This window comes from Ruminiclostridium sufflavum DSM 19573, from assembly GCF_003208175.1.
In the GTDB taxonomy this organism is placed as follows: domain Bacteria; phylum Bacillota; class Clostridia; order Acetivibrionales; family DSM-1351; genus Ruminiclostridium; species Ruminiclostridium sufflavum.
In genome coordinates this window covers 1-44,688 of the sequence record NZ_QKMR01000009.1, presented here as the reverse complement: position 1 = coordinate 44,688, position 44,688 = coordinate 1, and the positions used below count along the sequence as shown (strand labels likewise).

Here is a 44,688-nt window from a genome sequence, read left to right as displayed (position 1 = left end):
CGCCATAATTTTTCTGCGTACCTCCACGAGTTCCTTACCAAACTTTTTATCCAGATAGGACGTGGAGGTTAGTATGATAATTCTTGCTTTGTGTTCATTAACTATTTTTCTTTTTGTACTTTTTGACCTTATTCCGCTATACCGTAAAAAAAAGCGGAAGGCTTTTTGGATTTATATAATATTGATATTTTTTGCATATACAAGCCATGTATTATACATTCTGGACATAAAAATCCCGAGTCCCGCCACCCCAATTAAAAAGCTTGTTATATACATTTGGGGACTTCAGAATTAATATTAAGGAGAATGCTTATGAGCAAAGAAATAATTTCCAGCAGGCAAGGTGTCTTAATAATATTAATGCATTTTATAGGCAGTCTGGTCATGGTGGGTACGGATATTTCAGCCAAGCAGAATGTCTGGATTTCTGTAATTCTGTCACTGGCCATGTCTCTTCCTGTATTGCTGATATACTCAAAGCTTCTTACCCTTTATCCCGGTAAAAATTTGTTTGATATAGCAATAGAGATATTCGGAAACATATTCGGCAAAGCAATAGCCCTGCTTTTTATTTTATATTCCTTCCACTTGGGTTGTCTGGTCATCAGAAATTTTTCTGAATATATAAATGTAGTTTCCCTGCCTGAAACCCCTCAGCCCATAAGCATATACTTCTTGGGTCTTTTGTGCATTTGGATGTGCAAGGCAGGAATCGAGGTTTTAGGGCGCTGGGTATCGCTCATCACTCCCATACTTCTGTTTATACTGGCAGTGGCAATTATTCTGTCCCTGACTGAGGCACACTATATTAATTTATTGCCTGTAATGTATGACGGAGTGAAGCCTATCCTTATAACCTCCTTTTCCTTTCTGGCCTTTCCCTTTTTAGAGGTAGTGGTTGTTACAATGCTATTTGATTCCTTTAAACACGGCAGTAAGGCTTTCAGAGCCTTTTTTATCAGTGCGGCTATCGGAAGCCTTATAATGGTGCTGGTATTAGTACGGAACGTACTCGTTTTAGGGTCTGAAAATATCAATCAGGTGTTTTTTCCGTCAATGCTTGCCGTAAAAACAATAAATATAGGAGTTTTTCTCCAGCGAATTGAAGTGGCAGTGTCAATCGTTTTTATTTTCGGAGCCTTTGTAAAAATCAGCATATGCCTTATGGCTGCATCTGTGGGAACAGCCAAAGTATTTAATCTTGACAGCAGCAAATATCTTGTGGCTCCTTTGGGCTTTCTTATGATGAGTATGGCATCAATACTTTATGGAAATATAATGGAAATGTTTGATTGGGCAAGCAATATATACCAATATTATGCCTTACCCTTTCAGATTATAATACCTGCTGTCATACTTATTTCTGCCCAAATCAAAATCAAGGTACAGAGCAAGAAGCATAAAGCAGCTGCAGGCAAATAGCCGTCCTTCTCAAGCCGGACGCCTGCAAGTGCTTATCCTTCTAAACAACGGCAAATCCAGACAGACCATTTCCTACCACCACTTTTTTTTCTTGAAATAAAGCAGCATTGTTAAAGCAATTAAAATCATCACAAGCCATAATACAGGATACATCCAATACCAGTTCAGCTCAGGCATATTTTGTATGTTCATTCCGTATACTCCAACAATAAAGGATAAGGGAATGAATACGGTTGATATTATGGTCAGTACCTTCATTATTTCATTCATTCTGTTGCTTGCGCTTGAAAGATACACATCCATCATCCCTGATAATATATCTCTAAGAGTTTCGGTGGTATCCATGACCTGTATCACATGATCATACAAATCCCGGATATATATATCTGTGGATTCCTTTATCAAAGAGCTTTCTCCGCGCTCAAGAGAAGACAGCACATCTCTTAACGGCCATACCGCCTTGTGTAAAAACAGCACCTGCCTCTTCAGCTTATTGATAGTCAGGAGAGTTTTTTCTGTAGTATGGCTTACCATTTCATCCTCAGCGGTTTCAATTGTCTCACTGAGATTCTCAAGTATATCAAAATAATCATCTACTATTATGTCCAGCAAACAATATACGAGATAATCCGTATTGAGCTTTCTGGCCCGGCTCAAGCCCTGTTCAAGCCTTTTCATAACAGGCTCAAATACCTCCGTATCTCTTTCGGAGAAAGAAACAATATAATTGCTTCCCAGTATAAAGCTTACCTGCTCAATAATAAATTCATTATCCTCATCCTCGTTATCAAAAGAGAGCATTTTAGCAGAGATATACATATAATTATCATACACCTCTATTTTAGGTCTCTGATCTGTATTCAGGATATCTTCCATTACAAGAGGATGAATATCCAGTACTTCACCGATTTTTGCGAGAACATCAATCTCATTAAGCCCTTCTACATTAAGCCACTTTGTAGTTTCACTGTTATAATTCAACCCCGGCAATTCATCCGGCATAAGCTGCCTTTTTTCAAAGGAGTTCTCACTATATTCAATCAATGATATTATTGCTGTCTCTCTCTTTTTTTCACCGATATGAACAAGGCTTCCCGGCGGTAAGCCTCTTTTTTTTGAACGTGATTTTACAATCTTCTGCATATACAGCTCCTCTTTAATTATGTCCTGCCTTAATTGTCCACCGGAGTTTATTTAAGTTTTAAATATTCCAGCCGGTACATTATTCTTATATTCAGCTTATATACTATAGCTCTGTTTCCAGCCTTATCAGCTTTGCTATTACCTTTAATTCCTTTGTACCTATTGTCTCTGTTACCAGGCTTCCTTTGTTATAAACAAGAAGAAGCTTATCTGCCTGCAGCCTTTTGACCTGTCTTACGGCTCTTGCATCATTGTATTCCACAAAATAAATGCCATCCTTGTCAATTTCGCCGGTCAGAACCGAGAAGGCCCTGTCCCCCTTGTAAATTCTAAAACCGGACATATCGCTGTCTTCTATATTCAAGTAGAAAACCTTTTCCTTGGCAAAGCCCTCAACCTTATTTTTCTCAATAGGCAGCAGCTTTTTGTCAACGATCTTATCCATCTTATAGTCATACACAGGAACAGTTTTAAGTATATTACCGAAGGCATCATCCCAAACCTCCTGTACAGGCTGCTTGACGTCCGTCCTCTGCACCGCACCGGCAGGCACCCTTGATGCATAGCCGGCTGCCGTACGGATACCTTTGCCGGCATCCTCACTTTTGGCCTGATTCAAATCCTCCGATGCAAAAAGCCCTATGGGCCCCAATTCAAAATCCAGCGCCTTTGAAACTCTGCCTATCAGGTCATCACTGATAATTTTTTTACCGCTTTCTATGTCAAGGACAAAGCCCTCAGAAACACCCAGCTTCTTTGCAAGCTGCTTAGGAGACATTCCTTTCTGCGTTCTCAATCTGTTTATATCCTGACCAATTCTGCTCATATCTGTATCTCACTTTCCTTCCGTAAAATAGTCCCTTGTATAAACTTCTACTGTCTTATTATAAGCTTCCGGCAATGTTATTCCGCACATATTACCAGCATATAGGAATTGCATTTATCAAAAGCACTGCCCTTAAAATCACCGTAAGGCTTAATTGTTTCAAATCCAGCATCTCTGACAGCTTGAACCAGTTCATCCTCCGTTAACGGATACAACGGGATTTCATTTTCAAAGCTTTTTCCGTCAACAGTCAGTACTGTCTTAAAGGATAACGCATTTTCCTGCTTGTTACGGAAGTAGCTTCTTTCAAAGTAAAGCCCCGTCTTTTCATCGGCAATTGAGGGTAAGCCTTTGATATCTCTCAGAAGAATCCTGTCAAAGTTGATTATCTGAATAACAAGTTTTCCGCCAGCCTTCAAATATTTCCTTGTACTGAATATAAAGCTTCGTATTTCAAGCAGGCTATTCAAATGCACAACAGAATTACCAATGCAAAAAACCATATCAAATTTATCGGATATATGCCCTTCCAGCTCAAGCATATCAGACTGTATGGATTCAATGGAATATCTGCCCTTTTCAGCTTTTAATCTGAGCTGACGTATCATCTCAGCATCCAAGTCTGCTGCCGTTACAGCATATCCCTGCCCTGCAAGCTCAAGAGAGTATCCTCCTGTACCGCAGGCAATATCAAGTACAGCTTTAGGAGGTGCTCCCGCGGCCTCCTTTAAGAATTCGATTTGTTCCTCGCCTATTGGAAATATGCTGTCATAATACTGTGAAATCTGTTCATAAAATCCCATATGAATCATCCTCTATAGTCTTAATTATATTTTTGCACCCTTTTAATTTGAATCCTTCTCCAGCCAAGGCTTGCACCCTATTCCTCAAATGCTGCTATAAGAAACTTTATTGGAATACCCTGCTCAGAAAACATCATTTCATGCTCTGTAGGAATACTTTCTTTAAACCCGCTTGCATGTAAATCCTCTGTTATATATTTTATTATAAACCCATTCTCTTCAAAATATCTGACAGAATCATTAAAAAGCTCGTCATTATCGGTTTTAAACCAGATTTCTCCTTCCCTTTTAAGGAAGGTCTTATATTTCGCAAGCTGCTTGCCGTGGGTCAGCCTTTTCTTGTTATACCCCTTTTTAGGCCATGGATTGCAAAAGTTAATGTATATTTTTTCTATCACATCCGTACTGTCCAGCATATTATCTATAAGCTCGATATTCTGCGACATAAGCTTTATATTGTTTACCTCGGAATACCCCGCATCAGAATACCCCTGAACAATCTTCCTCCTCGCAAGTGCCAGAACCTCACTTTTTATGTCCACTGCAATATAATTTATATGTTGATTTGCAGCACCAGCCTCTGAAATAAAGACACCCTTTCCGCATCCCAGCTCTAAATGCATCGGCTTTTCATTTCCAAATAGCTCCTGCCATCTGCCTCTGTATACCGGCGGATCGGCAATAAAAAAATCGCAAGCTGCCAATTCAGGTCTTGCCCATGGTTTTCTCCTAAGTCTCACATTTACACATCCCATAAATAATATTAGTTTTTCTGTTTACTCAAGCTGAGTCTTATTTAATTTTACAGGCAGTGAGGTGCTGTGTCTACTATAAATTAGCGATATACAGTTAATACCCCAGGTTTCCCGCATGGAAACCCTGTTTACGTTTAAAGGTATTCAGACAAACTCAGGTTATGTACGTATGCTTAGGAGGGTTAATTATTATTGGGTTAATTATTATTTGGCTGAAGTCTCCCAGAAGGCATTGCCTTTAGGGCTGATTAACCGCCTTTATGCAGCCTTAACCCCGCAGGCAACTTAATTTTTCTTGACTTAATCATTATTGAATTGTACCCTATAAGATAGACGCGCTTATCCGTCTGTAGAAACAGATTTATCGAATGTATATTCAGGAAATACTATATACATATTGTGATTGCTTAGATATGACAAGGATATTGATTATATTCAGGTATATTTTAAAATACAGGCCTATGGCTTTTATTTGCAATAAAATTCTATTTAAAAGAAAAGGTGATTAGCATGGATAATTTACTATTTATTCTGAAATCTATTATTCTGGGTATTGTTGAAGGTATAACAGAGTTTTTACCGGTATCCTCAACAGGGCACCTTGTAATATTTGAAAACTTATTAAACTTTAAAAGCATTAATCCGAGTTATGTTAAAATGTATACATACGTTATTCAGCTGGGGGCTATAATGGCGGTAATCCTTCTGTATTGGAATAAAATCAAGGATACCCTGATAAATTTTTTCCCTCAGAAGGTCGGCTATCAAAAATCAGGTTTCAAGTTCTGGCTTATGATTTTTATTGCCTGTATCCCCGGAGGCATTTTCGGAATATTATTGGATGACACGGCAGAAAAATACCTGTTCAAGACTTTGCCCGTTGCTATAACCCTGTTTTTGGGAGCAATATGGATGCTGTATGCGGAAAATAAATTCAGAAACAACAACCTCGCAAAGCAGAAGCTGAACGTTACGCCAAAGCAGGCTTTGATAGTCGGAGCCTTTCAGTGTCTGGCCATAATACCCGGTATGTCACGTTCAGCCTCGACAATCATCGGAGGTTGGGTATCCGGTCTTTCAACTGTTGTAGCAGCAGAATTTTCCTTCTTTCTGGCAATACCCGTCATGGTTGGCATGAGCTTCCTGAAGATTATCAAAATCGGCGGCTTTGCCACTCTTACATCACTGGAAATAACCTCTCTTATTGTAGGGTTTGTTGTTTCCTTTACTGTGGCTGCGGCAGTAATAAACAGATTTATTTCATACTTAAAAAAGAAGCCTATGAAGGTTTTTGTATATTACCGTATGATATTTGCCATAATTGTTTTATTAGCCGGGTTTGCAGGTTTTTTTAAATAACCGGATATCCTCATAAGGCTTTTCAAATTATAAAGTACAATTAATTTAACGGTAACAGCTTGTCAGCCCGTATACCAATTTAATTGTGCTTTTATTTTTTTGCTAAAAGGCCTCCCTTTAAAATCCCAAAATATTTTAGTATTCATTTTGCATAATATGTCTGAACGCATCGAACCATTATACTTCCAATAAAGGAATTTATATATTAAACTGTATGTTTTAATGCTTATATGTATTGTTTCGGTAATTATTTGCATATATAATGTTGTTATCTTTAAACAAGGAAATTATGCTTGTGCAAAATATGACATATGCCGGAGGTAATTCTAATGAAACACGTTAATGAAATCGTTCCTTATAATAGATTTTGGGGAAATTGTATAACAAATATGTTTATGTCAATTCTTACGAATAAGTATCCAAGCTATGAGCCCCTTATTTACATGAACGGCTATGAATATCATTTTTGTCCCTTTCGTCTTGACTATACCCAGGATTATTATGATTACTTCAGAAATAATATTTTTGTTTTCAATAATTATAATTTCAAGGACAGAAGCAATTTTCTCGCAGAGCTCAAGGATATAATAATTAATAATCCTTATATTACATTATACATTGACCTGTTTTATTGGAATAACGAAGGTGCATATTATAACAGAATTCACTCAAACCATTTTTCTTTTCTTATTGGCTTTGATGAAGAGGAAGATGTATTCTATACTCTTGAAGATGATATCAGCCTTAACTATAAAATAATTAAAATCCCTGCTCAGAATGTTGTTCGGTCTTTTTATTCAGAGTTTAAGGAAGACCGCGAGGACTATAGAATTATTACATTCAAGAATAGCAGTCTGGAGCCTTACAAGCTGGATTTTGAACAAATAAAAGAAAATGCTCAAAAGCTGGTGCTCAGATTGGACAGGTTTATTGAAAGAAAGCATGCCCTGGATGCGGAATTTCCTCTTACTGAGCTTTCAAACGTACACCATTATACATATGAGTTCGGAAAAATATCCAATAGGATGAAGGGAAATAAGCTCTTCTTTGAAAAATTAAGAGACGAAGGAATTATCAGTAAAGAGGCAGCCGATGACTTTGTCTCATGCTCGGAGGATATGAGTAAAAAATGGATGCTGGTTAAAAACATATTCTTCAATTACTGCCTACGCAAAAAATTCTCAGAAATTTATAAGGTAGAAAAACGAATTAATGAGCTTTTTATTAAAGAAAAGGAAATGTGGCTGAAACTAACAGGCTCAATTTCATAAGCTTAAAAGAAATTATATGATGTAAGCTATAACTGAAAAAAATATTTCTAAACTGTAACCACTTTTTATTTTTTACTGATATATAATTATTTTATAGAAGTCAATTACTATCGGCTAAATAAACGATATATCGTCGCGAAGGCTTAAACCATAATTGACTTTAGTAACTAAGGAGGAAACATCCTATGATGAAAAAAGTTGTTGCAATTTTATTATTATCAGTCATGATTTTATCAAGCTTCAGTATTTATACCGGAGCTGAGGGAGAAGCTCTCCTGCCTGCATCAGTAATAACCGCAGACGGAGAAAAATGGGGATATATCAATCATAGCGGCAAATTTGCAATCTCCCCCGCATATAATTTCGCCGCGGAGTTTAATGATAAAGGCATAGCAATTGTAAGAAGCAGCGGCAAAGAAAGCTACGAATATGGTGATGTGTGCTTTATCAATAAAACAGGTAAGGTTACGGCAGGACCATTTACAGCATATATCCCGGAATACAAAAATGGAATGGCTATAGTAGTAACCGATAAAAAATCCTCGGTGATAGTCGACGAGGCCGGTAAAATTGTTTTACAAAGCAAATACGAGCTTGGGCAATACGGAGAAAATCTGGTAAGCTTTTTGGATTCGTCAAAAAAAAGCTATGGCTTTATGGATTTAAAGGGCAAAATAGTTATCCCGGCAAAATTTCTCAATGCTTGGGCATTCAGTAACGGAAAAGCAATCGTCGAGGTAAGCTCTGATAAATATTACGTTATAGATAAGACAGGAAAGGTTTTGGAAACACTGAAATATTACAATCCCTATGAGACTTCCGAAGGCCTTACCTCCTATTATGACAGTCAAAGCAGCAGCTTTGGGTATAAGCTCCTGAACGGTACTGTTGCAATAAAACCAGTATTCAAATCAGCTCTTGCTTTTAAAAACGGATATGCTGTGGCCAGCACTCCATCAGGAGAATATGATCAGCGTTTCGGAATAATAAACAAAAAGGGTGAATTTGTTGTAAAACCCGAATATTCCTCAATTACCTATTTGGGTCAGGATTTATATGCTGTCACCAAAAACTTTGACCTGTTCAGTACCTATGCTGCACCTAAAGCAATAATGAATATTAAAGGCGAAGTACTTACTGACTATAAATATTACAGTATCTCTGATTTTGAAGGCGGATACGCATCCGTGTGTGATAATAGCACTACTTCCCTTATTGACTGCAACGGCAATATTGCAGACAACCTTCCCACGCTGAAGGGTATCGGACAAATGAGCCTTACAGGAGATATTATAAAGGCCGAGATTGATTCAGGACTATCCTATATGAATAAAAGCGGTGAAATCATATGGCAAAAGGACGAAACTATACCCCTCAACAATAATATAAGCTTGAAGAAGATAAAATACAGAAGAGATTACCTTACATATATCGAATATCCCCAGATAACAGGCATGGAGGACAGCATCGCTCAGGAGGCTGCCAATTCAAAGCTTAAAAAATTGTTTATCGGAGGCTATGAAGGAAGTCCCGTTGAAGTAAAAAGTAATACCGATGACAAGGCCGAATATTCGGAGGAATATTACGAAGAGGTATCAATTAGCTTTTCAGCAGAAAAAAATAAAGATTTGCTTATAATTGAAAAATCAGGATATCTTTATCCGATTGGTGCTGTTCACGGTATGCCTTCAAAGGATTACTTCTATATTGATACAAAAACCGGCATCTTCTATCAGCTAAAGGATTTGTTTAAAGCAGGCAGTAAGTATGCAGAAAAGCTTGAGTCTATAGTAAATAACCAATTTAACTTGAATCAAAGAGCCGGAAAGGTATCTGATATGAGTTACTATCTTGTAGACAAAGCAGAGGTTTCCAACGAACAGCCCTTTATAATCGGTAAGGATTCTCTGAGGGTGTATTATTTACCTTATGAAATTGCCAGCTATGCTGCCGGCTTTGTGGAGTTTGAGATTCCATACGGGCAATTGACTGATATCCTTGATACAAAAGGAGCCTTTTGGAATTCCTTTGATAAAAAAATACTAAGCACCAAGATCAATCTGCTTTCATATGACATTGATGACAATATTGTAAAGTCAATCGAAAATGTTATCGGAAGCTATGAAAAAAACATGATTGAAGCAATAAACAGCAACAATTTTTCAAAGGTCGAAGGCAGCTTGCTAAAAAGCAGCAATTTATACAATGCACAAAAAAAGCTGGTTCCCTATCTTTTTAAAAAGAACACTAAAGAAAAGCTGAATAAATATGAAATTTATGCTATTGATTATGATTATGACAACAATCAATACAGGGCCTATGTTTTTGAAGAGGTTGCTGTTAAGTATTCGGGTAAAAATTACGTTAATAACAAGTACAGCTGGTGCTATTCCATAAAAGCAGACAGCAGCGGTAATTATAAGCTCACAGACATTTGCAAATGGTAATCCCCTTTTAAATGCAATAATGTATTGTTGAATATCAATTGCCCATCTGCCGAAAACCGATAGCTGAGGTAATCGCTAATTAAATATAGTTAATTAAAAAAGGCTTCCGTTAAATTATTTATACCGGAGCCTTTTTTTTGTAACTCAGTCTGTCTTTTCGGTTTCTTTCCCAAATACTGCTCTGGAACTTTCCGCCTGTGGATTGTGCTTAATATTTTTCGATGCAAAAGCGCCATCTTCCTTTTTGCTTTTGGTTTTTCTATTTTCCTTATTTTTATCCATTATATTCACTCCATACCGTATTCTTTAAACACCGGCTCCCGCACGTATATTTTATCGTATGAGGCCTTAGAGCCATACAAGTCGTATTCTTTTTTAGTATGGATATTTGTGTGATATATTATTCAAAAAAGAAAACCAGCGACAATATTTGTGTTGTTCCTTTAAGCAGCTATTTTTGCTGTATAAAATCCATTATAATTATTGACAAGTAAATTAAAATATTTTAATATACAAATATATTATCTTATATTCTCATATAAGGGGGATGCCATTTTGAAGGATTTAAAAATATATCAGAAAAAAGCTGAAAAAATCAAGGCTTTGGCACATCCTCAAAGGCTGTGTATTGTTAACGGTTTAATTGAAGGCGGATGTAATGTAACCAAAATACAGGAGTGCCTTAATCTTCCTCAGTCCACTGTTTCACAGCATCTTGCCAAGCTTAAAGCCGCAGGTATAATAGAAGGAGAGCGTAACGGGCTTGAAATATGTTATAGGGTGGTAGATGAAGAGGTAATTAATATTGTAAAGCTTTTATTGAAAGATGCTGTCACTTAGAAGCCGGATTTTTGAGCATTATATTTCCTCTATCCGGTTTCTAAGTATACAAGCTATTTTTATAGCTATGCCTGCTCCTTCTTTTCTTTCTCAATCTTTCTCCAATGATAAGCAAACGTCGGTAAAGCAACTATTACGACAGCTACGGATTTCGCCACACTCTTTTTGCTGTCTGTCAGCTGATTCTGATAATTCATTTTCTGGTTTTGCTCATTTATTCTTTTTTCTTCCTCATATCTCCTTAGTTCTTCTTCAGTCATTGATGAGGTTTTGTCAGGAGAAACATTCTCATAATAGTAATTAGTAGGAAACAGTACATCTGTAATATTCTGCACCGTGAAAATTAATCCAATCAATATCATCATTAACGCAACAAAGCTTACAAGGTACAAATATACGTTTCTGAGCTTTGACAAGAAAAAATCATCTCCCTTCCTTGAATCAGAATCCATCCAGTCTTAATAAGCCGTAATCAGGTTTCTTTCATACGCCTCTCATATTCATTTAATTCTTCCTCTGATATTTTATCTACATATGCATTCAATAGAATTTCCTCTGCCGAACAGCTGGTTGTATAATACCAGTCCTTAACACTTCTTTCAATTTCAGCATCGGTACCCTCAGCTTTTTTGGGATATACCGCAATTACCTTTTTAGTGGTCTTATCCCTAAGACCCAATCTCGAAACACCGTTAAATTTATTCATACTAACCTCCACGCCCAATTTGGGCACAAAATTTGATAAAGACTCCGTTGAGGTACGAAGCTGCTTTATCTGTAAAAAGCCATTTTCGGCTTTTTACAGCTCGAAAATGCACTATGTCTGTACAAACTCTGTTTTCGAGCTTTTTAAGCTAACCTCCACGCCCAGTTTAGGCACAAAATTTGAATTTTACAGCCCAGACAGATAATATTATTCCCATAATTAAAATAAAAATTATGATAAATAGTATCTCTCAAAAGTACTCTTAAATCTGTCTTTTTATAAGGTATTGCTGCTATTGCAGCTTTTCCTTATTTTACTCGGGATTATTCAGCTTATCTCTGAATTCCTTAGGTGATAAGCCGGTATTTTTCTTAAATGCCAGTGAAAAATAATTGGTATCATGATACCCTATTTGCTCAGCTATCTCATATGTTCTCAGTCTGGAATCCGCCAGCAGCTGTTTAGCTTTTTCTATACGCTTACGGGTAATATATTCATTACAGCCTTCTCCCATTTCCTTTTTAAAAAGTCTGGAAAAATAGTTTCTGGCCACATGAAACTGCTCTGCTAATGTGAACACCGTCAAGTCCTCACTAAAATGCTGGCTTATATACTCCGTAGCCGCTTCTATTATTTCGTGCATCTGCTTTTTATTTGAATACATGAGCTTCATAATAAACATTTCCGTAAAAGCACTGCAGTTTTCCATATCGTTGCTTTGAAGGGTGGAGATAAGCGTTTCAAGCCTGCCGTCAGCCGAATTTCCGGTTGTTCTTAAATATTCCCAATAAAAAGCCGCAGCTAAATCATAAAACTTTTGCTCCGCATTGCTTTTGTTGCTTTCTGAAGCTCTAACCTCATCAATATAATCCTTTAGATATTTTTTTGTTTTTTCAGGATCGTTAACATGCTCAATCACCTTTTGCTTTAAATATGCCAATCTGTTATAATTACTGCTTTGATAAGACTCCTGAACAACTAAAGGAATATTATTGTCTTTTTCCAAGCTATATTGCCTACAGTTTTCTTTTGCCTGTTCATAAGAAAAGGTAATTTCTGACATACTGCAAACTACCGCACCTATTCCCACGTTTAATGCTACGTCAAACTCTACGTTAATAATTTCCTGAAGCTTTGCTATCTGCTCCCGTGTGTCTTCATATTTTGAGCAAACATAAAAAATTATTACAATGTCCCCATCCCGGTTTTGAAACGTCCATCCTGAATTCTTACTGTCTACCATATCAATTATAAAGCTTTTTATGGAAATCATCAACAGGTTTCCATGCTGGCTCCATACACTTTCAAAAGAAATTTCAGGCTTAACCAATGCAACCTGATAGTCACAATCCTCCTCTAAAGCCAGCTTTTCCGGTATGTTTATGCTTTCTATCTGATTAGCTGACTTTTCTGTCAGCTCTATCAGAGATTTTTCAATTTCACGCTGACTTTCAAGCATCTTTTTACGGCTGATAATATTTTCACTTAGCTGAGACTGCATTTCATTTTTTATATTTTCTATTTGTATTTTTATGCTTTCAGTCAGTTTATTTTCATCAACCGGCTTAAGTATAAAATCCTTTACTCCAAGAGAACAGCTTTTCTGTGCATACTTAAAATCATCATATCCGGTTAATACTATAACCTTCAGCCGTGGAAGCATTTCAAGCATAAGCCTTGTCAATTCCAGTCCGTCCATTTCGGGCATACAAATATCAGTAAGCATAATATCAGGCTTAGAAGCACAAGCGATTTCCAAAGCTTCCTTCCCGCATGAAGCTGTAAGGACTTCACTTATCTCTAATTTATTCCACCCAATTATTTTATGTAATCCATTTCTTATGATAATTTCATCATCAACAATTAAAACCTTAAACAAATATTCCACCAACCATTCAGTTATTTTTTCATATAGAGCCTTACATTTGCAGTTACTCCCCCATATTCATTGCTTTCATAAAAAATCCCGTAAGGCTCGCCGAAAAATAATTTAATCCTGCGATTAACATTCCTTACACCATAGCCTCCGGCACTTGACACATTATCCTCAAGAGTCCTGTTCAAATTGCTGATTTGGCTTTCAGACATACCTACACCGTTATCAATTGTTTTTACAATAAGCTCGTCTCCGTCCCGGACAGCGGTTATTTTTATAAACCCCTTAACCTGCTTTCCCTTTAATCCATGATAAATTGAATTTTCCACTAAAGGCTGCAGAGTCATTTTTGGTATTCTTACTTCATAAAATTCTTCCGGGATATCAATATAGCTTTCCATCTTATCCTTATACCGTATTTCCTGTATAGTCATATAATTCTCAACATGCTCTGCTTCACTTTTTAACGGAATAATATCCTCGCCTCCGCTCAAGCTTATACGGTAAAACCCTGCAAGCGCCTTCACCATCGTGGAGATATCATAATTTCCTCCTAAAAGGGCCTGCCAATGTATAGATTCCAGTGTGTTATAAAGGAAGTGAGGATTTATCTGGGCTTGAAGCGCCTTAAACTCAATTTCCTTCAGCTGTCTCTGTTCTTCATAAATTTTTCCCATTAAGATATTTATTTGCTCTACCATTATGTTAAAGCCCTCTGAAACCTGCTTAAAATCATATCCATAGGGTGAAAGCTCAATTCGTGTGGTAAAATCACCGTTTGAAACCATTGACATTCTGTAAATAAGCTCATCAAAGGGTCTTAATAATCGTTTACTGAATATAAAGGATATAAGTATCGCAGTCATTATGGTTAAAAGGACAATTATCAGAATTATAACAAGCAATACATTGTTATCTCTAAGTAAATAGCTTATAGGAAGTGTTCCTATTACATACCAGTCCCAATCCTCAAAATATTTAAATACAACAAGCTTCCCTCCTATTTCCATTGAACCGTCCTGCTTATTAAGTATGCTTTTAAGCTTCGCATCCGTCGATATCCTGCTTTTGTCAGTATGGGATACAATAGTTCCTTCACCGTTTATAATAAAGGTATCAAGGGGAAGGTTTGTATTCCTGTGCGCATAAAATCGTTCCAGAGTATCCTCCGTTACAGATAAGCATAACATGCCTATCGGGTTCTTAATTTTATACTTATCAAATATCGGCTGGTATATTGCAAAGGTGTATCTGCTGTTATTAACCGGATCCTGCCTGAAACTGGCCCTGATAGGGCTTCCGGTAATATTGCCGCTTGAAAGATATTTCTCAACATTTGAATAGTCAGCATTTCTCCCTGCTTTAGTGGGTCCCAAATAAAGCACCCTATTGTCCAAAACCTTATAAAGGTATATATACAATAAGCTCTCCTTAGCCTCAAAAACGTTTGACATGGTTTGATAAACGTCATCAACAATATTCGTAAACTCCGTCGTATTTTCATCAGGCTTTGTCAGATATTCCTGCAAATTTTTGTCAGTTACAATACTATCCGGAGTACCCTCAATCTGACTCAAATAATTTTGAAGATTTAATGTGTTCTGTTCAAGCTGCTGCATGGTTAAGTCTTTTGCCTGCTGCTTTATAGAACGGCTTGATACAATATATGAGCAGGCAAACACAATCAGGACAGTTATACAAATTGTTATAACAAGATAACAGGTAAGTTTAAATCTGAACGGAATATTTCTAATATTAGTAACAGCTGATTGGAGTCCCTTGGTCTTCATTCTAACCTCCACGCCACGCTTCCGGCACAAATAATAATAAAAGTCAATTACTATCGGCTAAATAAACGATATAATCGTCTGATAGTTTGGGCTTGAGGCTGAAGCCTCCCAAATTAAAAAAATTTCAAACTGTGTTCAAAATTAGCTTAAAAGCTTAATTCACCTGAAAAGACGATATAACTTCATTTATTTTGTATAGTATTGCTCTGCAATTTTCTCCATGGAATCGGCTGCAGCCTTGGGATCTTTTCCTCCGAAAATCTGTCTGGTAAGAGATAAATGAGCATCTGACAGCTTTAGAGGAAGATATTGATCATACCAAAACTGCACATTAGGAGATTCATTTATGTAATCTAATATCTTATTTGTAAGAGGATCTGTTATTTTAGGATTTTTAACAGGAGGAATCTTGCCTGCAGCTATTCTTTTATTTACAGCGGTGTCATCAATTAAATATTTTATCAGCTGAAAAGCTTCATCTTTGTACTTGCAAGTACTTGATACAGCATAATAGTTATCCCCTAAAGTTCCAATGGTATTTTTAGAATCACCCTTGCCTTCCTTAACAGACGGAAAAGGAAAAACTCCTACCTTGTTGACAAAACCGGGCTGCTCATATCGTAAGGTGCTTAAAAACCAGCTCCCTGCCAGCATCATACCGGCAGAACCATTATACATAAGATCCCTTGCCTCTCCGGCATCCTCGTCTGTCCAGTTAAACCCTTCCGGAAAAGCTCCCATGTCAACTAATTGCTGTATCATTTCACCCGCTCTAACAAAAACCTCATCCCTGAAGGAGCCTCCGTTTTTCCTGTTTGCCGCATTATCAAAAACTGAAGGTCCGCCCATTCTGTCAACAAAATACATATAGAACATGGAACCTGTCCACGCTGTCCTGTTTGCCAATGCAAACGGTATATAGCCATTTTTTCTCAGAATTCTGATATCCTCCAGAAGCTGTTCATATGTTTCAGGCGGAAGCATATCCAGCTCTGCAAAAATATCCTTATTATAAAAAATAAGTGCAATAGCCATATTCTCTACCGGTACAGCCCATATACCATCCTTGTCCGTAACCATCCCCAGTGCCTTCTCATTGAATCTTTCGCTGTAATCATCCTGCTTCATATATTTTTCAAGATTCACAATTTCACCGATGCTGATATATTCATTTAAGGTTGCTCCTGACCATGTCGGGAAAACATCCGGCATTTGATTAGTTGCCACACATACTGACAATCTGTTTTTATACAGGTCATTGGGAATAATTTCCTGAACCACCTCAAAATCTATATTGTCCTGCTGAAAACGCATTACTGAATCGGCAATTACTTTATTAACAGCCGAGTCACCTTGAATGGTATAAATAGTTATTTGCTTTTTCTTACTCTTTTGTACACCCAAATCCTGCGTATTAAAGAAACATCCAGTACAAAACACTACCAGCAAAAATAAGGCAAGTGCTTTAAGCGCTTTTTGCATGCTAACCCCCCACACCGAGTAACGGCATAATAAATAATTGACTTTTCTCCGGTATTTAACTAATCAAGGAGGTAAGCATTTTTGCAGAATTCAACTTCTTTAATGCCATCCTCTCAATATCCGTGGATTCTATAAACGAGTTCCAAGATTCAGGCAGCCTGTCCGCCATAAATCCAAGAACCCGTTATCCCAAGTCCGGCAATTATTTTCAAGTGTGAAGCCCTATGAGAGAATAAGCGCACAGACATAGGATAAATATGTTATATTATATATATTATATACTATGTCTGAATTTCTTTCCATTTAATATTTTTATGTGCTTAATTTTATATCGGAGACAGTATGTTATCCCTTTACCGCACCTGCCATCATTCCTTTTATGAGCTTATCCTGCCCTATCGCAAATGCGGCAATCATCGGTATTGCACAGAAGGTCAAAACAGCCATAATTAGTGGTATATTGGCTGTATACTGTCCTTGATATTCCCAAATAGAAAGCGGCAGGGTCCTGCTCTCCGGCGACTGTGTAAGTACAAGTGCAAAGCTGAATTCATTCCACATGTTGACACTGTTGTAAATAGCCAATGTAGCCAAACCAGGCTTTGAGAGAGGAAGTATGACATTGAAAAAAGTCCTGAACTTTCCGCAGCCGTCAATCTCTGCTGATTCCTCAAGCTCCTTCGGTATTTCAGCCATGAAGCTGGTAAGTATAAAAACAGAAATCGGAAGATTAAACGCAGTATATGGACCAACCAATCCGAATATACTGTCATAAAGGCCTATCTTCTGTGTCAATTCAAATACAGGCAGCAAGGTTACATGTATAGGTACAGCCATAGCCGCAACTACTACCGCGAACAATGGAGTGTTCAGCTTAAACCTGAACCGGGAAAAGGGATAAGATGCAAATGAAGCCGTCAGCAATATCAGCACAAGCGAAATTGAAACTACAACTATGCTGTTTAAAAGATAATGAGGGAAATTGCTTTCTATAACTTCCTTAAAATTATCTATGTATAAGCCCTTGGGCATAGAAAACACTCCTGCCGTAAGAAGCTCAAACTGTTCCTTGAAGGCTGATGCAACCATAAAATAAAAAGGTCCGCCCGTTACAAGAAACCATATCAAGGCAAGGATTCCGGCTATAATCTTTCCGATAGTAATTCTCTTTTTCTTCATCTCCCTAAGCCTCCTCTTTCCCGTTGATAGCCTTAAGAGTAACCAAGGCGATAGTCGTAATAACAACAAACATTGCAAAGGCTATAGTTGACCCATACCCCATTTTCATTGTCTGAAAGGCGTTCTTATACATATAAGTGGCCATCAATTCTGTTGCTCCGTTTGGTCCTCCCTGTGTCATGACATAAATCAAGTCAAAGTATTTCAACGAACCAACAAGTGATAATACCACCGCACTTTTTATGGTCCCCTTCATAGAAGGAAGTGCGATTTTCCAAAAATATTGACCGCGAGTAGCTCCGTCAATGATGGCAGCCTCATATAGCTCAACCGGTATTGAACTTAATCCTGCAAGGAAATATACCATATAGAACGGTATGAATTGCCAGCATATAACTGCGATTACCGCATATATTGCATATGTGGTATTGCCCAGCAAGTCAATCATTCCTTCTCCGCCGAGCATAGTGTCAATAGCGCTTATAATTCCGAACTGAGGATCATAAGCATATCTGAATAGAAAGCCTACGGCAACGGAAGACATAAGCATAGGTAAAAAATATACCATCTTGAGAATATTCAGCCTTTTGCCACCTGTGTCCAAAAGAAATGCAATAGCCATAGCAATCGGCAGCTGAACAATTATTGAAAGTATTACAATAATTATATTATTGAAAAATGCCTTGTAAAAAACATTATCAGTAATCAATACCTTCCAGTTTTCTAATCCAATAAAGTTTCTATCAGAGCTGATACCATTCCATTGATGAAGGCTTAACCAAAATGAATCAGCTATAGGATATATGATAAAAACTGTAATAAAAAAGAATACCGGAATCAGAAACACAGTTGCTACGATTGCAGTACTTCTTTTTTTATTATTTGCCAGTGAGCGTGTAGCGTTCATTTTTATTTTTCCTTCCTATATCGTATTTTTTAAAATATTAATAATTATTTATTGGCTGTGATTTATTGATTCTAATGCATTGCTGCTCTAAATACAAAAGGCTGTTATCCACAAGCCATACCACAGCTTCTTATGTTAGATTAAAAGCATAACTCGCCTAAAAAGACGATATCTTCGTGAAGGCTTGAACCTTAATTGCCTTTAGTCAGCTATAAAAAAAAGGGTACGACATTGGATAAAATAATTGATTGGATGCTTATGATGCGCGCATAAGCACCCAACCAATTATATGGAGGTAATCATTTTTATTTAGCTAAAGTCAATTACTATGTAATAAGCTCTGTTCTGTCCAGTATAGTCCTAATCGTAATTGACTTTGTGATTTTTTATTTCTGCTTTGCTGCAAGTGCTTCCATTTCCTTATTAACCTGTTCAGGTGTTTTCTCCAATCCGAATAAGGCTTGTGAAGTATCCTTGTGAAGCTGAGCCAATTCAGGCGACAAATACTGGTCGTACCATAATTGAACTGTAGGAGCCTTTTCAACCGCAGTCAGCACTTCCTGCAAGCGTGAATCACTAACTGTTACACCCTTTATAGGCGGTATTCTTCCTGCTTCGATACGCTTCTTAGCAGCAGTATCATCAATCAAATAAGTGATTGCTTTAAATGCTGCTGCAGCATCCTTTGAATTCTTTGCTACTGAATAGAAGTTATCTCCAACAGTACCAAGACATGCATTAGGATCTCCCTTTCCGCCTTCTACCGCTGGGAATGAGAATGAGCCAACCTTTTCCAAGAATTCCTTGTTTTCGCCGCCGACTGTTGAAAGGAACCATGAACCCATAAGCGTCATAGCTGCTTTCCCTGAATATAAGAGCGTACGTGACTGTCCTGAATCTTCATCAGTTCCGTTAAAGCCCTTATTAAAGTAATCCTTCTTCACCCATTCCTGCAACTTGGTTCCTGCCTGTGTAAATGCTTCATTTTCAAATGAGCCTGTACGGTTAGCCGCATTTGTAAATGCGCTGGCTCCGCCGTAACGATCCACCAGATAGCAGTACCACATTGAACCTGTCCATTGCGTCTTATTAGCAAGTGAGAATGGAATTATACCATTTGATTTTAAAGTATCGCAGATTTTCTCCAGCTCAGAAATTGTCTTCGGAACCTGAAGATTATATTTTGCAAAAAGCTCCTTATTATAGAACATCATGGCTACTGAAGTATTCTCTACCGGCACAGCCCATAATTTGTCTTTATAAGTAACCTGACTGAGGGCGGCATCCATGAAACGGCTCTTGTAGTCATTTTCATTCATATAAGAGGTTAAATCTGCTAATTTGTCAGAATCAACATACTGATTCATTGGCCCACCTGTCCAGTGAGGGAAAATATCCGGCGTTGAATTTGAACTCATCGCAATTTGCAGCTTAGTCTTGAAAGCATCATTCTGCATTGGAGTCACAACAACCTTGTAATTTTGGTTATCTTCCGAGAAACGCTTCATGCTGTCCTCAATGATAGCGGGCATAGGGTCCGTAGTCTGAATATGCCACATATTCAAAGTAACCTTATCTCCTGCCGATGTCTGCGCTGAATTGCCTGATGCAGTTGATTGTGATGGCTCAGTAGTTTTCTCGCTGCCACAACCCGCAATTGAAACAGTTAACGCAGCAGCTAAAGCCGCAGCAAGTGACTTCTTTAAAACTTTATTCATTTTCCTGCCTCCTTTTATATTTGTTTTTAGAATATCATATGTTTTTTTTGATTTATATTTATAAAACTTACAATTACATATAATTTTGTAACTTTTTTAAAGAAAAATTAATATAAAAACATATGATAAATAACCCTATCTTTCTAATAATAAGCTCGAGCCAACGCTTAATTCTCTTTAAAGGCGAAGGCTAATACTTACATTGCATAGGGAGTATGCCAGTATATCATATTTTTATTTAGAATTTTTTATGATTGTTTTAGAAAATATTTTTTAAGCCTTGAAAATACCACCTTAAGCAGATGTATTTCCAAGGCTTTATTTATCAGAATTTGCTTTTAGAGACGGGACTTAAAATCCTCATAACCGAAGCTCTTAATAATTCTTATACCCTTTTCTTCATTATATAATGCGATTGCCGGTAGCTTTATACCATTAAAGGTGTTGTTCTTTACCATTGTATAATGAGCCATATCACAGAAAATCAGCCTGTCTCCCGGTTTGAGAGGCTGTCTGAACGAATAGTCTCCTATGACATCCCCCGCCAGACAGGTGTGACTTCCGAGTCTGTAAGTATATTCGTTTTCTCCGGGTTTGCCGGCATCTATTATATTCGGCCTGTACGGCATCTCCAATACATCCGGCATGTGGCATGCGGCGGATGCATCCAGAATTGCAATTTTCATGCCGTTTTCAACTATATCCAGAACCTTAGCGGCAAGAAAGCCTGTATTGAGAGCAACAGCCTCACCGGGCTCCAAATAAACCCTCACGCCGTATTTATCCTGAAAATATGAAATTGAGCGAACTAAGGTCTCAATATCGTAATCAGGCCTTGTAATATGATGTCCTCCGCCGAAATTGAGCCATTTCATATTTTTAATATACCCGCCGAATTTTTCGTCTACAATCTTTATAGTCCTTAAAAGAGTATCGGAATTCTGCTCACACATCGTATGAAAATGAAGCCCGTCAAGGCCGTCAAGCTCATCAGCCTTAAAATTCCTTAGTGTCACTCCCAATCTTGAATTATTATAGCAAGGGTCATACAAAGGAGTTTCAATTTCCGAGTACTCAGGATTTATGCGCAAACCGCATTCTATTTTTTTTGACCTCATGTTTTTAACTTTTGCTTTGTACTTTCTCCACTCATTAAAGGAGTTAAACACAATGTGATCACTGTATTTAAGAATTTCATCAAATTCCTCCTCTATATATGCAGGCGCATATATATGAACCTCACCGCCCATTTCCTCATATCCCAGTCTGGCCTCAAACAGAGAGCTTGAGGTTACGCCTCTGAGATATTTCCCAATCAGCGGGTAAACACTGTACATTGAAAATCCCTTCTGGGCAAGAAGGATACTGCAGCCTGTCCTATCCTGCACAGCTTTCAATCTTTCAAGGTTTTGCACAAGAAGTCTTTCGTCAACAATATAACATGGTGTCGGTAACCTGCTAAAATCTATTTTCAAAATTCAACCTCCGTAAGCAACATAATGACAATCCAACATTGTCTATATTGTAAATTAAACAGAGTTCCAAGACTGATAAGAATTTTTTCGCCTACCAGCTTAGAACTCCTTTAAAAATCAAAAAATTTCTAATCCAACAGTTCTGGCGAAAAGCTTTCCTTCCACGGAAGCCCGCATTTATTAAGAGCATCCATAAACGGATCCGGGTCAAACTCCTCAATATTATAAACACCAGGCTTATTCCATAGTCCCTTCAATATCATCATCGCACCAATCATGGCAGGGACACCCGTTGTGTAGGAAATAGCCTGTGAGCCTACCTCTGCATAGCATTCCTCATGAACGCATACATTATAAACATAATAGGTTTTGGGCTTCCCATCCTTTACACCCTGTATAATGCAGCCTATGTTTGTTTTTCCCTTTGTTCTGGGACCAAGGGAAGCCGGATCTGGAAGCACTGCCTTTAAAAATTGCAGAGGAATTATTTCCCGGCCCTCAAATTTGACAGGCTCAATTGAAGTCATACCCACATTTTCAAGCACTTTTAAATGAGTAATATATTTTTCTGAAAAGGTCATCCAGAACCTTATACGTTTAACACCCTTTATATTCAGTGCCAAGGACTCTATCTCTTCATGGTGCAGAAGATATATGTCCTTAGGTCCTATTTCCGGCAAATCGTAAACCTTTTTAAGCTCCAGCGGCTCAGTTTCAACCCAGTCGCCGTTTTCCCAATAGCTGCCCTTTGCAGTTATTTCCCGGATATTTATTTCAGGATTGAAATTTGTCGCAAAGGGATAGCCATGGTCGCCTGCATTGGCATCAACAATATCAATGTAATGAATTTCATCAAAATAATGCTTTTGTGCATATGCGCAAAAAACACTGGTTACGCCGGGATCGAATCCGCTCCCTAAAAGTGCTGTTATACCTGCCTTTTCAAATCTTTCCCTGTAAGCCCACTGCCACTTGTACTCAAATTTGGCCACATCGGGCGGCTCATAGTTGGCAGTATCAAGATAATGCACCCCTGTTTCAAGGCAAGCGTCCATAATTGTTAAATCCTGATACGGCAATGCAACATTAATGACTATATCCGGGCCGAATTTCTTAATCAGTCCAATAAGCATTTCCGTATTATCTGCATCAATCTGAGCAGTCTGAATTTTGGTTTTTCCCCCGTCCAGCTTTGCTTTTATAGCATCACACTTCGAAAGAGTTCTGCTTGCAATACAGATTTCTTCAAATACGTCCGGATTCTGACAGCATTTATGAATAACAACACTAGCGACGCCACCAGCGCCAATAATTAAAGCTTTTCCCATTTCCACATATCTCCTAATCCTATAACCGATTTTATGATACTAATTTGCACTTATAAGCCATAAAAAATTCTGTATTTAAATACAGTGCTTTTAATAAGTGCAGTCTTATATCCGACTTTTGCAACTAAACACACGCTAGTTTTCTGTAATGATTATACAAAAAGCTGTATTAAAAATCAACATATGATATTTTTTCATTACGGCAGCTTCCGGTATCAGGCATAAAAAAGAAGACCTGCCGTAAGAGTTTAACACCTACAAAACAAAGTCTTCAAACACATAATACTCTATCAAATAACATTATAACACTATTTTTACAATTTTATCAATAAAATTCAAAGAATTTCTTATATATGCCAATAACCTTTGGCACTTTACAGCATTTCCTATAATATTTAAGATAAATTACTATCCTCTGAAAATCTGCTGCCATCAGCCTATAGTTTGTGAACGGCTTCTTTCAATCCAGCCTTGCTCCCACCTTCTGAATTTATAAAAGTTTTCCTGACTTAAGGTTTCTATATCGCGCTGTGTTAATTTCTTTTTATATTCTATAGCTGCTTCTTCAGAAGCATACAGCTTATAGCACAGATATGCCGTATAAAAAGCATTTGCATTCCTGACCTGCAAAAGCATCTTATCAATGCAGCATTTTGCACTGTATGGATCGTCAGGCGAAAAATTTTTGTTCTTTGCCTGTATCAAAGCCAAGCTGGATAAATTGTGCAGACAGTCAATCTTCAGTGACTCTGCAAGTAATTCTATGACCTTTTCGTCGTTGCCGAAATTAATCTCCAGCTCAGCCTTCTTCATATATATATTTCCATCGTACGGACAATTTTTCAAGCCCTCATTCATAATCCATCTTGCACTGTTTTCCTCGCTTGTGTCTTTTCCCAGATTATTTTCTTTTATCTCAAGCTCGGCCCACTTTATATATATATTCCCCTGAGAAGGGCATCTTTTACTGCCTTCGTTATATATCCACCTTGCACTGTTTCTTTCATTTATGTCTCTTCCTGTATTTCCCTCTCCAATCTCCAATTCAGCCCACTTGATATATGTATTGCAGTTATCCGGTTCTCTTTTTATTCCTTCTTCCAAAAGCCACCTTGCAGTGTTTTTTTCATTGGCAGTCCGCCCTATATTGCCTTCATTTATCTCCAGCTCAGCCCATTTTATATGAACATTTCCATTTGAAGGACATTTCCGGCTTCCCTCCTTTAATATCCATCTTGCGCTGTACTCTTCATTTATATTCCTTCCTATATTTCCGCTGTTTATCTCCAGCTCGGCCCATTTTATATATATATTGCCGTCAGACGGACATTCCTCGCTTCCTTCCTTCAAAATCCATCTTGCACTGTTTTTTTCGCGTATGTCCCTGCCTATATTGCCCTCATTTATCTCCAGCTCGGCCCATTTTATATATACATTTCCATCAGACGGACACTTTTCGCAGCCTTCCTTCAGTATCCACCTTGCACTGTTTTCTTCCTCCATGCTCCTTCCTGCATTGCCTGCGGCACTCTCCAGCTCAGCCCACTTTATGTATATATTTCCGTCAAAAGGACATTTTCTGCTCCCCTCTTTTAAAATCCATCTTGCGCTGTATTTTCCTTCCGCACTTTGTCCTACATTACCGGCATTGGTCTCCTTGAGAGCCCACAGTCTCCATATATCGCCTCTTTTATATATTTCCGCAATATTCTCCGCAAGCTGCTGAGGGCTGATAGTATCATCTGTGTATATATCATTTAATATTTCTATCATCATAGGATACATATTTTTTATCAATTCTGCCGGAACTGTTTTTTCTCCCTTTAAGGGACATCTGATAAAGTCATACAGCAAATCGTCCAGCTCAAATTCCGAGCTGTCACCTCTTATCAGAAAGCCTGAAATTATATCAGATATAACAGGATGCCTCGTTCTCATTATATTTAAATGTGTTTTCTGCACTTCCTTGTGCAGCAAAGCACTTATTTCTTTCTTTTTTATTCCATAGGAGCTGTATAAAACCCTATACAATTCTGAAGTAAAGCCTAAATTTTTATTTATCCTTGCTTCCAGCTTTTCGACATAGCAAATAATGGCTAATACCTTTAATATATTTTCGCTTTGCTTTCTTATTTTCAGCAGCACATCCCTCACAATCTCTTCAAGGGGTCTGCCATATACCGCCATAAGCATTGCAGCCAATAAAAAGCCGTTATTATTTTCAGTAAATATTTTCCTGATTTCACTTTTTCCCTTGCCTGTGTTCATTTTGCCGGCTATTAGCTGTGAGAAGCTATCGGCCTCTTTCTCTGTCACATCAGATAATTCAATTATCTCTAGCTCCCTGTCTAGCTTTGCAGTTTCAGCCTTGACCCTTTCCACATTCCACTCATTTTCCCGGGCTGCAAAAATTATTCTGTAGCCCTTGCCGACCGCCTGAAGGGCAAACTTCTCAAATTCCGCATCACCGCTTGCATCGTCAATAGCAAGAACAACAGAATCTACGGTAGGCAAAAGCTCCAATTTGTTAAAGGTTCTTGTTATTTGCTCTGTATTCCAGTAAACAGTATAGCCCTTGTTATTCAGCTCCTTGCATATCTGCATCAAAATAGTGCTCTTTCCTTCTCCTCCGGCACCTAATATACCGATCAGCCTTTTGCCGCCGATTATTGAAACAACCCTTTCCGTTACTTCCCGCTTAACAGTGCAATTATTTGCAATAAGCCCCCATGTGCAGCTTTCTCCCTTTAGAAAGCCCTGAAGCTTTTCATCATCATACCTGCCGTGGTTTCTGAAAAAATCGTCATTAATTTCCTCCCATTTGTACACAGAAGGCTTCGTATGCGTATCCTCTCTATTGACAAGCTGAGGCATATCCCATCTTTTAGCCTGACATATGTCTCTTATAAGCTCAATATTCATTCCTGTAACCTGATTTAAATATACATCTCCCGCAGCATATGAATGAATGCCCGCCAGCACTGGCTGTCCATTATTGAGAAAAATCCCGGAACCCGATAAGCCTATCAGTTCCTCATTACGTTCTTCGCATTTCAGAACCTCTTCCACTTTATAAAGGAAACAGCTCTTACCTTTCTCTTCCATAACAAACCTTGCTTTATATTCCCGTCCTAATGTCAATGAAAACTCATCATTGCTGACTTTTTCCGGAAACCCTCTTAAAATGAGTTTTTCATCCTGTTTGATATTTCTGGCTGCTTTCAGCTTATAGTCAATATATTTAATTTGCTTTCGTTTGCATCTTAGAACTGCGACATCATTTTTAAGAGCTGTATTTCTATTATTTTTATGTTCATGGCAGTTATTTTGCTCATGAGGCTGAATATCGCACTCATCTATATTTAAGGTTTTTGTGTCTCCGGCTTCATCCCAGTATCTTATAATCAGCCTGCCGTGTCCATATACAACGTGAGCGGCAGTAAAAACATACATGTACTCTCCCTGTTCTTGGGGAGCCCATAAAATTCCGCTTCCTAAAATACTGTTTCTTTGGTCTTCTCCTGCCGGTGCCTCAATTCTGACCGCCAGAAGCCTTAACTTTTCCTCAATATCCATATATCCTTCCCCTCATCAGCGAATATAGCTTTCTTAGCTTCAACCTCTTTAATAATGAGTTTTTCTTTATCAATATATTCTTTTGCATCCTCTTCCGTAAAATAACCGATGCCCTCCCACCATGTATAATTGCAGTAAATTGTACACTTCTCCGTACTATGTACTATTCTTGCAATAGTATTCTTGTCTGCGGGCTGGTTTGCGGATATTATAAGGTTCCCGCAGGCCAGGCATTTTATTAACTCCTCGGGGTTGTTATGTGAGCTTCCGTGATGTGGCAGCTTAACCATATCCATATTAACACCCTTGAAGAGCTCCTCTTTACTCTTTATGATATCCTCTGCGTGAGCGTCTCCTAAAAAGGCAAGCCTTTTACCCTCATAACAAAATACAAAGGAAATTGATGCGGCATTTGTTAAGCTGTCATCACGGGTATATTTATCATTTTCGTAAAGCCAGTCCAAATCCTGATTATGTATACCTTCACTGTGAGGCTTTATACCTGCTGCTGCATCATCAAGCAAGGCGCCTACCCTGAGCACCGCATCAATTTCAGGAGTCAGCACCGTTAATTTTGCCCCGTTGATATCCCTTTTGCAGCCCTTGAACACCTCATTATTGACATTCATTTTCTTTTTTTTCATAATATCGCTCAGCTGCACCGCATTTTTCGGTGAATGTGGAGTTATACCCTCATAAGCGTTTACACCACTGCCATGAAACCAGACTTCCTTTATAATTTTACAGTCATTTTTGGCGATATATTTTTTAAAGCCTCCGATATGGTCGTCATCTATATGTGTCAGAACCAGCAAGTCCACTGCTTCATTTCTCTCCCTGACTGTTTCGATAATATCGGAAAACTCCTTCGCTTTTGCCGCTGTTCCCGAATCAATTATTATATTCCCTTTTGTTTCCTTGCCGAACCTGACCCAGATGCAATCTCCCTTGGCTGCCTTTCTTACTTGAAGCTCTATGCTCATACTCCTTATCCCTCTGTAATTTACAAATATACGGATTTTTATTTTCCGTCCCTTTTCTTAAATTGTCTTATTTTCCATTATATATGTAAATAGTATAATGCTCAACATTTTTCACACATTCATTAAGGCATTTTTAAAAAACTTATTATCAATGCTTGCTGCCAAATAAAGGGCATAATAATAGCTCCCCATAATCTGAGGAGCCTTTCTTATTTTTTTAAGAGATATCAACCAGCCCGCGAAAAATCATTTATCTTTCATAATAAGTGTAACCACGCAAGCCATTTTCAAAGGCACGCATAATTTCCTTTCTGTCGCTTGCGCTTATCAGTCCCTCACGAATGGCATTCTCTGCCTTCTCACGGAAATGTACAGTCATATCCTTGGGATCATATTCCACATATGTCAGAACATCTGCTACGCTGTCTCCGTGTATTTCCTTCACAAGGTCATAGCTTCCGTCAGGATGTATCCTGACGCTGACTACGTTAGTATCTCCGAAAAGGTTGTGCAAATCGCCCAGCGTTTCCTGGTAAGCTCCCACTATAAATACACCCAGATAGTAGTCATCCCCGTTTTTCATCTCATGGAGGGGCAAGGTGGTTCTGACATCATGAAGGTCTATAAAATGGTCAATCTTCCCGTCGCAGTCACAGGTTATGTCTGCGATGACCGCATTGCGCTTAGGCAATTCTATCAATCTGTGCAGCGGCATTATCGGAAACAGCTGATCTATGGCCCAGCTGTCGGGAATTGATTGGAATACTGAAAAATTGCAATAATAAATGTCCGCTATTGCGCTCTCTATATCCTCCAAATCCGGCGGAAAATTCTTCAGCTTCTGCTTTTCCTTTGCAATCTGGTTAATTGTATTCCAGAATATTTTCTCTGAGAATGCACGTTCACGCAGATTTACAGCGCCATGCTTAAACATGTCGCGAATTTCATCACGATAGTATAAAGCATCGTTATAGCACTCCTGAATATTCTTCTGCGTAATATTTTTATTAACATCAAACAGATTTTTGATCTGCTCAGGAGTATCCTCCGTCAGCTTATCCGGCAAGCTGTGCTCCTCAAATCTTTCCACATCCAGCACATTAAACAGCAATACGGAATAATATGCTACGGTTGTTCTTCCCGACTCCGTCACAATAATAGGGTGCGAAATATCACTTGAGTCAAGGGTGCTCATAACAGCCTCTACTATATCGGTGCAATATTCTTCAACAGTATAGTTGCGGCTGTTTATATAGTTTGTATTTGAGCCGTCATAGTCAACGGCAAGACCGCCTCCCAAATCAAGATAGCCCATCGGCGCACCTTCATTAACCAGCTCTGCATATACCCTTGCCGCCTCCAGCACAGCTGAACGTATGTCCCTGATATTGGGTATCTGGGAGCCAAGATGATAATGAAGCAGCTTGAGACAGTCCAGCATGTTTTCCTTTTTAAGGGTATCCACCACAGTAATTACCTGAGACATATTCAAGCCAAAAATACTTCGGTCTCCTCCTGATTCGGTCCAATGCCCTCCTGCCTTTGCAGACAGCTTGATGCGCAGTCCGATATTAGGATTGACTCCCAGTACCCTAGAACGTTCCAATACAATATTAACCTCGCTGAGCGTCTCAATAACAAAGAAGCATTTGAATCCCATCTTTACGGCATAAAGCCCTAAATCCACAAATTCCTCATCCTTATACCCATTGCAGATAAGACAGGCTTCCTTGTCCTTCATCAGTGACAAGGCAGCAACCAATTCAGCCTTGCTGCCCACTTCCAAGCCATGATGATAGCGCTGTCCGAATTTAGTTACCTCCTCAACTACCTGCTGCTGCTGATTAACCTTGATAGGGTAGACTCCCCTGTATGCCCCCTTATAGCCAAGCTTGTTCATAGCATCCCTGAAGGATTCATTTAAAAGAGATATCTGGGAGTCCAGCAAATTTTCAAAGCGGAGCAGCACAGGCATATCAAGCCCGCGTTCACGAACACCTGAAATTATATCCATAAGGCTGATTGCAGCCGATTCATTATCCTTATAGGGGTTAACCATTACCTCTCCCGTTTCCGAAATTGAAAAATAGCCGTTCCCCCAATTTTTCACACCGTACAATTCCTCGGACTTTTCTTTTGTCCATCTACCTAATACTTCTGATTTATTCATGGCTTTTCCCTTTCATACAAATAAATTTGGCAGATTCAGTGAGATTAAAGTAAATATATAATCTTCTAAAATCAAACGATAACACATCACAAGAGAGCTTGTCAATACACATAAAACAGCAGCATAGCAATGAATTTTTCCAAGGTCTCTCCCACCTATGTATTTGTACCTTGCCATACAAATTCACGCAAAATAAAAAAGACCTGCAAATTCTTTTGAACCCAGGTCTTAATGCTTTTCAGCAGCTTATTCAAATTCTCTGGTAAAGATATCACTGTGTTCAAGCAGCTTTTCTACCGTATCAAAGCCCAAGCGATGCAGCAAGTCCATTACATATGGGTTATCCACCGGTGTGACATAGGTGGCTTGATTACCGTACTGATTTACATTTTCCCGGCCTTCCTCACGGTTCAGTATTGCTTTAGGCCCTCCTACGCAGCCGCCCACACACCCCATTCCCTCAAGGAAATTGGCATTAAGCCTCCCCTCCTTAAGCTCATTCAGCATTTCCTTACATTCGCGGATGCCGTTTGCCTGCTGGGTACGAATTACAATTTCCCGGTTTGGATTCAGGCGCTCCAAGGTATTTTTTACAGCTTCGCTTACTCCTCCTGTCCTTGCGTATATTCTGCCCGCCTTTGAGGAATGGTCGCGTGAATCCTCCTCCATTTCTGCGGGATTAATATTTGCAAAATCAAAAATATCATGTATCTCCTGAAAGGTAAGAACATAATCTACCGCATCGGCAATATCAGGCTCCTTCGCTTCAGATTTCTTTGCGATGCAGGGGCCGATAAACACCGTAACAGAATCAGGCTCCAGTATTTTTATCGAACGCCCGCAGGCCACCATTGGTGATACCGATCCGGGAACATGAGGCATAAACTGCTTGTATATTTTTCTAAGCATAGCAATCCACATGGGGCAGCAGCAGCTTGTCAGAAGATAATCCTTTTCGCTTAATATGGTTCTGTCAAATTCAAGCGCTTCCTTGAGTGTGAGAATATCCGCAAAAAGAGCTACCTCAACCATACCGGCAAAGCCTATACTTTTAAAAGCACTCCTCAGCTTGCCGGGTGTGACCTGCTTACTGAACTGGCTGATAAACGCCGGTGCAATCATGGCATATACAGGGCCCTTTCCGCTCTTGACAGCTGCAAGGGCAGGCAGTATATCCTTGCTGGCCGTGAGCTTCTGCGCTTTGCAGCTGTCAATACATTCCGAACAGCCTATACATAAATCCTTATTAATTATTGTATTGCCCTTTTCATCCTTATCTATCGCATCAAACAAGCATCTTACAGTGCAGGCACTGCATGTTTCCCCGTCAGAGCAATTACAATCTGCAATTCTCCATACCGAGGCATATTTTTCAGGATGCAGCAAGCAATCCAATTGATGTGAGTCATAGCCCTGCCGGCGAATATTTTTCAACTCCTCATTTGTCCTGTTTTCAACAGCGGCTTTTGCCAGCTTTTTGTAAAGTTCATTAAATGCCTGCATAATTAATACCTTCCCACTTTATATATTTAAAAAACAGCCTGCCGGTTTTATCCGGCAGGCCACATTCATTACTGGTTTACCAAATTATCTTTTTCTGCTCTCAGGTATAAAGGTCTCACAATCAGTTTGCCTTGAGGTACTTGCATCCTTTGCGCTCACCTCTATCTGATCAGCTGAGCAATAGTCGCCGGCCATATGATACTTGCATGTATCAACTACACACTTGATTCCTTCATGTGGGTGGTTCATCATATTTGCACTCATATAAACCTCCTCGCCGGATTCACGGCACAAAATAATTTAGTGATGCTGTTATGCCTTTATCCAAAAGCTTTTTTACAGCAAAATTATTATTTGTATTCAGCAAAAAATAATACTATCAATCTTTAGTAAATTCCTCAAATCCTTTGCTGTATTTCAAATCACCGTTTTTCATAACCCATAATGCCTCTGTATCAGGCAGATTATTTATAAATTCCATACCTTTTTCAACCGGCATACAAAAGACAGCGGTTGACAATGCATCTGCCATTCCGGAATTCTTGCATACTATAGTAACCTGAGAAAAATATTCTGCCGGAAACAAGGTATCAGGATCAATTAAGTGATGATACCTTTTACCGTTAACAGTATAGTATCTCTCATAGTCCCCGCTTGATACAAGGGATAAATCAGCGAGATACACAATACTGACGTTTGACTTTTCACTTTCCTTGTCCGGATTCTGAATACCCAAATTCCACAGCTTGCCGCCGGAGTCCTTATTTCCTATTGCGCGTATATTTCCGCCCACACTGATTAATCCGGAGGTGAAGCCCTTTTCATATGCAATCCGGCTTACCTGCTCAGTTGCATAGCCCTTACCGATAGAACCAACATCAATACTCATTTCAGGGTCTGCAAGAAAAACCGTGGAATTCGCCTCATCTATAATAATTTTGTTTATATCCGTATGTTCAGCTGCTTTTTTCAGCTCAGCCATATCCGGCACAGCGGCCTCAGCCTCGTTGTCAATACCTTCTTCACGATATTTGTGCCATATTTCAAGCACAGAGCCTAAAGCAATATTCATTTTACCATTAGTCTTTTTATACCACTCTATTGAATAATTAATCAAAGCAATTATTCTTTTATCAACCTTAACCGCTTTTATTCCGGCATTGTCATTTATAGTTTTTATGTTGTTAATACCATCGTAGTTATTATATATGTCGTAAAGCTGATGATATTCCTTCAGGTTATCATAAATCAAACGGGAATACCTTGTAAATTCTTCCTTGCTGTCAGTATATGCGACTATTTTTGTCATAGTATCAAACAGCTCCAGAAATTCCGCCTCATATCTTTTCCTGTCTTGACTCCCGCATGCAGTTAAGTTTATTAAAAATGTAATTGCAATTATCGTTGCTGTTAATTTTTTAAACAACTTTTTCCCTCTATCAAAATTTTATCACACAAAAGCTTAATTTGGAATATAGTCAGGACTGCCGCAGTAAGCTTCTTTATAACCGACATAACAGATGCCCTGCCGCAGCCCCGATTCTGTATATTTATTTTGCACTTGAATTTGCTTTTTCAATTACCTTCTGGAAATCTCCTATATGAACTGTAACCGAGCCGGTTAATTCTGCTTCGGTTGCAACTCCTTCTTCATTCACAGCTATTCCCTTAACCTCTTCAATTGTCTTGCCGACTACATATTTTGCAAATGCAGCCGCCTCCTCATACCATTCCTTGCCTATCTTTGACGCCTTCTTCATACCGTATGCATCGCCAAGCTCATTCTTTGTTTTAAGCTCAGCCTTTATGTCAGAAGTAATCTTTCCTGACTTGTTAAAATTTACATCAGATTGGGATGCGTCTATAATTGAGCCGGTTATTTTCCCGTCAGTATCAAATGTGGCAGCCGTATACATTGAATAAGCCTGAGCCAATCCATCCTTTTCTCCGGCATCTGTGGACTTTTCAATATTTGTTGATATTCCCAATCCCAGCTTGTCGCCGGACTTAGCGCCTAAATCCTGAGCATTTGCAACAGCCTTCTCGGTGACCGCTATGAAGTCACCGATATGTACTGTCACAGAAGATGCCAATTCAGCATCACCGGCAGTACCCTCTTCATTTACAGCTATACCCTTTACCTCGGCAGCTGTTTTTCCAACAACATAATCGGCAAAGGCTTTTGCTTGCTCATTCCACTCCTTACCTATTTTTGATGCCTTACGCATACCATATTCATCACCAAGCTCGTTTTTTGATTTAAATTCCGCTTTTAAATCAGTAAGAATTTTACCTTGAGCAGAAAAATTAATTTTTGTTTGTGCCGCATCAATAACACACTTTACAATTTTCCCGTCCTTATCAACGGTAACTGCTGCCACCATTGAGTCAATCTCTGCCATGCCGTCCTTTTCTCCGGCATCTGCGGAGTTTGCAATTGATGACACAACCGCAAGTCCGGTTTTAACAGCATCACCGGCAGTACCGGTATTAGTCTCAATACCTGCAGATGTGTTTGCCGCATCGTTTTGTTCTCCTGTTGAGCCGCATCCCGCCATTACGGCAATTGCCAGTGTCAGGCTCAATACTAGTGAAAATAGCTTTTTCATGTTGTCTCCTCCATTATATTTTTTATATTAATTAACCTACACACCCGGTTCGGGCACGAAAATTCAGGTAAAAAGCTTCAGCAGAGTATTATAACTATCCTAAACCATTCTTTTAAAAGCAGGCATAATAAGCCTTAGCAATACAGAGGTTGCCATTCCCGCAGCAATACCTGATATCAGCAGTACCGGTAAATAAACCCACAAATACATGTTTGTATATATCAGCGAAATAGCGGCAAATTGACCTATATTATGAAATACCGCTCCAAAAACACTAAGAACAAAATAAGATATTTTGTCTTTAAACACTATCAATAGCACAGACATTACAACTATTGATAGTGTTCCCCCGCATAAGCTTAATATTCCTGCTATAAATCCACGGGTAATTAATACAAAGCCTGCTTTTAATACAGCTATCAGAAAAGCCGGCTTTTTATCAAGAAAAAACAGCGCATACATAACAGAAATATTGGAAAGGCCCAGCTTTACTCCCGGTACTGCAAAAAACAAAGCCGGAAAGGAATTTTCAACCACAGACAATACCAATGCAACGGCAAACAGCAATGCGGTTAATACTAAAAGCTTGGTTTTTGACATACCCGCCCCGGTCTTATCCACCTTTAACCTCCCTCATGCCTATTTTCCTGCTACCATATCAATATCATCATCACTGCGTGCTTTTACCGGAACAATCTTCAAAATTATTTCATTGGGAAGGCAGGCGGCAGTTTCACCTATATTTTTCAGCCTTCCGGTTCTTATGCATATCTTGTCCGGGCAATCAGATTCCACAAAACCTATACTCCCGTCTTTTTCCAAATAAAAAATAACATTCTTGTTCTGCGGTATTGAAAACTGCCTGTCTGTGCCGGTATTCAAATCTATTGTAGCAGCCAGCTCAGATTTATAATAAATTTCAGCTTCGGCAGGCTTACCCGGATTATTGTATTTATAAACAGCCCACATTGCAAAGCTGACTGCAGCAATGCCTGCAATAATCAACACATCTGTTTTTCTGAAAAACTTCATTTCAGCCTCCCCGTATTAATGCACTGATGAATATAGCGAGGGTGATTGAACCCATAATAACTACATAATTTTTAATGGAGCAAATAAAGGTTGTTTCTTTTTCCTGTTTTTGCAAAAATATTTTAATATTCCTTTGAACCGGAAATATTGCAAGTACCGCCAGCAAACAGACAGGCGGCAAAAGCCTGAATACAGCCATAATTATTATTCCGGAATAAGCAAAATAATTTAATGCGGCAAAAAGATAAACAGCCTTGTGGCCCAAATAATACGGCAGTGTATAACGTTTTACGGCAACATCTCTTTCTAGGTCGCAGATATTATTTGCAAGCATAATATTTGCAGTAGTGCATACAGGCGCAATTGACAGCAAAAGAACTGTCAGCACAGGCACTACATGTATATTAAGGCTAATGGTTCTTAGGCTTAGCTCCAGCGAAAGAATCGCACCCTCAGGCAGGTTTATATACAACAATATGAAGGGTATGAGCAAGCCGTAAAATATGCCGGAAAATAATTCTCCAAGAGGCTGTCTGGATATCGGAACAGGTCCGAAGGTGTAAAAAATACCGCATGCAAAGCAAACACCTCCGGTTATGAGAATAATTATGTCTGTTCTATATGACAGATATAAGCCTAAAGCCGTGCTGATACCTAATAAAGCAAAAATAATGTTTTTCGCTGTCCTTCTTGTATATACCAGTATTTGGTGGTTAGTTTTTGTATCAATATAATTATTGATTGCCGTAGTAGCCAAATCGAAAATAAACATAGCTCCGAAGAACACCAAGGTCAGTTCCCAGTTTACGGGCCTTCTTATATAGAAAATGTAAGCCATCGTCATAAAAAACGCAAACAGGCTGGTTATTTTTGTTTTTATTTCAATATAATCAAACAGTTTTTTTATCATATTGTTTATCCCGTAACCTTAGCAAAGCCGCACGCCTTTTCCAAAACAGATACCAGCTTGTTTTTCTTATCCAAGGTAATTCCAAGCTCATTAATTATCTTCATTGCCTTATCGTAATATTTCATTGAAACCATCCGGGTATAGCTCAGGCCTCCGCTCTTTTCAACGGCATTGTTTATATCCTCTCTTGATAGCTCCCTGCTTTCTGCTTTATTTCTCAAGCCCGGCATTTTTCTAAAAGCATGTATGAGAGGAAGCGTAATTACTCCCTGCTCAAAGTCAGATTGAACCGGCTTCTTCGCATAATCCTCGGTCTTTTCAAAATCAATGCAATCATCAGTCATCTGAAAAATCATACCGGTATACCGCCCCAATTTCATATATTTTGATATTATCAACTCATCCTGCTCGTTTAAAACCGCTCCTGCATAAAAGGATGCTTCAAAAAGAGCAGCTGTTTTGCCTGAAATAATTTTCAAATACCTGTAAACCGATAAGTCCAAAAAGCCATTATTAATATGCTGGTTTAATTCTCCAAGACAAACCCTTCTCATATAATCAGGGACTATTAAATCCAGATATCCCTTTTTTTCCGGTATCAAAGCAACTAATTTCAGTGCGGTGCAAAGTAAATAATCACCGCAGATGACAGCAGTCTTTCTGCCATATTTTTTCTGAAGCGTAATTTTGCCTCTTCTGGTTTCTGCATTATCCATAACATCATCATGAACCAAGGTGGCCAAATGTATTATTTCAATAGCAGCAGCAAAGTTAACCGCATGAGGATGAATTAAACCGTTCTCATTCTGTGCACAGATAAGCAATGCTGCCGCGCGGATAAGCTTGCCGCCCGACGATGCCAAATGCTGTGTATACCGGCGGATAATTACAGGAGCAGAAGTCAATTCTCTGTTTATTTCCTTTTTAACCATATCCAATGCTTCCGTATTTTCTATGAAGCCTATTCCATCCTGATTTTTTATATTTTCTTTAGTCATTATAGATATACAACCTTCTCACAAATGGTAATTTTCTCCACATTCTCTTTAAATAAGGCATAGCATAATAGTCAAGTCCAAAGGTTTTCCCGGCACCTATCAATACTGCTATTGCAGCAAATATCATCCAGAAGGTTGACAAATACAGACCGGTAGTACTGACAAACATAACCTGCAGCACCAGTGAAAATGCCGAGGCCGGTGTTGTAAACAGTCCTCCTATCAGTGCAAGACCAATTAAAATCTCCGCTACAACAATAAAGACCTGCATTACAATCTGAACATTATCATTGGGAATAATAAGCTTATTAACAAACCAGTTAATCAAAGGAATATCTATTTTAAAAGCATAATCACTTATAACTGACTTTGACAGCTCCTTTCCGCTTACAAAGATCAATCGCAGCAAGCCCAGTATATCAAAATTCATAATTGTTGTACCCACACTTGCCGCAACTTCACCCGTTGCCGAGCTTACTGCCTCGGTTGCAGCCTGTACCGCTGTCTCTCCCGCTTTTACATCAATCGCTCCTGTAGAGCCGTATAAAATACTGTTATACCATGAATCGGCGCCTTTGAAAAATTCTGTCAGCTTTGGCGCCGTAAGCCATCCCTCAACGATTTTCATTATACCTTCAAAAAGCCATACCGCTCCAAGCCAGACTCTGACAGGAGTAAGCAAAAAGCTTGGGGTTCTGTTTGAAAAATGACCGCCTACAAAGCTTCTGCAATTCCTTATAGTGAAAAACTCATGCTTTAGATAGCTGAATACTTTATTCCAGCCTGACACCTGTATAAAATAAATTATATTTATAAAATGCTTTACAAACATTGCAAGGAAAGACGGCAAATTAAACATATGGTTTGGCATTCCTACTCTTGCAACACCGTATCTCCCTCCCACACAAACCATCATTCCGTGGAAGGCAGGCTTGTAAGCTGACATCTCCCCTTTTCCTGTTACTGCGCAGTATATATTTTTCGCAGCGGTTGCCGCACTCTGCTCACAGTTTTCAACCATTTGAGGAACAGGTCCTTCCTCACCTTCTGCTGTAAACAGCATATTATCACCCACTACATAAACATGGTCGTCGTTCACTGAACGAAGGAAGGAATCAAGCTTTATACGCCCTCTGTTTGCCGACTCAAGCGTCTTTGCAGCTTCATTTGTAATATCGGAGCTTTCAATACCTGCTGCCCATATTACAGTTCCTGCTGCATACCGGTTTACCGTATTATTTGATTTGATTTCTATAAAATCAGGGCCTATAGCCGAAACTCCGGAATTCAGCATGAGCTTAACTCCCATTTTATTAAAGCGTCTTTCAACCTTTTCCGAAAGCTTTTCCGGCAAATTCGGCACTGTTCTTTTAAGGATATCAACATTGCAGACAGATACAAACTCCCTGTCTATCTCATATTTCTCACACAGTATGGGAACATATTCGGCAAGCTCACCTGCCATTTCCACACCCGTAAAGCCTGCTCCCACAACATAGAAGGTTAATAACCTTTTCTTTTCGTCAATATTGGATTCACAGGCTGCCTTTCTGAAAGCATTATGGATATGGTCTTTAAGGTTTACGGCATCCTGATAGGACCACAGCCTGTGGGAATACTCTTCGGCACCGGCAACTCCGAAACAGGTGGGCTTAGAGCCTGCTGCCAGCACTAAGTAGTCATATTCATACTTCTGGTTTTCCCCCGCTGCAATTTTGTTATTAAAATCTATGGCTTCTACAGCATCAAGCACCACATTTACTTTTCGCCCTGCAAATACCTTTTTTAAGCCTATCTTAATGCTATCTTCATCAACGCGGTTTGCCGCTACTTCATGAAGCTCCGTAAGCATAGTGTGAAATGGATTTTTATCGATAATGGTAATACTGACTGTATCATCTTTCTTGAATTTTTTAGCCAGTTTCTTTGCAGTTAAAATGCCGGCATAGCCTGCACCAATTATTACAATTTTGCTTTTCATCGCCTTCTCCCCACTCTTTTCGACATTTTTCAGCTTTTTTCGTTTTTTCATTTTATCAGATTGTGATAAAATTATCAATGGATTTTTATACTATTCCTATCATAATACTATTTTTTATAAAAGCATTACTTCCAGCTTTGTTCCAAAGCGCTGAAAAAAGCGGTATGCTTCAATTTCAAATATTGCGCTGCCCAAAATGCTTGAACCGTAAAATATTATTCCATGAATAAATTTCTCAGCCATATAGTATATAATACCTCTTTATTATAAAATTAAACACTGAATATCCTATGTAAAGCACTGAAAATTATATTTTAAAATCCGCACTATAAAATACAGCTGCCAATTTCACAGGCAGCCGTATTTTATAATTGTTCAAGGCTTTATCCTCTGATTTTAATTGCAGCCTTAGCTGAGAATTATAAATTTTTCAATCCTGAAATCTCATCAACTGGCCTTTTTCAAACTTCCATTCCGGTGTCCTCAGAGCTTCACCGAAATTTACCGAATACCACGGACTTAGCTCCCCGTTTTCAAAATTTCTCAGAATATGGATATCCTGTGCAGGCATATAGCTCTGTGCAATTAAAAATATTTTTTCTCCCGTGCTGATGTTTTCTGCCATATCAAGAATAATAACAGTATGCCCGGGAGTATCGCCTTTCAAAAATACATCTCCAATCTGCATATTTTCAATTGATTTAAACTTCATTTCCTTTGAAAGTGACAACGTTCCTGCATATGCAAAAACCATATCAAGATATTTTCTAAAACTGCTATATTCCCTTGAATAATCTGTTTTCTCAACCCAATAGGTTTTATTCTCCTTAACTTCAATCCTGTATCCGTTCATCCATTTTGAATATTCGGCATTAAAACCGTTTGTAAAATTAAAGTGTATCTTTTCATACAAGCCCTGACCGTATAAATATTCAGCTCTGAGTCTGATAACAGCATCAGCACATTGCTGCAAGTCCCTGTTTCCGACATCAATATCAAGAACAGCGGCATGTACGGCTTTATCCGTTACTTCACCATTATAGAGCTTAATCTTAGTGCCGTCAGGCTTTACCGGTAATTCCCTCAGATATTGTTCGTATGAGTTGTTTTCTGCCTCAACTCTTTGAAAGCCTTTGGGAACCCTGACTCTTTCTTCAACTGTGTTTCCTCTTTTATTAATCAGAGTTGCCGTCTCATCCGCATCCGATTTAATTGCTTCGATTGCATCCTGCTTTGAAGCTGACTCCGTATTTTCATTATTTATTGCAAGGCTGCCATCGACATTACTTTGCTCAGGCTTGGTACTTGTATTTGTACAGCCGGTAAGCAATAAAAGCATAATTAATATTAAAATCTTTTTCATTGTATCCATTACACAAATTCCTCCTTGGTGTGACTGTCATTATATGGCATCTTCATATACCAGCGCCAGACAGCTTGAACCGTTCTTCATAAGAACATTTAAAGTATTTTTTTGAGAACAACCGTATTTTCAATTCCGTGGTAAAACGATTATTATGCTCAATAAACATACTGGCTAAGACAACAAAAGCACCCCGAAAAAAATCAGAGGTGCTTCTGCTATGCTTCTGTTATCGAATTAGTACAAAAGCCCGAATTATATCTTATTACGGGACATCAAATGCTTTGGTGCCTTTGGTTGATGAAATGTTGAACTGCTTGCTGAACAAACACCCGATAACGCGAGCTGCGTAATTAATAATGATAACGCTGCAAGCAAAAATTTGAATTTTGACTTCATAAGTCTTACCCCCTCTATATTTAAATATTTACCCATTAAGGTCATCTATAAGCTTTACCGCTTCCTCCACCTGATTATTTATCAGCAAATCACGTATCTCTCCCAGTGCAAACTTAACATCATCCTCAAAATCGCTGTATTTGTTATATGATTTGACTACCAGACCCCCTATAACAGTATAAATTAATTTGAATATCAAAAAATTAAGCACTAATACGATTATAAACAAGGATGCAGAGAATGTTATTTGATAAACTACCTGTAATTTTTCAAAAATTGAAATGAATATAAAATACAGCAATTGCTCTCCGAACACCAGCAGCAAAAATGATGCCAGAAACAATCTATGGAAATTGCAGTTAATACGTGTAACCAGCAGCACCTCGTGTTTCCATAAAAAAACTATCATCAGTGCCTGAACACTGCGCTGTGGCAGCGAAAGCAATACATACCAGTGATATCCCTCCTGAAAATTCGCCAGCCCGTTAAATACATACGTAATTACATAAGGCGTATATATAACTTCTGTTGCAGTAATTATCATTAAAAAAAATGCAGTCCCGAATAAGGCATATACGGGCTTCATCCTGTATACAAGCATAAAAATCAATGAATATGCAATAATATGCAAGGTAACATTTATAATTATATTTGGAGATACAGGCCTGATAATGCATGAGGAAAGAAGCATTAAAAATAAGGAGGCTGTAAATCTGACAATATTGTTCCTATTTATTTTTAAAGTGTCTTTTCGTCCGGTAATAAGCAAGGCTATTATTAAATTTAAAAACGCTTCAGGCAATGATACTAAAAACAATATGTACATATTCATTACCATTTCAAAATCACCTCTAAAAATATATTTTTCTTCTAGTTTATGACAAAAAAACCATAAAGTAAATATAATCAGAAAAAAACCTAATATTTTCATTAATGCGACAAAATACAAGTATTTTATAAGGCTTATAAAGCTGTTAATTACTTTGAATTTTCAGGCAATTGCTTTGTAAGCAAGCCAATTATTGTATGACCGGTAATAAATAGAGTTTTGATAGAAAAAGTTAAGTTTATTTATTAAAAATGTGTAACATATTAATTTTATTTTACATATGTTAGTTTAGGGAAAAAAGTTTTCTCTCCGCTTAAACAGGAAGAATAACCCCTTTACATAAATTTTAAGGAGGTGTTTTTATTGAGCAGCAAGCATATACAGCTGAATATGCTTCCTATAGGAAAAAAAGGAAGGGTTAAAGCGCTCTGCTCCGACGGTACGATTCGAAGAAGAATGCTTGATTTGGGACTGATAACCGGCACTGAGGTTGAAGCACTCCAGAAAAGCCCTTCCGGTGATCCTGTGGCTTACCACATCCGTGGTGCTGTAATAGCGCTGCGCTCGGAAGAAGCATCAAAAATACTCATTGAAGTCTATTAATCATATTATCAAGCAAGGAGGTCTTATATGGGTCTTACGAACCAAACCACAGGAACAGGCGTGCCGGCAAATAAGCTTAGCTTGGAACGGGTATATCCTGATGACAAGGTTATAGCTCTTGCCGGCAATCCAAATGTAGGAAAAAGTACTGTATTTAACAGCTTAACCGGTCTTAACCAGCATACCGGCAACTGGCCGGGGAAAACTGTCGCTAACGCATACGGAAAATACAGGCATAAGGATAAAAACTTTATAATGGTTGATATTCCCGGTACATATTCATTAATGTCTAATTCCTCCGAAGAAGAAATAGCGAGAGATTTTGTTTGCTTTGGAGCTCCGGATGCAACTGTCGTTGTAGCTGATGCCACCTGCCTTGAAAGAAATCTTAATCTGATTCTGCAAACCCTTGAAATCACTGACAGGGTAGTGGTATGCATCAACTTGATTGATGAAGCCGAAAGAAAGAAAATAAGCATTGACTGCGGAAAGCTTTCAGCTTCTCTGGGTGTTCCCGTCATAGCTACGAATGCCCGAAGCAACAAAGGGCTTGCAGAATTGATGGAGGCTGTCTACGAGGTAGCAAGCAGGCAGATATCAGTTAGTCCTTTACAAATCGCATATGATTCTGTAATTGAGGAAGCAATCGGTATAATTCAGCCTAAAATAAAAGAGCTGGCCGGCGATAAAATAAACAGCCGATGGGCCGCACTCAAGCTGATAGACGGGGATGAGTCACTGCTTAAAGCCTTAGACAGATATCTTGGCTATAATTTGACAGATAATCTTGAATTGCGGGAGCTCGTTATAAAGGCCGGAATACATATAAACGAGCAGGGCATAAAAACTGACCTGCTCAGAGACAAGGTTGTTTCCCGTCTTGTTGAAACCGCCGAGGAAATCAGCAAGAACGCCATAGCTTACAAAAATATGACCTGCAACAGCACCGACAGGAAAATTGACCGCATTCTTACATCAAAAATTTTCGGTATTCCTATTATGCTGGGTATGCTGGCAGTTATTTTCTGGCTTACTGTCGCAGGTGCAAATTACCCTTCCCGTCTGCTTTCTGATTTGTTTTTCAGTATTGAAGCAAGGCTGACGGATTTGTTTGTGCAAGCAGGCACACCTGTCTGGCTTCATGGAATACTTATTCTCGGAGTTTACCGTACACTGGCCTGGGTTGTTTCAGTTATGCTTCCGCCTATGGCTATATTTTTCCCCTTATTTACTCTTTTAGAGGATTTGGGGTATCTTCCGAGAGTTGCCTTCAATATGGATAATTTCTTTAAAAAGGCATGTGCCCACGGCAAGCAGGCTCTTTCAATGTGTATGGTTAAACTAATTCTGTAATAGTGTTTCTTTTTTTGCTTACCAACAATATAATACTATAAAATAAAAATGCACAAGTTAATTTACTTATAATTACATTTATGTTATAATATATAAAACAAAACACAAAGGGGGAATTTCTTTGAAAAAGAAAGCAATAAGTTTATGTCTATCTGCTCTTTTAATCCTATCGTTTAGTCTATTATGTGTAGCACAGAGTGATGTGGAGATAACTAAAAGCATGCAAGTAGTAGATACTCTCGACAATGTTGACGCTCTTTATAGACCCGGAACCGTTGCGGATGATTATGGAGATAGTACATATAAGTGTGCAGCATATCCAATTAAATACTTTAAAAAACTATACAGTGTTAGCTTATCAGGTCTTAGTGAAAATGGAACTCCAACTGTTACAAGCGGAAAACTTACAGTAGTGACAGATCCCAAAAAAGGGGATTTAGCCTTCTGGCCTTCAACTCCCCACAGTGCAATTGTGAAGTCTGTATCTGGAGATAAGGTTATTCTTATTGAACAAAATTGGAAATACAAAAGTGGGGGCAAGTGGTACGCCACAATCGATAGACAAGTATCTAAAACTTCAAGTGGTTTAAAGATTTACAGATGGAGCAAATGAACAAATACGCTTATCATTACATATAAAGGATGAAGCTTAAGAATTAAACCGCAGGCTAGAAGTTCAAATCCTTTCAAGCTCACCAGCGGAAATGAAGGGCTTAGCTAAAAACAGCCCTTCATTTTTTATGCTTATTCCTCCAATTTGGAATAGAATACCTCTATAATAGTAAGCGCTTAATCTTGGGGTGTCTTGCTTGAGTCTTTATGACACCATGATGGCAATTCGGGTGACCATGGCAGATAGGGTGTCAGAGATTCTTGCGTTAATTCTTTCAAGCCCGGCAATTTTGACAGTAGATATACCAAATACATATATGGGTTGAGTTGATTCGCTTTCGCAGACTCAATCATGCTGTATACAAGGGCACTGGCTTTAGCTCCACGGGTCGTATCGGCAAAGAGCCAGTTTTTCCTGCCTGTGACATAAGGTCTAATAG

At 38.6% G+C, this 44,688-nt stretch carries 40 protein-coding genes; 8 read left to right on the top strand and 32 right to left on the bottom strand.

From position 1 onward, the window contains the following. The first annotated feature begins 312 nt into the window (after positions 1-312). On the top strand, positions 313-1,422 hold the full coding sequence (locus LY28_RS08895) for a GerAB/ArcD/ProY family transporter (protein WP_165835537.1): 1,110 nt from the start codon (positions 313-315) through the stop codon (positions 1,420-1,422). A gap of 72 nt (positions 1,423-1,494) precedes the next feature. Here the strand turns inward: LY28_RS08895 and corA are convergent, their stop codons facing one another. The 4 genes from corA to trmB form a co-directional block, all read right to left on the bottom strand. Beyond that, the gene (corA, locus tag LY28_RS08890) at positions 1,495-2,565 is read right to left on the bottom strand and encodes a magnesium/cobalt transporter CorA (RefSeq protein ID WP_110461832.1); all 1,071 of its coding nucleotides are present in this window, start codon (positions 2,563-2,565) and stop codon (positions 1,495-1,497) included. A gap of 103 nt (positions 2,566-2,668) precedes the next feature. Continuing rightward, entirely contained in the window at positions 2,669-3,391 is a 723-nt protein-coding gene (locus LY28_RS08885; protein ID WP_110461831.1) for a helix-turn-helix domain-containing protein, read from the bottom strand. Between the two features lie 77 nt (positions 3,392-3,468). Further along, entirely contained in the window at positions 3,469-4,194 is a 726-nt protein-coding gene (locus LY28_RS08880; protein ID WP_110461830.1) for a class I SAM-dependent methyltransferase, read from the bottom strand. Positions 4,195-4,271: 77 nt separating this feature from the next. Next, positions 4,272-4,934: a tRNA (guanosine(46)-N7)-methyltransferase TrmB gene (trmB, locus tag LY28_RS08875; protein WP_110461829.1), complete on the bottom strand. Its 663-nt coding sequence runs from the start codon at positions 4,932-4,934 to the stop codon at positions 4,272-4,274. A gap of 525 nt (positions 4,935-5,459) precedes the next feature. On the opposite strand from trmB, the gene LY28_RS08870 reads away from it, so the two are divergent. The 3 genes from LY28_RS08870 (at position 5,460) to LY28_RS08860 (ending at position 10,026) form a co-directional block, all read left to right on the top strand. Further along, positions 5,460-6,308 carry an undecaprenyl-diphosphate phosphatase gene (locus LY28_RS08870; protein WP_110461828.1) on the top strand — a complete coding sequence of 283 codons (849 nt, stop codon included), beginning with the start codon at positions 5,460-5,462 and terminating at the stop codon, positions 6,306-6,308. A 329-nt stretch (positions 6,309-6,637) separates the two neighbouring features. Further along, a complete protein-coding gene (locus LY28_RS08865) occupies positions 6,638-7,579 on the top strand; it encodes a hypothetical protein (RefSeq protein ID WP_110461827.1) in 942 nt (313 codons plus the stop codon). 185 nt (positions 7,580-7,764) lie between these two features. After that, a complete protein-coding gene (locus LY28_RS08860; RefSeq protein ID WP_110461826.1) occupies positions 7,765-10,026 on the top strand; it encodes a WG repeat-containing protein in 2,262 nt (753 codons plus the stop codon). Between the two features lie 144 nt (positions 10,027-10,170). On the opposite strand, the gene LY28_RS19110 is transcribed toward LY28_RS08860, so the two are convergent. Further along, positions 10,171-10,308 carry a CPC_1213 family protein gene (locus LY28_RS19110; protein ID WP_165835536.1) on the bottom strand — a complete coding sequence of 46 codons (138 nt, stop codon included), beginning with the start codon at positions 10,306-10,308 and terminating at the stop codon, positions 10,171-10,173. Between the two features lie 273 nt (positions 10,309-10,581). Between LY28_RS19110 and LY28_RS08855 the strand changes: the two genes are divergently transcribed. After that, positions 10,582-10,866: an ArsR/SmtB family transcription factor gene (locus LY28_RS08855; protein ID WP_110461825.1), complete on the top strand. Its 285-nt coding sequence runs from the start codon at positions 10,582-10,584 to the stop codon at positions 10,864-10,866. Between the two features lie 65 nt (positions 10,867-10,931). Here the strand turns inward: LY28_RS08855 and LY28_RS08850 are convergent, their stop codons facing one another. From LY28_RS08850 to LY28_RS08730, 26 genes are all read right to left on the bottom strand, one after another. After that, positions 10,932-11,282: a hypothetical protein gene (locus LY28_RS08850; RefSeq protein WP_133250185.1), complete on the bottom strand. Its 351-nt coding sequence runs from the start codon at positions 11,280-11,282 to the stop codon at positions 10,932-10,934. A gap of 56 nt (positions 11,283-11,338) precedes the next feature. Next, positions 11,339-11,572 carry a hypothetical protein gene (locus tag LY28_RS08845; protein WP_110461823.1) on the bottom strand — a complete coding sequence of 78 codons (234 nt, stop codon included), beginning with the start codon at positions 11,570-11,572 and terminating at the stop codon, positions 11,339-11,341. A 313-nt stretch (positions 11,573-11,885) separates the two neighbouring features. Next, entirely contained in the window at positions 11,886-13,460 is a 1,575-nt protein-coding gene (locus LY28_RS08840; protein WP_242981194.1) for a response regulator, read from the bottom strand. Between the two features lie 11 nt (positions 13,461-13,471). Beyond that, positions 13,472-15,238: a sensor histidine kinase gene (locus LY28_RS08835; protein WP_110461821.1), complete on the bottom strand. Its 1,767-nt coding sequence runs from the start codon at positions 15,236-15,238 to the stop codon at positions 13,472-13,474. A gap of 186 nt (positions 15,239-15,424) precedes the next feature. Then, a complete protein-coding gene (locus LY28_RS08830; protein WP_110461820.1) occupies positions 15,425-16,720 on the bottom strand; it encodes an extracellular solute-binding protein in 1,296 nt (431 codons plus the stop codon). A gap of 345 nt (positions 16,721-17,065) precedes the next feature. Next, positions 17,066-17,899 carry a carbohydrate ABC transporter permease gene (locus tag LY28_RS08825; protein ID WP_110461819.1) on the bottom strand — a complete coding sequence of 278 codons (834 nt, stop codon included), beginning with the start codon at positions 17,897-17,899 and terminating at the stop codon, positions 17,066-17,068. Positions 17,900-17,903: 4 nt separating this feature from the next. After that, the gene (locus LY28_RS08820) at positions 17,904-18,806 is read right to left on the bottom strand and encodes a carbohydrate ABC transporter permease (RefSeq protein ID WP_110461818.1); all 903 of its coding nucleotides are present in this window, start codon (positions 18,804-18,806) and stop codon (positions 17,904-17,906) included. Positions 18,807-19,192: 386 nt separating this feature from the next. Further along, the gene (locus LY28_RS08815; protein ID WP_110461817.1) at positions 19,193-20,524 is read right to left on the bottom strand and encodes an extracellular solute-binding protein; all 1,332 of its coding nucleotides are present in this window, start codon (positions 20,522-20,524) and stop codon (positions 19,193-19,195) included. Between the two features lie 338 nt (positions 20,525-20,862). Then, positions 20,863-21,999 carry a carboxynorspermidine decarboxylase gene (gene nspC / locus LY28_RS08810; RefSeq protein ID WP_110461816.1) on the bottom strand — a complete coding sequence of 379 codons (1,137 nt, stop codon included), beginning with the start codon at positions 21,997-21,999 and terminating at the stop codon, positions 20,863-20,865. A 128-nt stretch (positions 22,000-22,127) separates the two neighbouring features. After that, positions 22,128-23,327 carry a saccharopine dehydrogenase family protein gene (locus LY28_RS08805; RefSeq protein WP_110461815.1) on the bottom strand — a complete coding sequence of 400 codons (1,200 nt, stop codon included), beginning with the start codon at positions 23,325-23,327 and terminating at the stop codon, positions 22,128-22,130. Between the two features lie 432 nt (positions 23,328-23,759). Beyond that, positions 23,760-26,903, bottom strand: a complete 3,144-nt coding sequence (locus LY28_RS08800; RefSeq protein WP_110461814.1) for a P-loop NTPase — start codon at positions 26,901-26,903, stop codon at positions 23,760-23,762. Further along, positions 26,882-27,886 (bottom strand): MBL fold metallo-hydrolase, encoded by a 1,005-nt coding sequence (locus LY28_RS08795; protein ID WP_110461917.1) that lies wholly within the window; start codon positions 27,884-27,886, stop codon positions 26,882-26,884. The genes LY28_RS08800 and LY28_RS08795 overlap by 22 nt, the downstream gene beginning before the upstream one ends. A 250-nt stretch (positions 27,887-28,136) precedes the next feature. Then, positions 28,137-30,056 (bottom strand): biosynthetic arginine decarboxylase, encoded by a 1,920-nt coding sequence (gene speA / locus LY28_RS08790; RefSeq protein ID WP_110461813.1) that lies wholly within the window; start codon positions 30,054-30,056, stop codon positions 28,137-28,139. 246 nt (positions 30,057-30,302) lie between these two features. Next, positions 30,303-31,559, bottom strand: coding sequence for a [Fe-Fe] hydrogenase large subunit C-terminal domain-containing protein (locus LY28_RS08785; protein WP_110461812.1), 1,257 nt, complete (start codon positions 31,557-31,559; stop codon positions 30,303-30,305). Positions 31,560-31,643: 84 nt separating this feature from the next. Continuing rightward, positions 31,644-31,823: a DUF1540 domain-containing protein gene (locus tag LY28_RS08780; RefSeq protein ID WP_110461811.1), complete on the bottom strand. Its 180-nt coding sequence runs from the start codon at positions 31,821-31,823 to the stop codon at positions 31,644-31,646. Between the two features lie 115 nt (positions 31,824-31,938). After that, a complete protein-coding gene (locus LY28_RS08775) occupies positions 31,939-32,985 on the bottom strand; it encodes an FAD:protein FMN transferase (protein WP_110461810.1) in 1,047 nt (348 codons plus the stop codon). A gap of 124 nt (positions 32,986-33,109) precedes the next feature. Then, positions 33,110-34,168: a hypothetical protein gene (locus LY28_RS08770; RefSeq protein ID WP_110461809.1), complete on the bottom strand. Its 1,059-nt coding sequence runs from the start codon at positions 34,166-34,168 to the stop codon at positions 33,110-33,112. A gap of 99 nt (positions 34,169-34,267) precedes the next feature. Next, on the bottom strand, positions 34,268-34,789 hold the full coding sequence (locus LY28_RS08765; protein ID WP_242981193.1) for a Gx transporter family protein: 522 nt from the start codon (positions 34,787-34,789) through the stop codon (positions 34,268-34,270). Between the two features lie 18 nt (positions 34,790-34,807). Next, entirely contained in the window at positions 34,808-35,200 is a 393-nt protein-coding gene (locus LY28_RS08760) for a NusG domain II-containing protein (protein WP_110461808.1), read from the bottom strand. A 1-nt stretch (position 35,201) separates the two neighbouring features. Next, positions 35,202-36,110 (bottom strand): UbiA family prenyltransferase, encoded by a 909-nt coding sequence (locus tag LY28_RS08755; protein ID WP_110461807.1) that lies wholly within the window; start codon positions 36,108-36,110, stop codon positions 35,202-35,204. A 5-nt stretch (positions 36,111-36,115) separates the two neighbouring features. After that, a complete protein-coding gene (locus LY28_RS08750) occupies positions 36,116-37,108 on the bottom strand; it encodes a polyprenyl synthetase family protein (RefSeq protein ID WP_110461806.1) in 993 nt (330 codons plus the stop codon). Beyond that, positions 37,101-39,089, bottom strand: coding sequence for an NAD(P)/FAD-dependent oxidoreductase (locus tag LY28_RS08745; RefSeq protein WP_110461805.1), 1,989 nt, complete (start codon positions 39,087-39,089; stop codon positions 37,101-37,103). Before LY28_RS08745 ends, LY28_RS08750 begins: the two co-directional genes overlap by 8 nt. 114 nt (positions 39,090-39,203) lie before the next feature. Further along, on the bottom strand, positions 39,204-39,332 hold the full coding sequence (locus tag LY28_RS19680; RefSeq protein ID WP_278303153.1) for a hypothetical protein: 129 nt from the start codon (positions 39,330-39,332) through the stop codon (positions 39,204-39,206). A gap of 187 nt (positions 39,333-39,519) precedes the next feature. Then, on the bottom strand, positions 39,520-40,461 hold the full coding sequence (locus LY28_RS08740; RefSeq protein WP_242981192.1) for a DUF4846 domain-containing protein: 942 nt from the start codon (positions 40,459-40,461) through the stop codon (positions 39,520-39,522). Between the two features lie 246 nt (positions 40,462-40,707). Beyond that, positions 40,708-40,851, bottom strand: a complete 144-nt coding sequence (locus LY28_RS08735; RefSeq protein ID WP_110461914.1) for a cyclic lactone autoinducer peptide — start codon at positions 40,849-40,851, stop codon at positions 40,708-40,710. A 28-nt stretch (positions 40,852-40,879) separates the two neighbouring features. Further along, entirely contained in the window at positions 40,880-41,689 is an 810-nt protein-coding gene (locus LY28_RS08730) for a hypothetical protein (protein WP_110461804.1), read from the bottom strand. Between the two features lie 381 nt (positions 41,690-42,070). Between LY28_RS08730 and LY28_RS08725 the strand changes: the two genes are divergently transcribed. From LY28_RS08725 to LY28_RS08715, 3 genes are all read left to right on the top strand, one after another. Continuing rightward, a complete protein-coding gene (locus tag LY28_RS08725) occupies positions 42,071-42,283 on the top strand; it encodes a FeoA family protein (protein WP_422784993.1) in 213 nt (70 codons plus the stop codon). Positions 42,284-42,310: 27 nt separating this feature from the next. Further along, a complete protein-coding gene (locus LY28_RS08720; protein WP_110461802.1) occupies positions 42,311-43,636 on the top strand; it encodes a ferrous iron transporter B in 1,326 nt (441 codons plus the stop codon). A 121-nt stretch (positions 43,637-43,757) separates the two neighbouring features. Next, a complete protein-coding gene (locus tag LY28_RS08715; protein WP_110460154.1) occupies positions 43,758-44,249 on the top strand; it encodes a CHAP domain-containing protein in 492 nt (163 codons plus the stop codon). 176 nt (positions 44,250-44,425) lie between these two features. Here LY28_RS08715 and LY28_RS08710 read toward each other — a convergent pair. Next, positions 44,426-44,688, bottom strand: a 263-nt coding sequence (locus LY28_RS08710; protein ID WP_133250184.1) for a transposase domain-containing protein, incomplete at its 5' end; no start/stop codon positions are given.

What these genes read in the sequence shown, in the direction of transcription:
- LY28_RS08895 (WP_165835537.1), top strand. Translation starts at nt 313, where the DNA reads ATGAGCAAAGAAATAATTTCCAGCAGGCAAGGTGTCTTAATAATATTA.
- corA (WP_110461832.1), bottom strand. Translation starts at nt 2,565, where the DNA reads ATGCAGAAGATTGTAAAATCACGTTCAAAAAAAAGAGGCTTACCGCCG.
- LY28_RS08885 (WP_110461831.1), bottom strand. Translation starts at nt 3,391, where the DNA reads ATGAGCAGAATTGGTCAGGATATAAACAGATTGAGAACGCAGAAAGGA.
- LY28_RS08880 (WP_110461830.1), bottom strand. Translation starts at nt 4,194, where the DNA reads ATGGGATTTTATGAACAGATTTCACAGTATTATGACAGCATATTTCCA.
- LY28_RS08870 (WP_110461828.1), top strand. Translation starts at nt 5,460, where the DNA reads ATGGATAATTTACTATTTATTCTGAAATCTATTATTCTGGGTATTGTT.
- LY28_RS08865 (WP_110461827.1), top strand. Translation starts at nt 6,638, where the DNA reads ATGAAACACGTTAATGAAATCGTTCCTTATAATAGATTTTGGGGAAAT.
- LY28_RS08860 (WP_110461826.1), top strand. Translation starts at nt 7,765, where the DNA reads ATGATGAAAAAAGTTGTTGCAATTTTATTATTATCAGTCATGATTTTA.
- LY28_RS19110 (WP_165835536.1), bottom strand. Translation starts at nt 10,308, where the DNA reads ATGGATAAAAATAAGGAAAATAGAAAAACCAAAAGCAAAAAGGAAGAT.
- LY28_RS08845 (WP_110461823.1), bottom strand. Translation starts at nt 11,572, where the DNA reads ATGAATAAATTTAACGGTGTTTCGAGATTGGGTCTTAGGGATAAGACC.
- LY28_RS08835 (WP_110461821.1), bottom strand. Translation starts at nt 15,238, where the DNA reads ATGAAGACCAAGGGACTCCAATCAGCTGTTACTAATATTAGAAATATT.
- LY28_RS08830 (WP_110461820.1), bottom strand. Translation starts at nt 16,720, where the DNA reads ATGCAAAAAGCGCTTAAAGCACTTGCCTTATTTTTGCTGGTAGTGTTT.
- LY28_RS08825 (WP_110461819.1), bottom strand. Translation starts at nt 17,899, where the DNA reads ATGAAGAAAAAGAGAATTACTATCGGAAAGATTATAGCCGGAATCCTT.
- LY28_RS08820 (WP_110461818.1), bottom strand. Translation starts at nt 18,806, where the DNA reads ATGAACGCTACACGCTCACTGGCAAATAATAAAAAAAGAAGTACTGCA.
- LY28_RS08815 (WP_110461817.1), bottom strand. Translation starts at nt 20,524, where the DNA reads ATGAATAAAGTTTTAAAGAAGTCACTTGCTGCGGCTTTAGCTGCTGCG.
- LY28_RS08805 (WP_110461815.1), bottom strand. Translation starts at nt 23,327, where the DNA reads ATGGGAAAAGCTTTAATTATTGGCGCTGGTGGCGTCGCTAGTGTTGTT.
- LY28_RS08800 (WP_110461814.1), bottom strand. Translation starts at nt 26,903, where the DNA reads ATGGATATTGAGGAAAAGTTAAGGCTTCTGGCGGTCAGAATTGAGGCA.
- LY28_RS08795 (WP_110461917.1), bottom strand. Translation starts at nt 27,886, where the DNA reads ATGAGCATAGAGCTTCAAGTAAGAAAGGCAGCCAAGGGAGATTGCATC.
- speA (WP_110461813.1), bottom strand. Translation starts at nt 30,056, where the DNA reads ATGAATAAATCAGAAGTATTAGGTAGATGGACAAAAGAAAAGTCCGAG.
- LY28_RS08785 (WP_110461812.1), bottom strand. Translation starts at nt 31,559, where the DNA reads ATGCAGGCATTTAATGAACTTTACAAAAAGCTGGCAAAAGCCGCTGTT.
- LY28_RS08780 (WP_110461811.1), bottom strand. Translation starts at nt 31,823, where the DNA reads ATGAGTGCAAATATGATGAACCACCCACATGAAGGAATCAAGTGTGTA.
- LY28_RS08770 (WP_110461809.1), bottom strand. Translation starts at nt 34,168, where the DNA reads ATGAAAAAGCTATTTTCACTAGTATTGAGCCTGACACTGGCAATTGCC.
- LY28_RS08760 (WP_110461808.1), bottom strand. Translation starts at nt 35,200, where the DNA reads ATGAAGTTTTTCAGAAAAACAGATGTGTTGATTATTGCAGGCATTGCT.
- LY28_RS08755 (WP_110461807.1), bottom strand. Translation starts at nt 36,110, where the DNA reads ATGATAAAAAAACTGTTTGATTATATTGAAATAAAAACAAAAATAACC.
- LY28_RS08750 (WP_110461806.1), bottom strand. Translation starts at nt 37,108, where the DNA reads ATGACTAAAGAAAATATAAAAAATCAGGATGGAATAGGCTTCATAGAA.
- LY28_RS08745 (WP_110461805.1), bottom strand. Translation starts at nt 39,089, where the DNA reads ATGAAAAGCAAAATTGTAATAATTGGTGCAGGCTATGCCGGCATTTTA.
- LY28_RS19680 (WP_278303153.1), bottom strand. Translation starts at nt 39,332, where the DNA reads ATGGCTGAGAAATTTATTCATGGAATAATATTTTACGGTTCAAGCATT.
- LY28_RS08740 (WP_242981192.1), bottom strand. Translation starts at nt 40,461, where the DNA reads ATGGATACAATGAAAAAGATTTTAATATTAATTATGCTTTTATTGCTT.
- LY28_RS08735 (WP_110461914.1), bottom strand. Translation starts at nt 40,851, where the DNA reads ATGAAGTCAAAATTCAAATTTTTGCTTGCAGCGTTATCATTATTAATT.
- LY28_RS08730 (WP_110461804.1), bottom strand. Translation starts at nt 41,689, where the DNA reads ATGGTAATGAATATGTACATATTGTTTTTAGTATCATTGCCTGAAGCG.
- LY28_RS08725 (WP_422784993.1), top strand. Translation starts at nt 42,071, where the DNA reads ATGCTTCCTATAGGAAAAAAAGGAAGGGTTAAAGCGCTCTGCTCCGAC.
- LY28_RS08720 (WP_110461802.1), top strand. Translation starts at nt 42,311, where the DNA reads ATGGGTCTTACGAACCAAACCACAGGAACAGGCGTGCCGGCAAATAAG.